Annotated in this window: 47 protein-coding genes (2 of these 47 only partly in view); 19 read left to right on the forward strand and 28 right to left on the reverse strand. The window is 41.0% G+C overall.

Annotated elements, in window-relative coordinates; all coding sequences use genetic code 11:
• Positions 1 to 1,074: the 5' portion of a DNA topoisomerase (ATP-hydrolyzing) subunit B gene (gyrB, locus tag D464_RS0106975; RefSeq protein ID WP_018910766.1), read on the reverse strand. The gene continues 900 nt to the left of window position 1, outside the view; 1,074 of the gene's 1,974 nt are visible here — the first part of the coding sequence; it begins with the start codon at positions 1,072 to 1,074; the stop codon falls past the left edge of the window.
• 181 nt (positions 1,075 to 1,255) lie between these two features.
• Entirely contained in the window at positions 1,256 to 1,510 is a 255-nt protein-coding gene (gene rpsT, locus D464_RS0106980) for a 30S ribosomal protein S20 (RefSeq protein ID WP_004382842.1), read from the reverse strand.
• A gap of 206 nt (positions 1,511 to 1,716) precedes the next feature.
• On the opposite strand from rpsT, the gene recO reads away from it, so the two are divergent.
• Positions 1,717 to 2,442 (forward strand): DNA repair protein RecO, encoded by a 726-nt coding sequence (recO, locus tag D464_RS0106985; RefSeq protein ID WP_018910767.1) that lies wholly within the window; start codon positions 1,717 to 1,719, stop codon positions 2,440 to 2,442.
• A 447-nt stretch (positions 2,443 to 2,889) separates the two neighbouring features.
• Here the strand turns inward: recO and ftsZ are convergent, their stop codons facing one another.
• The 13 genes from ftsZ to mraZ all read right to left on the reverse strand — a co-directional run bounded on the left by ftsZ (position 2,890) and on the right by mraZ (position 19,425).
• Positions 2,890 to 4,215 carry a cell division protein FtsZ gene (ftsZ, locus tag D464_RS0106990; protein WP_004382836.1) on the reverse strand — a complete coding sequence of 442 codons (1,326 nt, stop codon included), beginning with the start codon at positions 4,213 to 4,215 and terminating at the stop codon, positions 2,890 to 2,892.
• Between the two features lie 54 nt (positions 4,216 to 4,269).
• Positions 4,270 to 5,718 carry a cell division protein FtsA gene (ftsA, locus tag D464_RS0106995; protein ID WP_004382835.1) on the reverse strand — a complete coding sequence of 483 codons (1,449 nt, stop codon included), beginning with the start codon at positions 5,716 to 5,718 and terminating at the stop codon, positions 4,270 to 4,272.
• Positions 5,719 to 5,799: 81 nt separating this feature from the next.
• The gene (locus D464_RS0107000; RefSeq protein WP_004382834.1) at positions 5,800 to 6,738 is read right to left on the reverse strand and encodes a cell division protein FtsQ/DivIB; all 939 of its coding nucleotides are present in this window, start codon (positions 6,736 to 6,738) and stop codon (positions 5,800 to 5,802) included.
• 63 nt (positions 6,739 to 6,801) lie between these two features.
• A complete protein-coding gene (murC, locus tag D464_RS0107005; RefSeq protein ID WP_018910769.1) occupies positions 6,802 to 8,181 on the reverse strand; it encodes a UDP-N-acetylmuramate--L-alanine ligase in 1,380 nt (459 codons plus the stop codon).
• A gap of 88 nt (positions 8,182 to 8,269) precedes the next feature.
• Complete coding sequence (gene murG / locus D464_RS0107010) at positions 8,270 to 9,376, reverse strand: undecaprenyldiphospho-muramoylpentapeptide beta-N-acetylglucosaminyltransferase (protein ID WP_018910770.1); 1,107 nt, start codon at positions 9,374 to 9,376, stop codon at positions 8,270 to 8,272.
• 82 nt (positions 9,377 to 9,458) lie between these two features.
• Positions 9,459 to 10,748, reverse strand: a complete 1,290-nt coding sequence (locus D464_RS0107015) for an FtsW/RodA/SpoVE family cell cycle protein (protein WP_018910771.1) — start codon at positions 10,746 to 10,748, stop codon at positions 9,459 to 9,461.
• A gap of 32 nt (positions 10,749 to 10,780) precedes the next feature.
• On the reverse strand, positions 10,781 to 12,112 hold the full coding sequence (gene murD, locus D464_RS0107020) for a UDP-N-acetylmuramoyl-L-alanine--D-glutamate ligase (protein ID WP_018910772.1): 1,332 nt from the start codon (positions 12,110 to 12,112) through the stop codon (positions 10,781 to 10,783).
• A 190-nt stretch (positions 12,113 to 12,302) separates the two neighbouring features.
• The gene (locus D464_RS0107025; RefSeq protein ID WP_004382829.1) at positions 12,303 to 13,574 is read right to left on the reverse strand and encodes a phospho-N-acetylmuramoyl-pentapeptide-transferase; all 1,272 of its coding nucleotides are present in this window, start codon (positions 13,572 to 13,574) and stop codon (positions 12,303 to 12,305) included.
• Between the two features lie 20 nt (positions 13,575 to 13,594).
• Positions 13,595 to 15,052, reverse strand: a complete 1,458-nt coding sequence (locus tag D464_RS0107030; RefSeq protein ID WP_018910773.1) for a UDP-N-acetylmuramoyl-L-alanyl-D-glutamate--2,6-diaminopimelate ligase — start codon at positions 15,050 to 15,052, stop codon at positions 13,595 to 13,597.
• A 43-nt stretch (positions 15,053 to 15,095) separates the two neighbouring features.
• A complete protein-coding gene (locus D464_RS0107035; RefSeq protein ID WP_018910774.1) occupies positions 15,096 to 17,255 on the reverse strand; it encodes a penicillin-binding protein in 2,160 nt (719 codons plus the stop codon).
• Between the two features lie 5 nt (positions 17,256 to 17,260).
• Positions 17,261 to 17,983: an FtsL-like putative cell division protein gene (locus D464_RS0107040; protein ID WP_018910775.1), complete on the reverse strand. Its 723-nt coding sequence runs from the start codon at positions 17,981 to 17,983 to the stop codon at positions 17,261 to 17,263.
• Positions 17,976 to 18,920 (reverse strand): 16S rRNA (cytosine(1402)-N(4))-methyltransferase RsmH, encoded by a 945-nt coding sequence (gene rsmH / locus D464_RS0107045; protein ID WP_024985761.1) that lies wholly within the window; start codon positions 18,918 to 18,920, stop codon positions 17,976 to 17,978. Before rsmH ends, D464_RS0107040 begins: the two co-directional genes overlap by 8 nt.
• Positions 18,921 to 18,924: 4 nt before the next feature.
• Complete coding sequence (mraZ, locus tag D464_RS0107050; protein ID WP_018910777.1) at positions 18,925 to 19,425, reverse strand: division/cell wall cluster transcriptional repressor MraZ; 501 nt, start codon at positions 19,423 to 19,425, stop codon at positions 18,925 to 18,927.
• 255 nt (positions 19,426 to 19,680) lie between these two features.
• Here mraZ and D464_RS0107055 point away from each other — a divergent pair, with 255 nt between their 5' ends.
• Positions 19,681 to 20,508, forward strand: coding sequence for a glycerol acyltransferase (locus D464_RS0107055; protein WP_018910778.1), 828 nt, complete (start codon positions 19,681 to 19,683; stop codon positions 20,506 to 20,508).
• 81 nt (positions 20,509 to 20,589) lie between these two features.
• Positions 20,590 to 21,579: a GNAT family N-acetyltransferase gene (locus D464_RS0107060; RefSeq protein WP_004382822.1), complete on the forward strand. Its 990-nt coding sequence runs from the start codon at positions 20,590 to 20,592 to the stop codon at positions 21,577 to 21,579.
• Between the two features lie 473 nt (positions 21,580 to 22,052).
• Here D464_RS0107060 and D464_RS0107065 read toward each other — a convergent pair whose 3' ends face one another.
• The 8 genes from D464_RS0107065 to D464_RS0107100 form a co-directional block, all read right to left on the reverse strand.
• The gene (locus D464_RS0107065; protein ID WP_018910779.1) at positions 22,053 to 24,242 is read right to left on the reverse strand and encodes a glutamine synthetase III family protein; all 2,190 of its coding nucleotides are present in this window, start codon (positions 24,240 to 24,242) and stop codon (positions 22,053 to 22,055) included.
• Between the two features lie 630 nt (positions 24,243 to 24,872).
• Complete coding sequence (locus D464_RS0107070) at positions 24,873 to 27,029, reverse strand: helix-turn-helix domain-containing protein (protein WP_018910780.1); 2,157 nt, start codon at positions 27,027 to 27,029, stop codon at positions 24,873 to 24,875.
• A 429-nt stretch (positions 27,030 to 27,458) separates the two neighbouring features.
• The gene (locus D464_RS0107075; RefSeq protein ID WP_018910781.1) at positions 27,459 to 28,235 is read right to left on the reverse strand and encodes a TIGR02757 family protein; all 777 of its coding nucleotides are present in this window, start codon (positions 28,233 to 28,235) and stop codon (positions 27,459 to 27,461) included.
• A gap of 40 nt (positions 28,236 to 28,275) precedes the next feature.
• A complete protein-coding gene (gene bcp, locus D464_RS0107080; RefSeq protein WP_018910782.1) occupies positions 28,276 to 28,734 on the reverse strand; it encodes a thioredoxin-dependent thiol peroxidase in 459 nt (152 codons plus the stop codon).
• A 591-nt stretch (positions 28,735 to 29,325) separates the two neighbouring features.
• Complete coding sequence (locus tag D464_RS0107085; RefSeq protein WP_018910783.1) at positions 29,326 to 31,353, reverse strand: M13 family metallopeptidase; 2,028 nt, start codon at positions 31,351 to 31,353, stop codon at positions 29,326 to 29,328.
• Positions 31,354 to 31,538: 185 nt separating this feature from the next.
• Positions 31,539 to 32,579: an NAD-dependent epimerase/dehydratase family protein gene (locus D464_RS0107090; protein WP_018910784.1), complete on the reverse strand. Its 1,041-nt coding sequence runs from the start codon at positions 32,577 to 32,579 to the stop codon at positions 31,539 to 31,541.
• 14 nt (positions 32,580 to 32,593) lie between these two features.
• Positions 32,594 to 33,328: an IspD/TarI family cytidylyltransferase gene (locus D464_RS0107095; RefSeq protein ID WP_018910785.1), complete on the reverse strand. Its 735-nt coding sequence runs from the start codon at positions 33,326 to 33,328 to the stop codon at positions 32,594 to 32,596.
• A 36-nt stretch (positions 33,329 to 33,364) separates the two neighbouring features.
• Positions 33,365 to 34,195 (reverse strand): LicD family protein, encoded by an 831-nt coding sequence (locus D464_RS0107100; RefSeq protein ID WP_018910786.1) that lies wholly within the window; start codon positions 34,193 to 34,195, stop codon positions 33,365 to 33,367.
• Positions 34,196 to 34,664: 469 nt separating this feature from the next.
• Here D464_RS0107100 and D464_RS0107105 point away from each other — a divergent pair, with 469 nt between their 5' ends.
• The 10 genes from D464_RS0107105 (at position 34,665) to D464_RS0107150 (ending at position 47,255) form a co-directional block, all read left to right on the forward strand.
• On the forward strand, positions 34,665 to 38,105 hold the full coding sequence (locus D464_RS0107105) for a leucine-rich repeat domain-containing protein (protein WP_051076961.1): 3,441 nt from the start codon (positions 34,665 to 34,667) through the stop codon (positions 38,103 to 38,105).
• Between the two features lie 15 nt (positions 38,106 to 38,120).
• Positions 38,121 to 38,306 (forward strand): hypothetical protein, encoded by a 186-nt coding sequence (locus tag D464_RS0107110; RefSeq protein WP_024985762.1) that lies wholly within the window; start codon positions 38,121 to 38,123, stop codon positions 38,304 to 38,306.
• Positions 38,307 to 38,558: 252 nt separating this feature from the next.
• Positions 38,559 to 40,394, forward strand: coding sequence for a phosphoethanolamine transferase (locus D464_RS0107115; protein ID WP_018910789.1), 1,836 nt, complete (start codon positions 38,559 to 38,561; stop codon positions 40,392 to 40,394).
• A complete protein-coding gene (locus D464_RS0107120) occupies positions 40,391 to 41,503 on the forward strand; it encodes an acyltransferase family protein (protein ID WP_018910790.1) in 1,113 nt (370 codons plus the stop codon). Before D464_RS0107115 ends, D464_RS0107120 begins: the two co-directional genes overlap by 4 nt.
• Positions 41,504 to 41,539: 36 nt before the next feature.
• Positions 41,540 to 42,565 carry an acyltransferase family protein gene (locus D464_RS0107125; RefSeq protein WP_018910791.1) on the forward strand — a complete coding sequence of 342 codons (1,026 nt, stop codon included), beginning with the start codon at positions 41,540 to 41,542 and terminating at the stop codon, positions 42,563 to 42,565.
• Positions 42,565 to 43,443: a decaprenyl-phosphate phosphoribosyltransferase gene (locus D464_RS0107130; protein WP_018910792.1), complete on the forward strand. Its 879-nt coding sequence runs from the start codon at positions 42,565 to 42,567 to the stop codon at positions 43,441 to 43,443. The genes D464_RS0107125 and D464_RS0107130 overlap by 1 nt, the downstream gene beginning before the upstream one ends.
• 13 nt (positions 43,444 to 43,456) lie before the next feature.
• A complete protein-coding gene (locus D464_RS0107135) occupies positions 43,457 to 44,068 on the forward strand; it encodes an HAD-IB family hydrolase (RefSeq protein ID WP_024985763.1) in 612 nt (203 codons plus the stop codon).
• A 1-nt stretch (position 44,069) separates the two neighbouring features.
• Positions 44,070 to 44,456, forward strand: coding sequence for a GtrA family protein (locus D464_RS0107140; protein ID WP_018910794.1), 387 nt, complete (start codon positions 44,070 to 44,072; stop codon positions 44,454 to 44,456).
• 72 nt (positions 44,457 to 44,528) lie between these two features.
• Positions 44,529 to 45,881: a DUF6080 domain-containing protein gene (locus tag D464_RS0107145; RefSeq protein ID WP_018910795.1), complete on the forward strand. Its 1,353-nt coding sequence runs from the start codon at positions 44,529 to 44,531 to the stop codon at positions 45,879 to 45,881.
• 12 nt (positions 45,882 to 45,893) lie between these two features.
• Complete coding sequence (locus D464_RS0107150; RefSeq protein ID WP_018910796.1) at positions 45,894 to 47,255, forward strand: DUF6080 domain-containing protein; 1,362 nt, start codon at positions 45,894 to 45,896, stop codon at positions 47,253 to 47,255.
• Between the two features lie 85 nt (positions 47,256 to 47,340).
• Here D464_RS0107150 and D464_RS0107155 read toward each other — a convergent pair whose 3' ends face one another.
• A complete protein-coding gene (locus D464_RS0107155; protein ID WP_004382791.1) occupies positions 47,341 to 48,165 on the reverse strand; it encodes a glycosyltransferase family 2 protein in 825 nt (274 codons plus the stop codon).
• 29 nt (positions 48,166 to 48,194) lie between these two features.
• Positions 48,195 to 49,634 (reverse strand): lipopolysaccharide biosynthesis protein, encoded by a 1,440-nt coding sequence (locus tag D464_RS0107160; protein ID WP_018910797.1) that lies wholly within the window; start codon positions 49,632 to 49,634, stop codon positions 48,195 to 48,197.
• A 719-nt stretch (positions 49,635 to 50,353) separates the two neighbouring features.
• On the opposite strand from D464_RS0107160, the gene D464_RS0107165 reads away from it, so the two are divergent.
• Positions 50,354 to 51,328, forward strand: a complete 975-nt coding sequence (locus D464_RS0107165) for a helix-turn-helix domain-containing protein (protein ID WP_018910798.1) — start codon at positions 50,354 to 50,356, stop codon at positions 51,326 to 51,328.
• An 11-nt stretch (positions 51,329 to 51,339) separates the two neighbouring features.
• Here D464_RS0107165 and nadD read toward each other — a convergent pair whose 3' ends face one another.
• From nadD to D464_RS0107180, 3 genes are all read right to left on the reverse strand, one after another.
• Positions 51,340 to 51,996, reverse strand: a complete 657-nt coding sequence (nadD, locus tag D464_RS0107170; protein WP_018910799.1) for a nicotinate (nicotinamide) nucleotide adenylyltransferase — start codon at positions 51,994 to 51,996, stop codon at positions 51,340 to 51,342.
• Positions 51,997 to 52,614 carry a guanylate kinase gene (gmk, locus tag D464_RS0107175; protein ID WP_051076962.1) on the reverse strand — a complete coding sequence of 206 codons (618 nt, stop codon included), beginning with the start codon at positions 52,612 to 52,614 and terminating at the stop codon, positions 51,997 to 51,999.
• A gap of 69 nt (positions 52,615 to 52,683) precedes the next feature.
• Positions 52,684 to 53,562, reverse strand: coding sequence for a YicC/YloC family endoribonuclease (locus tag D464_RS0107180; RefSeq protein WP_018910801.1), 879 nt, complete (start codon positions 53,560 to 53,562; stop codon positions 52,684 to 52,686).
• Between the two features lie 87 nt (positions 53,563 to 53,649).
• Here D464_RS0107180 and tsaB point away from each other — a divergent pair, with 87 nt between their 5' ends.
• The 5 genes from tsaB to D464_RS0107205 all read left to right on the forward strand — a co-directional run.
• A complete protein-coding gene (tsaB, locus tag D464_RS0107185; RefSeq protein ID WP_004382782.1) occupies positions 53,650 to 54,342 on the forward strand; it encodes a tRNA (adenosine(37)-N6)-threonylcarbamoyltransferase complex dimerization subunit type 1 TsaB in 693 nt (230 codons plus the stop codon).
• Positions 54,343 to 54,415: 73 nt separating this feature from the next.
• Positions 54,416 to 55,015: a DUF4290 domain-containing protein gene (locus tag D464_RS0107190; RefSeq protein WP_024985765.1), complete on the forward strand. Its 600-nt coding sequence runs from the start codon at positions 54,416 to 54,418 to the stop codon at positions 55,013 to 55,015.
• A gap of 2 nt (positions 55,016 to 55,017) precedes the next feature.
• Positions 55,018 to 56,331 carry a UDP-N-acetylglucosamine 1-carboxyvinyltransferase gene (gene murA / locus D464_RS0107195; RefSeq protein WP_018910803.1) on the forward strand — a complete coding sequence of 438 codons (1,314 nt, stop codon included), beginning with the start codon at positions 55,018 to 55,020 and terminating at the stop codon, positions 56,329 to 56,331.
• Positions 56,332 to 56,536: 205 nt separating this feature from the next.
• Positions 56,537 to 57,058, forward strand: a complete 522-nt coding sequence (gene rimM / locus D464_RS0107200) for a ribosome maturation factor RimM (protein ID WP_024985766.1) — start codon at positions 56,537 to 56,539, stop codon at positions 57,056 to 57,058.
• Between the two features lie 23 nt (positions 57,059 to 57,081).
• Positions 57,082 to 57,671, forward strand: partial view of a 1-deoxy-D-xylulose-5-phosphate reductoisomerase gene (locus D464_RS0107205; protein WP_018910805.1) — the 5' portion only. The gene runs 568 nt beyond the window's last position; 590 of the gene's 1,158 nt are visible here — the first part of the coding sequence; its start codon is at positions 57,082 to 57,084; its stop codon lies beyond the right edge, outside the window.

The following is a 57,671-nucleotide window of genomic DNA, read 5'->3' on the forward strand; positions in this document are numbered from 1 at the left end:
CTCGGAGTTTCCTAATTTCGTTTTTGTCTGACCTTCAAATTGTGGTTCTGCCACCTTTATAGCGATAACGGCTGTCAATCCTTCACGGAAATCCTCACCTGCTATCTCTATCTTAGCCTTTTCAATTTGCTTAGATATTTGTGGGTCATTGTCAGCGTATGCCTTTAGTGTACGGGTCAAAGCAGCACGGAAACCCTGTAAGTGAGTACCGCCTTCTATGGTGTTGATATTGTTAACGTATGAATGGATGTTCTCCGTATAATCAGTGTTATACATCACAGCTACCTCAATAGGGATGTTTTGCTTCTCTGTCTTGAGATAGATAACATCATCGAAAAGGTGCTGACGATGACGATCAACATAACGGACAAACTCCTTTAAACCATCCTTAGCATGGAAAACCTCTGTGCGAGTCTTGCCCGTCTCTGGGTCTGGACGCAGGTCTGTGAGTGTAATCTTAATACCAGCATTTAGATAAGCTAACTCACGCATACGGCGTGCAACGATGTCCCACTGATAGACTGTTGTTGTGAAGATTGTTGGGTCTGGCCAAAATTGTTGACGTGTACCTGTCTTCTGGGTTTCGCCTACAACCTTTACAGGATAGAGTGGCTTTCCTTTCTCATACTCCTGCTGATAAATCTTTCCATTACGATACACCTGTGACATCATGTGTGTGGAAAGGGCGTTAACACAACTTACACCCACACCATGTAGACCACCGCTGACCTTATAAGAACCCTTGTCGAATTTACCACCAGCGTGTAGCACAGTCATAACAACCTCAAGGGCACTCTTGTGAAGTTTCTTATGTTCGTCAACAGGGATACCACGACCATCATCTTCAACCGTGATGGAGTTATCCTCGTTGATAGTTACTTCGATATTCTGACAGTAGCCAGCCATCGCTTCATCGATAGAGTTATCGACAGTCTCATTAATCAGGTGGTGAAGACCTTTCTCGCTGATGTCGCCAATATACATGGCTGGACGCTTACGTACAGCCTCTAATCCCTCTAACACTTGGATGTTACTGGCGGAGTAATTATTCTCGTTTTCTTGATTTTCTGCCATTTTTATTAGATTGTTCTTATAGTATGCAAAGATACTATTTTTCCTTTAGATAGGAACTTAAAACATGCTAAAAACATTTAAGAAGGCGTAGTAAAAACGCTAAATTGGTTAATAACGAAAAGGCCGTAATCCCTCTGGATTACGACCTTATTATTTGTTTCAACTATGACAGAATTTTTCTTTATCCTAAAGCAGCAACGTGCTTGCAGAGAGCAGACTTAAGATTAGCTGCCTTGTTCTTGTGAATAATGTTAGTCTTAGCCAACTTGTCCAACATCTTCTGCACAACAGGATAGAGCTTTACAGCCTCTTCCTTGTCCGTCATGTTACGCAACTTACGAACAGCATTACGCATTGTCTTTGCGTAATATCTATTGTGCAACGTCCTTACTTTGTCCTGACGTATTCTCTTCAATGATGATTTGTGATTTGCCATCTTTGTTCTTCTTTTATTTTACTTGTAGTCCCTAGCAGAGTCGAACTGCTCTTTAGAGAATGAAAATCTCTCGTCCTAACCGATAGACGAAGGGACCATGTCGAATTGCGGGTGCAAAGGTACTCCTTTTATTCGAACCTACCAAACTTTTCTTGAATAAATTTCCTTATAATGTTGTCTTTTTGTACTTTTGCACAAGAATTTATATGATTTTAAAGTCAAAAGCCATAGTTTTGCGTAGTTTGAAGTTTGGTGAAGCATCGCTCATTATAGATATGTTCACTGAACAAGAAGGGCGTATTTCGTTCATTACACGTATTCCTAAGACTGCCAAAGGAAAGATAAAGAAACAGTATTTTCAGCCTTTAACTTTGTTAGAGTTGGAGTTTGATTATCGACCGCGCACTTCCTTACAGCATATAAAAGAGGTTCGTCTTCTTTATCCATACGCTTCTATTCCTTTTGATCCCATCAAATCGGCTATTCTACTGTTCCTTTCAGAGTTCTTATATCATGTTACACGCAGTGAACAGCAGAATCTCCAGCTTTACAATTATGTGTGTGCTAGCTTGCAATGGTTAGATAGTGCGGAGCATAGTTACGCCAATTTCCATCTTGTATTTATGATGCGTCTAAGTCGGTTTATAGGTTTCTTTCCTAATTTAGAGGCTTATCACGAAGGCGTATGCTTTGACTTACGCACTGCGTCGTTTACTCATAGTATTCCTCTACATACCGATTACCTTCTCCCAGCAGAAGCCACTGCCATTCATCAACTGATTAGAATGGATTATGAGAATATGCATCTTTTCCGCCTTTCACGTGTAGATAGGAATCGAATTGCCAATCTGATCTTGCGTTACTATCGTATTCATGTGCCGAATATGCCCGACTTAAATAGTCTTCAAGTGTTGAGTGACCTTTTTGATTGATATGCCTCATGCTCTCCGCACCTCTGCGTGCACCTTAATGTAATTTGTAATCTGTAATTTGTAATTTTTGATGTTGGAGTGGGAGGATGTTGGTAATCTTAGATTGATAGTGTGCGATCTCTTTAACATGTTGATTGTTAAGTTGTTGCGGATGGGTTATAATTTTTTAACACTGCTTTTTCTTGCTTTCCTCTTTTGAGTTTTGTATCCTTGCAACAGGAAAGGGAATAATGATCCTCACCCCAGCCTCTCTCTGCATGAATAAGGGAATAAATAGCGAGATAGTCGACTTCAAGGGATAGCTTTCTTTGCTGAAAGGTTAGCGTTCTTATGCTGAAAGATATGCTCTCTTAGGCAGAAAGCGATATGAAAAAAAGGTACACCTCATAGCTTGCTTGCTATTTCGATATACCTTATTCTCTCGCCTTTAATATTTTATCAACGTGATTAAACGAAGCTAATTACGCCTTCAACCGTATCTTTGGAATCAGTCTCTTCTGGTTCTGTCTCGGGTGAACTGATGTGTTTGATGTCTTTTATCATTTGCTTCGTACGCTTGTAAGTAGGTGTATTCTCTACGGCAAGAATTACATCCTCGTTGTCAAGCTCATCAGCTGTAAAGCGATAGATGTGAGGGCGATGTTTGTATTGAGTGTTGTTGTTGTCCCTATAGAAACGTTCACGGCGGTCACGACGTTCAGCATCTTTCTCCTCATTATCAGCTCTTCTGGCGGCCTCTTCCGCGGATAGTTTCTGTATGTGTCGTCCCATACCATCAACATCCTCTATGCCGAAACCAGTTGCAAGGATGGTTACTTTTACTTTCTGATCAAGTTCTGGGTCAATAGCCAATCCCCATTTCAATTCGAAGTCTTCGCTGAAATGATTCATAAAATCGGTTACATCACCCATTTCTTCCATTGTCAAGCCGGAGTTGTCCTTGTCATTGCTATTGAAGTTGATGGACAGAAGAATCTTCTTAGACTTGTAGACATCATTGTCGTTGAGTAGTGGTGAGTTAAGCGCATCCTCTATTGCTTGCTTTACACGACCTTCTCCTTCACCATAACCTGTAGACATGATTGCCACGCCACCATCCTTTAGAACCGTCTTCACGTCATTGAAGTCGAGGTTCACAATACCATGTACAGTGATGATTTCAGCAATACTCTTAGCTGCAACACTCAGTGTGTCATCAGCTTTACGGAATGCGTTTAAGAGGCTAAGTTCTGGATAGATCTCACGTAATCTTTCGTTATTAATAACGAGAAGAGCGTCAACGTGTTTAGCCATCTCTTCTACTCCGTCCAGGGCCTGATCAATCTTCTTCGCACCTTCGAAGCGGAAAGGAATGGTGACAATACCGACGGTGAGGATACCAAGTTCTTTACTGACTTGTGCGATGACAGGTGCTGCGCCAGTACCTGTGCCGCCACCCATACCAGCCGTGATAAATGTCATCTTCGTACCATCGTTGAGCATATTCTTGATGTCATCGATCGTCTCTTCGGCAGCTTGTCTTGCGCGTTCTGGGCGGTTTCCTGCTCCTAACCCTTCCTTTCCTAATTGTAGATGAACAGGGACAGGTGAGTCGTTGAGGGCTTGTGCGTCTGTATTGCAGAGGACGAAAGTTACGTCATGTATACCTTCTTTGTACATGTGGTTGACGGCATTACCACCGCCACCACCAACACCAATGACTTTGATTATGCTGTTAGTAACGTCGCCATCACCGAAGTCTAATACATCTATTTTATTATTATTGTCTGCCATAACAGTATGTGTCTATATGATGAATATACTTATATTTGTGTTCCCATGAAAGCGTTACTCTTCGTCTTCCAGCATCTTACCTCCAAATTCTTTTGCTTTACGAACGAACTTGTTCCAGAAGCTATTACGACGTTTTTCTTCTTCTCTTTCACGTTCTCTTGCCTCTTCCTCTTCGCGTAGCTTGCGTTCTTCTTCTTCTCTCTTACGTCGTTCCTCTTCAGCTTTACGTTTCTCTTCGGGAGTAGGGACAAAACCTTGTCCTTGTGGACGTGTATTAGAGTTTGTAGTTGTTGTTTCTATTGGATGGGCTACAGCTACATCTTTTCCTTCAAATAGGTTGTTAGCAGCAGGGTTATATGCTGCACCAGCACAATTCATGTCTCCTTTTGCAAGTAAGCCTAATATGGTATTCGTTTCGCCGTTCTGTGCTGTTATTTCTGCATGACTTGAGGTGATCGTCTGTGTGACGAATTTAGCCTTGCGAATCTTCTCAATGCGTGTAACATTACGTACCAAACGCTCGATGTTCTTGAGGTTCATGCCACCACCAGTAAGTATGATACCCCCGAGGAGTTTGTCTGTGTATTCAGATGGAACCTGATACCACACATTCTCTATAATCTCTCCTGCACGTGCTTCTACTATTTCAATGAATTTACGACTATCAACAGTTCGCTCGGCATCTATAGAGTATTTGAGGTTGTTGTCGATATCATTATTGTCGGTGAATGCAGAACCATACTTCAGTTTCATTGCCTCTGCTTCCTTATCTTCCATCTGCAAGGAAGCTATATCCTTGTTGATGTTATTGCCTCCTAATGGGATTACAGCGAGGTGGCGAAGAATATTCTTATAATAAACAGAGACTGTAGTGGTATCAGCACCAAGGTCGACAAGCACACAACCACCGCGCTTTTCGGCTTCGCTGAGCACACCATCAGCCAAGGCTAATGGTGCTAGGTACATCTCTGCTATTGCTATTCCTGCTTTCTCAAAACAGCTGTTTAAGTTATTATAGAATGACTTGCGCCATAGGATATTTAAGAAGTTTCCCTCCAAGCGAGTGGCTTTTATGCCAACAGGATCTAGAGAGTATTGGCTGTCAACCTTATACTCCTGTGTGGCAGCATCTAAGATTTCTTGATCGGGGTAAGCCATGTTTCTGTTAGCATCCATCAGCTCATTAATCATGTCGGATGTAATGATGGTATCAGCTGGAAGATCTTTTACTATAACGTTACGAACGCTCCGTATGGACTGACCTCCTACACCTACATAAACTTGAGATATATCAAATTTCAGTTGTTTCTTGAGCTTATTAATAATGTTGGTAAGGCACTGACCAGTCTTATCAATGTTATAGACTACACCTTTGCGAATGCATTGTGATGCATCTTCCTTAGCAACGGCTAGCACGGAGATACTACCGTCAAGATTCTTCTTGCCGGCTATTCCCATAATCTTTGATGAGCCTAATTCAATGGCTACTATGAACTCTGCCATATTCGTTAAGTATTATATTTCTTAGTTTTAATGTTCTTTCTTTTCTTATTTACGTACATTGTCTTGTGATTGAAGAACTTGTTATTCGGTTGGACCATCTGCTGCATGTTCTTGTTGGTCAACTTCTTTACGTGCCTTTTCACGTTCCTCTTCTTCTGTACGTTGCCTGTCTTTTGTCTTCTCTTCTTTAGCTTCTTTTGCGATAGCTTCCGCCTCTTTTTGTTCGGCTTCAGGGTCTCTTCGCTTGCAGACAATTTGATTATCGAATTCGATATCTATGTAAGAATACTTATTCCATCCCGCTTGCGACAAGCCGTATCGATAGAACTTCTCTAATCGTGATAATTTGTTGTTAACGAAAGAGTTTATCTCCCTGTTACGTGTCCATCTGTTGCGATTAAGAGGTAAATACCCCATGAAGATAATATGGTCACCCACACGTGGAACAAGTTCAATGCCATAATCTGGAAGGACGTTTATTTGCTCTATTTGGTTGATCCAAAGCGGTGAAGAGCTGATTGCTTTAGCAAGTGGTGCGATATAGAGTTTCGCAAAGCTGTTGTTAATATTGCCAGTGGCAATAATCAAGTCGCTCGTGTATTTGGAATTAGGAAGTATTCCTCCATTGTCATCAAGATAGTAGTCTCCACCCTGTTGGCTCTTTATACGGATGATAGGCATACGTTGAGTAATCTGTATGTTGATATGTCCGTTCTCCGTCTTATAACACTGAGCAGTCTTTACAAAAGGTCCTTCTTTGAGCGTTTCCTCTATGTCTCTAGGATTGATATTCTCCATCTTTTTATTAAGAGGATAGAGATTGTGCTTTTGTAAGATGTGCTTTATCTCCTCTGCTGTAAGGAATCCGGCATTCTTTGAATCAGAGATTTCTATGTTCACTTTCGTGCATACACGACCTTGCTCATCAGGGTTGTTCCAAGCGGTAACAGCCATGATGAGATAGAAAGCTAGTATGATGTCCAGCGTAGTGATGATAATCTTTTTCCACTGAATATACATATATTATCTCTTCCTTTTGATGCTTTTATTCCTTATTATATAGTTACGCTTTTGCGTTGTCGTTTATTCTTTTGCTTTTATAATCTTGGTTATCTCTGGTACATAATTGTCAAGATTGCCAGCACCAAGCACTACAAGTACATCGAAGTCACGTGACCTAACGAAATTAAGAACATCATCTTTTTTAATCATCTGCTTTGCTATGTTTGGACGGAGATTATCATAGATGAGTTTGCTTGTAACCCCTTCTATTGGTTGTTCACGTGCTGGATAAATCTCAGTAAGGATAACCTCATCAAAGTGACTTAATGCATCTGCAAAATCTTTATAGAAGTCCCGAGTACGCGTATAGAGGTGTGGTTGGAAGATAACGGTAATCTTTCTGTCAGCATAAAGTTCCTTTAGACTCTTTGCACTCTGTAGTATTTCCTTTGGATGGTGCCCATAATCAGATAGGAAGACATGGCGATCATTCTTTATCTTAAAGTCGAATCGGCGATCAACACCACCATAGGTTCTCATCCCTTCACGTAGCTCTTCAGCGGTGCAACCATTGAGTTGCGCCATAGCCATTGCTGCTATACCATTTTCAATGTTGATTGGAATAGGTTGACCGAGTTCTACATCCTTTACAGTCTCAATAGGAGAAACGAAGTCGAAAGTAATCGTTCCCTTCTCTATTCGGATATTCTCTGCATGGAAATCACCCTCTTCACGACTATAGTCATAAACCTTGACACCTTCTTGTACGTGTTGCTTCATCTCAAGATTCTTATGAATAATGAGCGCACCGCCTAGTTGTATGAGTTCAGTGTAATGGCGGAAACTTTCAAGGTAAGCCTCTTTCGTACCATAAATATCCAAGTGATCCGGGTCGGTAGATGTAATAACACTCATCCAAGGACGTAACCAGTGGAAAGAACGATCGAACTCATCTGCCTCGATCACAACATAATCGCTGTGGTCAGAGAGGATGTAGTTTGTGCCATAATTCTTCGATATTCCACCTAAAAAAGCATTGCAGTCTAAATGGCTTTTATGCATGATATGGGCACACATGGTTGATGTTGTGGTTTTACCATGAGTACCGGCAAAGCATAAACCTTTGTGTGTTCGGGTAAGAGTCCCCAATACTTGTGCGCGCTTCTCTATTGTGAAGTTGTTATCATGGAAGTATATCAGTTCTGTATGAGTTGATGGGATTGCAGGGGTGTAGACAACCAATGTTGTGGTTGGTTGACGGCACTCTTCTGGAATGAGATTCACATTTTCCTCATAGTGAATCAACATACCTTCTTTCTCTAATTGGTGGGTAAGCTCAGAAGGAGTTTTATCATATCCTGCAACAACCAGCCCCTTATGAAGGAAGTAACGAGCAATGGCACTCATACCAATACCACCTGCACCAACGAAGTAAACTGACTTTATATCTTTAAGTTCCATGTATCTATATCTTTTCTATCTTTATTCTCTTTTAGACCTTTCAGTCTTTCACTTATTCCTAAAGGATTCCCCATCTCAATAAGTAATATTATTTTTTAATGAGTTTCAAAACCTCGTCCGCAATAACATCTGCCGAGTTTTGTAACCCCATCTTCTTCACATTCTCACTAAGGCTGGCAAGTTTTTGATCATCAGAGATGGTCTCTAATGCTAGTTTCAATAATGTCTCTGGAGCCTCAGAATCCTTTACGTAAATTGCAGCATGTTTATCTACTAATGCCATTGCATTCTTTGTTTGATGATCTTCCGCTACGTTAGGACTAGGAACGAGGATTACTGGTTTACCAATGAGTTGGAACTCACTAATAGAGCTTGCACCCGCACGGCTGATAACCAAATCAGCTGCTTTATAAGCTGCTCCCATATCGCTAATAAAGTCCATTACCTTTAAGTTGGGTAGCCCCTTACCCTTCATAAAGTCCATTATCTGCTGATGGTAGTACTTACCAGTTTGCCATATAAACTGCACATCAGTGTTCTTTACGAGGTCAAGATGCTCCATAATAGAGCGGTTGATGGTGCGAGCTCCAAGGCTACCGCCTACTAACAAGATAGTCTTCTTATCACTCTTCAACCCTAGACTCTCTCGTGCTTCTTCGACAGAGAGAGGTGTATTTAAGACGTTTTGTCGTACAGGGTTTCCTGTCATAATAATCTTATCGGCAGGGAAGAATCGTTGCATACCTTCATACGCAACACATATTTTTTCTACGCGTTTTGCCAATAGTTTATTGGTTACACCGGCGTATGAGTTCTGTTCTTGAATTAGACAAGGAATACCCATCTTTGCGCATGAGTAAAGTGTAGCACCACTAGCGTAACCACCAACACCAACTGCTACTTGGGGCTTAAAGTCCTTGATGATTTGGCGTGCCATGCGCAAACTCTTCCATAACTTATATAACACTTCAAAGTTCTTTAGCTTATGTGCACGATCGAAACCTTTGATTGGTAAGCCCTTTATCTCATATCCAGCAGCAGGCACACGTTGCATCTCCATACGTCCTAAAGCACCTACAAAGAGAATCTTTGCATCTGGGTGTTTAGCCTTGATAGCGTTTGCAATAGATACAGCTGGGAATATATGACCTCCCGTGCCACCACCGCTAATGATTATTCTTAATTCCTTGTCCATTTCAATCTCGTTTACTAACCTACAAAGGTAATCAATTTTTTCGTCTTCTTCTAACTTTAACTCTTTTTTAAGAATCTGCTGTCTATGCAATGACTCCATGTGTCTCTGCTATCGAAGGATTATAGGCTTTCTTCTTCTTAGCCGATCGGCTGATACTCAAGATGACGCCAATATAGACGCAATTAATGATAGTTGAAGTTCCTCCCTTACTAATGAGTGGCAATGGTTGACCAGTTACTGGGGCTAGTCCAACGGCCACCAACATATTGAACAGAGCCTGTGTAACGAGCAAGAATGCAATTCCCATGGCTAAGAAAGCAGGGAAGGAGTTCTCACATCGATTGGCAATGATACCCGTTCGGAAGAGTAAGATGATATAGAGGAATGCTACGATAGCTGCTCCTTCAAGCCCCATCTCCTCAATAATAATTGCATAGATAAAGTCAGAGAAAGCCTGTGATAAGAAGTCTCGTTCGGTCGAGTTACCTGGTCCTTTACCCACAACATTAGATGTAGCGATGGCTATGTTGGCATGTGCCACTTGTGCATCTTTATCCAAATCATAATCTTTTGGTGCTACATAGTCGTTGTCCATGAACTTCTTGATACGTGCTTTCCATGTGTCAGCACGGTGCAAGAGCTTCCCAAAAACACCTGGTGATTCTTTTTGTTGCAGCTCTTGAACAGTTTGCTCAGTGAGGTTCTGTTTGGTTGGTAGGTCATCTTCTACCTTTTTGTCATCACCTACTATCATCACCAGAGATAGGGTGAGGATAATACCCAGTACTACCACTCCAACCAATCTGCCGATCTGATTCAGTGGAACACGCCCCACAATCATCATTAAAACGATGGTTAAGGAGATGAGCATAGCCGTAGACAGGTTCTCAAAAAAGATCAAGAAAATGAATACACCAGATAGTATCAAGATGTATCGAAAGGCTTTTCTGTCCGCCCCATGATCGGTTTGCATGGCACTAAGTATTTGTGCAACTGCTAGCACAAGTGCGCCCTTTGCGATCTCAGAAGGTTGAAATTGTATGCCCGCAAAGCTTATCCATCTGTTAGCTCCGTTAGTAGTTTGTCCAGCGACAAGAACCCACAGTAACGTTATAAAAGCTATACCAAGAAGGATGGGGGTAATCAGTTTGAAGTACCTGCATTTGATATTTAACACCACCACCATTAAGCCTATTCCAACAGCAAGAATACTACAGTGGTAGATGATAGGACTCCAATAGTTTCCTCCCCTGTATGATAGTGAACTTGAAGCCGAATAGACCTCAATTATACTAATAATACATAGGAAGAAGAAGACCATCCAGATGACCTTATCTCCTTTAAAGAGGTTACTGAGAGATTTATTGTTCATTTTCTTTCTTTCCTTTATCGGGCATCTATGCTTTATAAAGCTCTAACGAGTGCTTTAAACTGGTCTCCTCTATCCTCCATATTCTTAAAGAGGTCAAAGCTAGCACAGCATGGACTCAACAAGACGGTGTCACCAGGTTTAGCCATTTCTGCACATGCCGTAACACAATCTTTCATAGAGTGTGTGTCGCGAACAGGGATTCCTAGGCTATCAAAGTTATCGTGGAGTTTCTTGTTATTTGCCCCGAGGTAGACAAGTCCAGCACACTTTTCTTTCACCAAGTCTTTGATGGCACTGTAATCATTACCTTTGTCCTTACCACCCAAAATGAGGATAGTTGGGGTTCTCATACTCTCTAGTGCATACCAACAGGCATCTACATTTGTAGCCTTCGAGTCGTTGATATATTGTACACCCGCAACCTTACAAACCTTTTCCAAACGATGTTCAACGCCGGGGAAGTCGCTTAAGCTCTTGCGGATACTCTCCTTTTTAATACCGCTGATGTTCGATGCGATACCTGCTGCAAGAGAGTTATATATGTTGTGGCGACCCGTCAATGACAAGTCTTCCTGTTCCATATTGAATGGCTCTGGTTGCTCTATCTTGTATTGTCCCTCTTCGATGTAACCAATGCTACCATGCTCCTTTAGCTCTGAAAAAGGATAACATACAGCATGTACATCATACTTCTTTAGCTCCTTCTTGATTACTGGATCATCATTCCAATAGATAAAACTATCATCCTTAGTTTGGTTCTGAATGATACGCATCTTGGCGTCTGCATAATTCTCAAACTTAAAGTCGTAGCGATCTAAATGGTCTGGAGTAATGTTCAATAGAATGGCAATATTAGCGCGGAAGTTGTACATGTTATCAAGTTGGAAGCTACTCAACTCAATGATGTAATATGCATGTGGATCTTCTGCAACCTGCAGTGCAAGGCTATTGCCTATGTTTCCTGCCAATCCAACATCGTATCCTGCATCCTTAAAGATGTGATAGATGAGGCTTGTTGTGGTCGTTTTACCATTGCTACCAGTGATACATATCATCTTAGAGTTGGTATATCTACCAGCAAACTCAATTTCGCTGATGATGTGAGTACCCTTTGCCATGAGTTTCTGAATCATTGGAGCCTCCTTAGGAATACCTGGACTCTTGATGATTTCATCAGCATTAAGGATCTTATCCTCCGTGTGGTGTCCCTCTTCCCACTCTATGTGATGCTCGTCAAGTAGCTTCTTATACTTGTCTTTGATAGCTGACATATCTGAAACGAAGACGTCAAATCCTTCTTTCTTAGCTAGTACAGCTGCACCTGCACCGCTCTCTCCTGCACCAAGTATTACGATTCTTTTCATATTAAATTCCCTTTCTTTTCTTTCCTATTATCCGATCGGATGATGCCTCTGAATATCATCGTTCTAATGAGATAAGCCTCTCTTCAATTCTAAGTAACGCCCTTCTTCGTTGGAGAAGACGCCTATTTTAATGCTTACTAAGCCTTTCTTTCTTTTGTACAGAGCATGTCTTACTGTTGAATAAACATATCTATCTGATTTTCAGAGTGATAATTGTCAATGCAGCAAGTATGATTGTCACGATGATAAAACGTAAGGTAATCTTGCTCTCATGCACTGCTCCATGGGGAACTTTTACTAAGTACTTGCACTCGGGGTCTAACTGTGAATCCTGAGTACGGAAGTTGTCATGGATAGGAGTACGTTTGAAGATACGTTGCTTAATGCCTTTACGCTTCCCTAATTTATAATACCATACTTGTACGATGACGCTTAGACTCTCGACGAAGAATATTCCGCAGAGGATAGGAAGCATCAATTCCTTGTGTATGATGATAGCTCCAACGGCAATGATACCGCCGATTGTCAAACTACCAGTATCTCCCATGAATACTTGGGCAGGGTAGGCATTGTACCAAAGGAAGCCGATCAGTGCTCCGATAAACGCCATAAAGAATACTACCAGTTCCTCTGTGCCAGGGATATACATGATATTCAGGTAGGCTGCAAACTGTATGTGGCTACTGACATAAGCTAAGATACCGAGTACAACACCTATTACAGCCGAGTTACCAGCACACATTCCGTCCATTCCATCGTTGAGGTTTGCACCATTAGAAACGGCTGTCACGACAAAAATAGTCATGATTACGAATAGAATCCAACCGCCAGCTGTCTTATAATCACCTAAGAATCCAACGATTTCAGAGTAGTCCAAATTGTGTGACTTCACGAATGGTATGGTCGTTTTCAGCGTTTTCTCCGCCTTAGCCTCATGTTTTATAACTACTTCCTTACCGTTTTGATTGGCTACTTCAAGATTCAAGTTCGCCTTAACATCAGGTGATGCCCAAAGAACAAGACCTACTATGAGTCCGATTGTGACCTGACCTATAATCTTATACTTGCCCTTTAACCCCTCTTTATTATGTCTGAAGATCTTGATAAAGTCGTCCATTCCACCGAGAAAACCCAACCAGATGGTTGTAATGATCATCAGGATTAGATAGATGTTACGCAATCGACCGAGCAAGATGACGGGTACTAACAATGCAACGATAATGATAATACCGCCCATTGAGGGTACCCCTATCTTTTTTACACCGAATGGATCAATGCTTGCATCACGTTGTGTCTCCGTGATCTGCTTGCTTTTAAGATACTTGATAAATCTCTCTCCGAACCATGCCGATATAAGCAAAGCCAGTATCATAGCCAATATGCCACGGAAACTTATGTACCCCCAAAGGTGGGAACCACTGATACCGAACTGGTCTAACCAGCGGAAGATATAATACAGCATATTACTTCTCTTTATTGTTCTTACTTAATTCCAAAGATCTCACGGATAACCTCGTGGTCATCGAAATGGTGCTTTACACCATTAATCTCTTGGTAAGTTTCATGTCCTTTACCTGCCACAAGGATTACATCTCCCCTCTTCGCCATCATCGCAGCAGTGCGTATAGCTTCTTTACGATCAACTATGTTGAGGACTTTCTTACGTTGTGTAGCATCAAGACCAGCCATCATGTCATTAATAATAGCCTGTGGATCTTCATCTCGTGGGTTATCACTTGTGAGGATAACTGTGTCACTCTGCTTTACAGCTTCCTGTGCCATTAAAGGACGTTTACCCTTATCACGATGACCACCGGCGCCACAAACGGTGATAATATGTCCGCCTTTGTTATCCAATACATCGTGAATTGCAGTCAAGACGTTCTCTAGGGCATCAGGAGTATGTGCATAGTCAACAATGGCAGTGAAGCCTTCTGGGGATTGAATAGGCTCAAGGCGTCCATTCACACTCTTCAATGTACTAAGTGCGAGGAGTATCTCATCTGTACTCTTACCGAGCATCTTTGCAGCACCATATACAGCTAGTAAGTTGCTGACATTGAACTTGCCAATAAACTGGACGCCTACCTCTTTTCCATCAATCTCTAGATACATTCCTTCGAAGTGACACTCAAGAATCTTCGCACGGAAGTCTGCCATGCGCTTGGTTGAGTAGGTCTTGATGGTTGCCTTAGTGTTCTGAACCATAATCATACCGTTCTTGTCATCTGCATTTGTGATGGCAAAGGCATGCTTTGAAAGCCCATCAAAGAACATCTTCTTCGCATTACGATAGTTTTCGAAGGTCTTGTGATAATCGAGATGATCACGTGTGAGGTTCGTAAATATAGCCCCTGTGAAGTCTAATCCACCGATACGGTGTTGATGTATAGCATGACTAGAACACTCCATGAATGCGTATTCACAGCCTGCTGCAACCATGTCTGCAAGTAGTTGATTCAGCTCTATTGGATCTGGTGTTGTATGGTCGGCTGGTATTGCTTTATCATCGATATAGTTGCAGACAGTCGATAATAAGCCCACCTTATAACCAAATTCTCGGAACATATTATATAATAAGGTGGCAATCGTCGTCTTACCGTTTGTACCCGTAACGCCAACTAGCTTTAGTTTATGTGAGGGATCTCCATAGAACAAGGTAGCAACCTTTCCTGCTGTATTCTCTGTTGATTCAACTTGTACATAGGTGATATTATCATTCAAAGTATTGGGCATGTCTTCTAATAATACAGCCACAGCACCTTGCTCAATAGCCTTTCCAATGAATTGATGCCCATCTACCTGTGTTCCTTTCATTGCAATAAATAGATGACCGTTAGCAATCTTACGACTATCAATGTTTACACCAGTAATTTCAACCTCAGCATTGCCATGAATAGCAATAGGGGTGATGTTCTTGAGTAATTCGCTTAATTTCATATCTTTGTTCTATTCTTATTTCGTTGTTAAATGCCTACAGATCTTAGCCTAATCGTAGTGAACATTCCATCCCTTTCTTAACTTTATCGCCTGGAGCAAGGCTTTGCTCAATGACACGACCTCTACCATTAATACGCACCTTAATGCCTTTCTTCTCCATTAGATAGACTGCATCGCGTGCTCCCATACCGCGCACATTGGGTACAATGTGCGCCTTGTTGATAGCCTCCTTATGGAAGGTCAGCGATTTACCATTCTCTGTTGTTGTACCCCAGATAGGGCTCCCGAAAGGGTAAGCACCATTCCATCCGTTTGTCACGTTGAAGCCAAGTGTATTCAAAACATAGTCTGTTGCCAATAGATTCCCTATCTTTGCTGATGGGATGAGAATCGATGATTTATCTCGTGCATCACTGACATTTAACTTTAGACTCTGCGCCATTATTCCTTCTGCAATATGGTGGAACACGACTCCACTCATACCACCACCAGAGGCTGGCAGACCGCTCTTTTGAATACAAACAATACAACTGTAACGTGGTTTGTCAGCAGGGAAGAAACCTGCAAAACTTAGTAGATAGTTCACTGCGCCAGCCTTGTATCCAGCTGCACCTTTGGACATCTGCGCTGTTCCTGTCTTACCTGCAACAAGGAACTTGTCGGACCCAGCCCTCTTACCAAGACCTTCTGATACTACTTCTGTTAGGATTCGTGTAATATCTTTGATGGTACTCTCCTTCGCAATATGTTCCTTTACGACTTGTGGAGGATTGTCATAAAGGACTTGACCATTCTTTACTATTTGTTTTACGAAGCGTGGTCTCATCATCTTTCCGCCATTGGCAATGGCATTGTAGAACGCTAGTGTAGAGATAGGGGGTATCTGTGTCTCATATCCAATACTCATCCATGGCAGTGCTGTTGCACTCCAGTTATCATATTGCCCATGGTGATTCTTATGTGGCATACGTATCTTAGCAGGTGATGACCCCACAATTGGTATGTGAAAATTAGTAGCGAGTCCGAGGTCGTAAATACCCTGAACAAACTTCTCAGGGTTCTTGTGGTAATGTAGATCGATGATACGACTTACACCGATGTTAGAGCTATATTTCAAAGTCCAAGGCAGTGTTAACGTCCCATAGCCACCACGAGTCCAGTTGTGATCCTTCATCTCCCTGCCATACATAGGCCATACTCCTGGACCAGTCTGCACCGTATAAGTCGTATCAACGAGACCATCATCAAGAATAGTCATAATAGATGCTGTCTTAAAGACGGAACCTGGTTCTAGCAGGTCGCTAACCGCATGATTCTTTACTTCTCGATACTCCCCATCGCTACACTTATCCATGTTGACGATGGCTTTTACGTCTCCTGTCGCAACTTCCATAACGATAGCTACACCTACATTGCCATTCACGTTTGGATCTTTCAGTTCGTCAATCAAAGCTCTCTCGGCTAAGTCTTGCATACCAACATCAATGGTTGTGATTATGTCAGCACCATCGATTGGAGGTGTATCGGTGATATTTAAGAACTTGTTTCGAACCTTACGACGGTGGATGATACCATCAGTTCCGCGCAAAATCGAGTCGTATGACAGTTCAAGACCACAACGGGCGGTATCTTTTGCACCGAACATGTCTCCTACAGTGCGCTGTGCCAAGGAACCGAACGGACGCCTACGAGCATTGAACTCTTCCCAGTGGAAGCCGCTCTTAAACTTAGATAGATGTAAGATAGGTAAGGTCTGGATTTCTTTGAATGTATTGTAGTCTATGCGCTCATCCCATATCGCCCAGTGTTTACTCATCTTATGGTAACCTTCCAAGAGGTGCTCCTTGAAGGCAGCAGCTGACCGCTCAGGAAAGATGTTATTGAGACCTTTGCTGATGTAATTAATACTATCAATAAAGGCGGTATCATTGCCTGCTTCTTTAAGAGCATTGAAGTCTAAATACACCTTGAACTCCGGTAGTGAGCTAGCCATGAGTTGCCCATCACAACTAAGAATGTTACCTCGTGTTGGTTTAACCTTTACGCTATCTTTCTTTTGCGTAGCAGCAACTTCCATCCAATAAGACCTATTGGCTGTCATTGTATAGATGGTTTTTCCAAGTACAGCAAGCGCAATCAGCGACATCACAATGGCGATGATGCTGTAACGGGGGATGATCTTATTATTATTGAACTTGCTCATATTTCTTACTTCTCGGGTACATTTATTATATAAGGTGGGCGGTCTGACATTTTCAGAACGCTGTCCTTTCTATTCTTTAGTAGTTCCAGAATGTGGCTCTCTCGAGACTTCTCTGTAAGCTGACTACTACTTGATAAAGCTCTGTACTTTGCATCTTCTAATTCAGTGTTGAGCTTATCAATCTCTATCAGATACTTTTGTACGCTGTACCTATTAGATATATAAACGATGATGAAAGCAACAATCACAAGGATTAACCAGATGTTATTGCGTAACAGACGGGCAGAGAGAATGTCGCCACCAAGTATCTTGCGCAGTGTAAAGTTAGATGATTGAGGCTGCTCGTCTTCACGTGCTTGTTCTGCGATAGCTGCCTTGAGTATCTTAACCTCAGCTTCTTCTTCTTTTTCTCGTTCCTCTTCTTGGTGTTTCTTCTCTTCTTCCTTTATTTGTCGTTTTGCTTCTTTCTTTCGTTCCTCTTCATCTTGAACAGGGGTGTCTTTAACCCTTTTCTCTGTTAACATATCACCTTTAAGGTGGGAAATGTTTATATCTTTATTACCATCTGTAACCTCTAAAGCTATTGGAGAGGACTCTTCTCCCTCATAGATATCACCTTTGGCGAGTGGATTAATGACTGATTTAGATTTGTCATCATCCGTATTGTCTCTACCACGAAAGCTTTCAGCGGTTACATCTATATTCTTTATGTCGTTCTTGTCAATCATCTGCTTTCTTTTCTGCTATTCTTAGTTTGGCACTTCGGCTACGTGGATTCAGTTCTTGTTCGGCGTTACTTGCAGTGATAACCTTATTGTTTATTAGTCGGAAGGGAGTTTCCCGTCTTCCGTAGAAATCTTGCTTTACTTTTCCTTCTACATTCCCCGATTTCATGATGTTCTTAACCATTCGATCTTCCAAGGAGTGATAAGTAATTACAGAGAGGCGTCCCCTAGGGGCAAGTAACTCGGTTGCGGCCAGCAACATCTCACGTAAGGCATCCATCTCATGATTGACTTCAATGCGTAGAGCTTGGAACATTTTTGCCATGTCTTTCTTCTCTCTTGCGTGTAAAAAGAATGGTTCAACGATGGATAGCAGATCCTTTGTCGTTTTGAATGTCCGCTTTTCTCTTGCCTTAACGATAGCTGCTGCGATACGACGGGATTGCTTAATCTCGCCATAGAGATATAATATATCAGCTATTTGCTCCTCATCATATTCATTGAGAATATCGGCTGCTGTACGACCAGCTCGCTTATTCATTCGCATATCGAGAGGTGCTTCGAACCGAAAAGAAAAGCCACGTGTTTCATCATCGAAATGATGACTGCTAACTCCCAAGTCGGCTAGTAAGCCGTCAATATGATCTATGCTATAATAGCGCATCCAGTTCTTTAAGTACCTAAAGTTCGAACGAATGAAAGTAAAACGGTCGATTTGCTCCTCGCTTAGTCCCATCTTGCTAACGTTCTGTTCAGCGTCTGCATCTTGATCGAAACTATATAGATGACAGCCCTTCTTGAGGCGAGATAGGATCTCACGACTATGTCCACCACCACCAAAAGTCACATCCACATAAATTCCATTTGGGTGGATGTTCAGACCCTCAATACTATCGTTGAGAAGTACTGGAACATGATATGTTTCTGCGGTTTTAACCATCTTGTCAATCTTTTGTGGTTGCGGATTCTTCTTCATTCAAGAAATTGTTTGAGAAGAAATCATCAGTTCCCATGGTTTCCTCCATGGCTTTGCTAAACTCTTCAGCCGACATGAAAGGCTGTTCGGAGTCACCAGTTGCCCATATCTCAATACAGTCATCCATCCCTGTAAAGCGTATTTGCTGGTCTATGTTGACCATTTTTAGATAACGCTTAGGGATGAGGAAGCGTCCACTATTGTCTAGTGTGATAATCTCTACATCGGTTACAAACTGTCGATAAATCATCTGGTCATGTTTGTTCCAACGACTTAGTCGTTTGCGCAAAGCATCCATTCGTTGATTCCAAACCGATCGAGGATAAAGTACAAGGCATGGTTCAAAGATATCTTTACGCAATATTAACGACTCTTCGCCAGATGCATTTAGCACCTTGCGGAATGTTGCAGGCAGAAAAGCACGACCTTTTGTGTCTGTTTTTGCGTCTATATTTCCTAAGAACCTCACGTGTACTTCTTATAAAACTCGTATTTGGCTTCAAAGTTACACATTTTTCCCCACATATCTCCACTATACTCCACTATATTTCATAAAGGCTCTTTTTTTTGTGAAAATTAACGCTTTTCTGGTTGTTGAAAACAGTGTTTTAAAATCAGGTAGTAGTATTCTTTTTGTTCTAAAGAGCATATTTTTCGATAAAAAAGAGGGTTAATTCAAATGGTTTAGTTATTTTTGCATGTTATTACGAGGAATTTCTTGAACATGAGTAGTTCGATAGAGAAGACAATAGACATTGACAAGATACTTGTAGATAAGATGGGAGCAAAAGCGAAGTTTGTTCCTTCTTTTGTTGTAAAGTGGCTGAAGCACATCATTCATGAGGATGCAGTGAATCAGTTCCTGTGGGAGAATAGAGGCTTGACAGGTACTGAATGGCTCAAAGAGTGTGTACATTATCTGGATATGACGTTGCAGATTGAAGGTCTTGAGAATCTACCGGATAAAGATGACGGAAAGCTTTACACGTTTGTTTCTAACCATCCTCTTGGTGGGCAAGATGGTGTTGCTTTAGGTGCAATTATTGGGCAACATTATGATGGAAAGTTCCGTTATTTGGTGAATGATTTGCTTTTAAATCTTCCAGGTTTGAAGCCTGTTTGTATTGGAATCAATAAGACGGGCAAGCAAAGTAGAGACTTTCCTCGTATGGTTGAGGCTGGCTTCCAAAGTGATAATCACATGTTGATGTTCCCTGCAGGACTGAATAGTAGGAAGATAAATGGGCGTATTCATGACCTTGAATGGAAGAAGACTTTCATTACAAAAAGCGTCGAATATCATCGTGATGTAGTACCTATCTTTTTTGGAGGGAGAAATTCTGATCGATTCTATCGTATAGCTCATTTTAGCGATAAATACGTCAAAAAAGTGAATATAGCAATGCTGTTTCTTGTCGATGAAATGTATAAAAATGTTGGGAAAACATTTCGTGTTGTTATCGGCAAACCTATTCCTTGGCAGACATTTGATAAGTCTAAAACACCGATGGAATGGGCAAAATTCGTTGAAGATAAGGTGTATGAATTGTAGTCCTATTCTATGAGGCTATTGATAGTTAAGGGATAGGAGCGAATGAGAGAATAAAAGAGAAAGCAAAAGAAAAGTATATATATGGAAGAAGAAATCATCCAACCCATCAGCAAGGAAGTGCTCAGAAGCGAACTGACAGCAGATAAGTTACTTCGTATGACCAATAAGAGTCATAACGAAATCTACGTCATTACGGCTAAGAGTTCACCTAATGTGATGAAGGAAATCGGGCGTCTTCGTGAGATCGCGTTTCGTAATGCTGGTGGTGGTACGGGTAAGTCAATGGACATTGACGAGTTCGATACGATGGATAATTGTTGCCGACAACTTATAGTTTGGAACCCCGATGCGGAGGAGATTATAGGAGGCTATCGTTATATCTTCGGAAGCGATTGGAAGGTTGCTAAAGATGGACAACCAGTATTAGCAACAAGCCACATGTTTCATTTCTCCGACAAGTTTATGAAAGAGTACGCACCCTATACTGTTGAGTTAGGACGCTCTTTTGTATCCTTAGAGTATCAAAATGTTCGACGCAACTCAAAGAGTATCTTTGCTCTTGATAACCTTTGGGATGGGCTCGGAGCATTGACAGTCTTGAACCCAGACTGTAAGTATTTCTTTGGTAAGATGACGATGTATCCTTCTTATATACGCCGTGGAAGGGATATGATCCTATACTTTCTAAAGAAGTATTTTGATGATAAAGACAACCTTATAATACCGATTAAACCGCTTAAAATAGATACCCCTATAGCCGAATTGGATGCTCTTTTTAATGGTGAAAACTTTAAGGAAGATTACAAGATACTGAATAGTGAAATTCGAAAGTTGGGTTATAACATTCCTCCTCTCGTCAACGCTTATATGAATCTGTCTCCGACTATGAAGTTATTTGGTACCGCGATCAACTATGGCTTTGGCGATGTAGAGGAAACGGGAATCTTAATAGCTGTTGATGAGATCTTCGAGGAGAAGCGCATTCGGCATATTGAGAGCTTTGCGGATGAGCATCCAGAGGCATTAGAGTTCACTAGTGGGGCTAATCACGTTATTTATAAGGCGAAATAGGGTAGGGTATTCTCCCTTGTGGAGGGCAACTTTTACTTATATTGTTATTGATAAATAATCCTGCTATCAATGGCTTTCTACCTTTTTTTGATATATTTAGTAAACCATTCTTGGAACCCCAGCTTATAAGATAAGAATGTGCTTTCTTTATTCTTATGGGGCTTCTTCTTTTGTGTATTTGGGTTCTGTATATACAAAAGAAGAGTATCTTTAGAGGTGAAAAATAGATTAAAAATGCTGGCATAATAGACTATTAAATACTAAAAAATAATCTATTTTTTAAGGTTGATAAATATCTTTTCCTACTTACAGAAGTTGTTTCTCTAATAAAGAGAATGGTCTTTATGGTTTTAGAAGATAATTAAAAGAGAGCATCAGCGAGCCTATTTCTGTGGTTCGTTTGATGCACTCATGTTATAGAAGTATATTCTTAGGGTTCTCATCGATACTTATTACCGATGAAATCGTTGTTTTTATCGGATGAAGAGAAGTTCGCGATACTTTGGAAGTGTCCATAACTCATCACTGACAACCAACTCTAGTTTATCGATTTGATACCTAATCTTCTCCATTTTAGGAGCTATTGTATCATGATAAGCAATGGCTCTTTCTCGTTGATTCTCAATCTTGTTAGCTACCTTTCGTGCGTTAACAAGCTCCTCAATACCGCTTTCTATGAGTGTAGTACGCTCTGCTATCTCACGGATAATCTTGATATTCCGTTCACTAAGTTGTTTACCTTCTACATCCCCAAAGACGTCCATCATGTTCTGAACATTCTTAGCCAATTGACTCTGATAGTGCGTTGCGACAGGGATAATATGGTTCATTGCAAGGTCGCCCATGACGCGTGCTTCAATCTGAATCTTCTTAGTGTATGTCTCCCATTTAACCTCATTTCGAGCCTCTAACTCATTATGGCTTAAAACATGAGTAGCCTCAAACATTTTGATAGAGGCTGTATCAAGATAGCGATCAAAGCATATAGGACAACTTGCCTCACAATCAAGTCCGCGTTGAGCAGCTTCTTTCTTCCAATCACCAGAATATCCGTTTCCATCGAAACGGATCGGTTTGCAAGTCTTGATGTCTTCGCGTATAACATCAATGATAGCAGAGTTCTTTTCTTCTCCTTTAGCCATTAATGCATCCACCCGATCGGCAAAGTTGTTTAGAGCTTCAGCCACAGCAGCATTAAGAACAATCATTGCTGAAGCACAGTTAGCCTCTGAACCAACCGCACGGAACTCAAATCGATTACCCGTAAATGCGAATGGTGAGGTGCGGTTTCGATCGGTGTTATCGATGAAAAGTACTGGTATCTCTGGTATCTCTAGACGCATACCAGTCTTACCACTTAGCGCAAATAAATCATCTTTATCAGCTTTCTCAATATGGTCAAGAAGATCGCTAATCTGCTTACCAAGGAATGATGAGATGATAGCAGGTGGTGCTTCGTTAGCACCAAGACGATGATCATTGGTGGCACTCATTACTGATGCCTTCAATAAACCGTTGTGTTTATATACTGCCATCAATGTTTCTACGATGAAGACAACGAAACGGAGATTATCAATAGGGGTCTTTCCTGTGGCATGTAAGAGTACACCAGTGTCCGTACTCAAACTCCAGTTGTTATGTTTTCCAGAACCATTAATACCCCCGAAAGGCTTCTCGTGCAATAGAACTCGGAAGCTATGCTTGTGTGCAACCTTCTTCATTAAAGACATCAAAAGCATGTTGTGGTCAACAGCTAAGTTACATTCTTCAAAGATAGGAGCCAACTCGAACTGACCGGGAGCAACTTCGTTATGGCGAGTCTTGCATGGAATACCCAGCTCAAGAGCTTGTATCTCTAGGTCTTTCATGAATGCTTGAACACGCTCAGGGATAGTTCCAAAGTAGTGATCGTCCATCTGCTGGTTCTTTGCGGAGTCGTGTCCCATAAGCGTTCTACCCGTTAGCATCAAGTCAGGACGTGCGAAGTAAAGATCCTCATCAACAAGGAAATATTCTTGCTCCCAGCCTAGGTTGCTTGTAACTTGCTTTACTTCGGGATAAAAGTATTGGCAAACTTTAGTTGCTGCAACGTTTACAGCACGTAAAGCCTTTAGTAGTGGAGCTTTGTAGTCGAGTGCTTCTCCAGTATAAGATATGAATATTGTTGGAATACAAAGTGTGTCGTCGATAATAAATACAGGACTTGTCGGATCCCAGGCAGAGTATCCTCGGGCTTCAAAGGTATTTCTTATGCCTCCATTTGGGAATGAACTCGCATCCGGTTCTTGCTGAACAAGGAGCTTACCAGAGAACTCTTCAATCATTCCGCCTTTACCATCGTGCTCAATGAAAGCATCATGTTTTTCAGCAGTACCTTCTGTTAATGGTTGAAACCAGTGTGTATAATGAGTTACACCATTCTCTTTAGCCCATTGTTTCATGCCTTGTGCTACTGCATCTGCAATCGATCTATCTAGTCGACTGCCGTTATCCATGACATCAACGAGCTTTTTGTAAATGTCGGCAGGTAGATACTTGTACATCTTAGAGCGGTTAAACACGAGCTTTCCATAGAACTCTGAAGGGCGTTCCGTTGGTGTATTGACTTCTACTGGTCGTTTCTTGAACGCTTCTTCAACAGCTTCAAATCTTAAATTTGCCATATCTTTTACCTTAAAATGAAACTTCGTATTGCAAAAATAAGCATTTTCCTTATATCTAGCAAAGTATTTAAGAATATATAAAGGTGCAAAGTTTAAGATACAAGGGGTTAATACTTTACAATAAAGAAGAGTGTTACCTGGATTGCTAAAGGTCTACTCACATTGTTTGAAATAAGCCTCTTTTTCAAGGTAAAAGTTTTCTTCCTCAATTACAAAAAGAGTGTATATCTGCTCACGCAGACATACACTCAGCCACTTAACTAAATAACTCAAAAATTATTTGACTCAAAATATTCTTTAGGTAGTCTTCGTCACGAGGACATAACCTAAGTACTTACATTTGACTATTAACTTACTAATAACTATTTAAACGTAATTTGATTGCTACTCAATAATAGCTTTGAATTAACGGTTGCAAAGATAATACTTTTCTTTGAAAGGCGTGCCGATATAAACACTTTTTGTTTGTTGTAAGCGTAATTTATTGTAGTTAGTAGTAATTACAACCTACTAGAAGTATCTATTTCCACCCTTTTCATCGACTATATTAGATGATGTTTTTATTTTTACAATTCATATATTGCAGGTGATAAAGATAAGAATTTAAACTGATACTACCCTTTTTTATCTTTATTGAAGCATGGTTGTCTTCATTACCAATAGAATGTCTGAATAAGAGATATTGGCTGGGCATAATATTTTAAGTGCTTTCAAACTAGCATCCTTACCTGCAAGTTTTATCTTTTGTTGTATAGTTCTTGCCTTTGACTCATCAATCACCTCATTCAGTTGTATGTATCCCTTTTGGATGTAAGGGATGAGATGTCCCTGTATTGTTGCTGGTGTTAAGCCACGCTCCTTAGCAATAGCTTCAATACTCTTACCCGCTTTGAAGAGGTTATAAGAGATTTCCCCAGTACTGATTTTAGGTGCTTTTGGCGCAGAGTCTTCTGTCTTTTTCTTTTGCTTTCTGCCCGTTCCATCGTCCAAGCTATTAAGTATTGCTTCTTGTTTAGACGCTAGGTAGCCTGTAATGGAGAATCCTTCATTCATAATAGCCTCTAATACTTCATGTTTAGTTGAATATGCTTGGCGTAGATCGGAGAAGCTATTATCAAATCGTTTGTTGGCTGTTTTGTTGTTAGATTGTACCCCCTTCGTTATATCAATAAGGTGACTAAAGATCTCTGTAAGCTGACTATGGAAGTAAAGAGCACTCTTTTTCACCCGTTCTAAGAACTTCTCTTCGTGCAACTGTTCGGTAGTCATGCGCCAGATAACGCTTCCCCATTTCATAGAAACACCTATGATACGCTCATCAAGATCAATTATTGCCATCTTGTGAAGCGTTGTTACCTTCGGAAACTTGAAGAAGTATTCTGATAAAACACGATAGATAGCATCTTCGCAAGCCTTAATTTCATAGAAGCTAAACAATTCTAAGAGTAGTTGTCGATAATACTCCTCTTTCAAGACTGGTAATGCTTTAATACTTTTTGCGGCTTCTTCCGTTTGATGAGATATGTAATTTGTTACCTGACTATCGTTAATTATGGCGGAACTACTTATCGGTGAAGCCAAAACGAGCCCTTCCAATGTCTTACAACGGCTCAAGGCGACATACACCTGACCAGCCGCAAAGGACGACTGAGCGTCAATGATAGCATGTCCGAACGTCAGTCCCTGACTCTTGTGTATAGTGATTGCCCACGCCAAACGCAAGGGATATTGCTTAAAAGTGCCTTGTACCTCCGCTTCTATTTGTTTTGTCTTTTCGTTTAAGGTGTATTTTGTATTCTCCCAAGTCTCTTGTTGTACTTCAATTTCCAGTTCATTACCAGGACAAAGAACCTGTATTTTCTCATTATCAAGGTATGTTATATGCCCAATTCTCCCATTGTAGTAACGTCCATTATTATCATTTCGGATGAACATAACCTGCGCCCCACGTTTAAGCTTAAGTCTGAAGTCTGCCGGATAGTTGTATTCTGGGAAATTACCATCGACCTCTGCGGTGAATGTGCATGCTTTTGAAGGAAGATTACGCAGCTGATCATCATTGTAACTTTCAGCCATTCTGTTGTGAGTTGTCAGTCGGATATAGTCGCTTCCCACCTCTGGCTCAAACTTAGGATCGTATCTTTCGTTCAGTTTCAGCAAGTCGGTCTCACTCACTCGTCCCTCCCTTATATTATTAAGTAAGGTGATAAACCTGTTATCTTGCTGTCTATAGACATGCATCAGTTCGATGGTTACATAGTTAATACTACGTAATGCCTTTGAACCAAAGAAGTATGGTGTGTCATAATAACGCTGAAGTAATCTCTCCTCTTCGGGTGTTACAACCGGAGTAAGTTGTTGTAAGTCACCAATCATAAGCAGTTGTACACCTCCAAAGGGCTTATCATGCTCTCTAAATCGGCGTAGGACGGAGTCGATAGCATCGAGAACATCAGAGCGCACCATGCTTATCTCGTCAATGATAAGCAAGTCTAGCGTCCTCATTATCTTACGTTTCTCCTTGCTGTAATCAAATCTATTCTTGATACTTGCCTCTGGTACAAATGGAGAAAGGGGTAGTTGAAAGAAAGAATGAATGGTCATTCCACCTGCATTAATTGCTGCCACACCTGTTGGAGCAACGATGACACTACGTTTAGAACTCTTTTCTTTGAGCGTTCGGAGAAATGTTGTTTTCCCAGTTCCAGCCTTTCCTGTAAGGAAGATGCTGATACCAGTATGTTCAACAAAGTCCCATGCATGCCTTAATTCGGGGTTCTTTTCCATTGTCCTATCGTCTATTAATAATGGAGAACAAAGGTAATTGAAATTCTTGGAAGTAGCAAATAAACCTTTACTTGATAAATGTCAACCAACTTGATACATAGCAATAAAACCAAGAAAAAGAGCCTTTAGCCGTAATAATGCTTGTTCCTAAGTTGGAAACTAACTACCTTTGCACTCGTAAAAGATTAAGGATAACATATTAAAGAACCAGAGACAAAGGGTCTCTATTAAACGTAAATGATTATGGTTTCATTAGTATTATCAGCTGTAGTAATTGCAGCAACAGTAGCAAAGGCAGTAAGTGTTAACAACCACATGGCTGCCTAATTATTAGACAAAGTTTAGAAATTTGAGAGTAAAAACAATATTCCAGGTTCACCAAGAGTGCGCTTGGAATTTTTGTTTTATAGGTGTTTTATGACGTAAATATCATAGATTTACACCATAACCAAACAACGCAAAGTCTGCTTTTAATGGGTCTTCGGGGAAGAAAGTGGCAAGTTCTTCTGTTAACCGACGTGCTGCAACCATTGTTGCTGACTTGCTTTTAAGTAGCCCTAACTGCATAGCTTGCTGAATGACATGTGTGTCGAGTGGCATAATCAAGGTGCGTTGATTGATCAGTTCAGACCAAATTCCTATGTCAACAGGCGATCCTTTGCGTACCATCCAGCGTAAAAACATACAAACGCGTTTACAACAAGAGTTTGTATTCTTCGGTACGATACCTGTAATCTCGTGTTTTTGGAAGTATTGACAGATAGCATCTATGGCTGTAAGGGCATCGATATTCTCCACTTCATCGTACTTTTTAGCATACGAACGGATGTAACTCTCCATGTCCCCATACTCCTCATACATTGATTGTAAGGCTTGGAAAAGACCGTACATCATGTGATTTGTATATAAACGATAGAAACAATTGTCATCATCGGGAATGTCTAATGCAAACCGTCCTGTCCTTACCCATTGATAAGGTTCACCTCTTGAGCAATCAAGGATATACTGAATACGAGGCATAAAGACTTGTCTTGAACCATAACTCAAACATGAAGCTATAAAAGCAATAGCCTCTTGGTTACGCTTACCAACGACTTGATGCATAAACCATGAGGGGTCATCTTTTATGAAATCTTGTGTTTCATATTGAGTAGCGAGGGCATGAAGTCTATGCTCCAAGCCCTCGGAAGTCTTTGTTTTTACCATATAACACTCTTACAGCAGTGTACTTCGTACCTGATTACTATTACTTGCTTGGAGCAAGAATCTGTGCTGCATGATCTTTCGTCTTAATCTCTTTCGGACCAATGATGCGTTCAATGATACCCTCCTCATTAATAATAAAGGTGGTACGGAATGTCCCCATGTAAGTACGACCATACATCTTCTTTTCTCCATAAACCCCAAAGGTCTCAACGAGCTTTAGGTCTGTATCAGCAATGAGGGGGAATGGTAGCTCATTCTTCTCTATGAACTTCTTATGCGATTTTTCATCTTGTATACTTGCTCCAACGATTGCATAGCCTTGAGCTTTTAGTTCCGTATAGTTGTCGCGGAGGTTACAAGCCTCTGCGGTACAGCCTAATGTCGAATCTTTAGGATAGAAGTAAAGGACGAGCTTCTGCCCTTTATAATCGCTCAACTTAATCTCCTTGCCGTCTTGATCAGTACCTAGAATCTCTGGTGCCTTATCTCCTACATTCATAATCTATTGTTTTTAATGTTTCACTTAATTGATTTACAAAGATACAGAAAGATGTAGAATAATTACAAGTTAATGCTCTTAAACATTTAAAAAATATGGGACCTCATCTCACGATGAAGTCCCACTGGTAACTAAAAATATCCTATAAAAGTAGGATTTAGTAGTTTTCTCTTCAGTATAGCACCTATTTCTATACTTTATTTCTTATGTCTGCACTATGTATTTTAGTAAACTTTACTCTCTTAGACATGCGTGTAAATGTTTTTACCTAAGCGGTAATTTGTATACCATTCTATCGGCTGCAAATATACTACTTTTTGTGGAATTAATAGATAAATATCGCTATTTATTGTTTGTAAAGGGTAAAAAATTGATAAGTATCATTTGGTTTTATCTATGTTAATTTATTACATGTATGCCTTGATAAAGGGCTTAGATTGTAAAATCAAGTGACATCATTTGCAACCCATCTAATGCTGTTTTATATGAATGACAATCAATGCTATAATATAAGAAGAGCCTCTTCTGTAATGGAGAAGAGGCTCTTTTGAGCTTGAAGAAGGCGTTATCTCACGTCAAAGAAAGCATCTCTTACCAGATGTGAGCACGTTTCTCCTGTGGGACAAAGAGTTTATCACCCTCTTTAATATCGAATGCCTTGTACCAAGCATCTATCATTGGAAGAGCTGCATTAACACGACTTACGTTAGGAGAATGTACGTCTGAGTTAACGATGTAAGCAACAAATTGAGGTGCAACATTGCTTGCCCATACACGACCCCATGCGAGGAAGAAACGTTGAGAAGGGGTGAAACCATCCTTGTCAGTAAGTGGATTCTGCTTCATACTATTCTCTAATGCACGATAAGCAACGTTCAAACCACCATTATCACCAATGTTTTCTCCAAGCGTCTTCTCGCCATTTACCTTTAGTCCTGGTATAACTTCTTGCTGGTTGAACCAGTCTACTAATACCTTTGTTCGTGCATCGTAGTTCTTCTTGTCTTCGTCTGTCCACCAGTTCTTCATGTTTCCTTCCTTATCAAACTGGCAACCTTGATCATCGAAGCCGTGGCTCATCTCGTGACCAATCACTGCACCAATAGCACCATAGTTAGCGGCATCATCGACCTCAGGATCAAAGAATGGAGGCTGTAGAATAGCGGCTGGGAAGTTGATACTATTCGTTGATGGATCATAATAAGCATTGACCGTCTGTGGTGTCATGTGCCATAGTTTCTTATCAACTGGTTTGCCCCAACGCTTAGAGATAATATATTTTGAGGCAGCCTCTTGTACGTTCTTTACATTATCAAGGAGCGACTTTGCCTCGTCAATAACAAATACACTATCCATGTTTTGCCACTTATCTGGATAGCCAATCTTTATGTCGAATGCCTGTAACTTCTCGAGTGCTTTTGCCTTTGTAGCAGCTGTCATCCATGTATTCTCTTCGATACGCTGTGCAAAAGCTGATTGCAAGTTCTTAACAAGTTGAATCATTCTTTCCTTGCTACTCTCTGGGAAGTACTTCTGAACATAGAGCTTACCAACGGCCTCGCCCATGATACCTTGTACGAAAGATAAAGCACGTTTCCAACGTGGCTGTTGCTGTTGAACGCCGTAAGCAACCTTTGTGTACTCGAATTTACGCTTTGAGAAAGCATCAGAAAGCATACCTGCAGAACTTGAAATAACAGCTAATTCCATGTAAGCCTTCAACTGATCGAGTGGCGCAGTAGCTAATATTTTCTCTACCTCATGTACTGGCTCTGGCTGACCAACATCCACTTTACCACCATTATTAGGATAGCCAGCAATCTTCAGGATATAGTTCCAATCAATACCTGGGTAATCCTTTAAGAGCTGTTCCCATGTCATTGGATGGTAATTAGCCTGTGGATCACGTGATTTCACTTGATCATAACTAACTTTAGCAATACGATTCTCGAGTGCAAAAGCCTCTTCCATCTTCTTCTTTGCAACTGCTGGAGCATTGCCAACCATCTTTAGGTAGTCATTCTTCAAGCTCTTGTAAGCAGCCACAACAGCCTTTTGTTGTTCATTAGGTTGTGTGTAATACTCTGGATCCAAGCCCAATCCTGATTGTGAAACACCGATGATGTATCGGCTAGAATTTATTGCGTCGGTGGTCATACCGAAGCCTACAGGGAAGGTGTTATAGCCCTTCTCGTCAAGATCATACATCAGTTTGATGAGCTCCTTACGTGTCTTAGCAGCGCGAACTTTAGCTAATACAGGTTTGATAGGGGTATATCCCTCACGATTACGGCGTGTACTATCCATGTAGAGATTGTAGATAGAAGCAATCTTCTGTGCTACTGTGCCCTGCCTCTGTGGTTTCTTAGCATAGTCCTCAACCATTTCTCGGATGCGTTTGTTGTTTAACTCCTCTAGATCAACAAATGCGCCGTTCATCGGATGTTCCTTGTCTAGAGGGTGAGTCTTCATCCAGTTACCTGCAGAATACTCATAGAAGTTCTCTCCCGGTTTAACATTTAGATCCATGTTGTTGCGGTCTATGCCCGATTTCAAGCCTTGTGCAAATGCAGAGGTGGCAACGAGTGAAGCCGCTAGAAATAGCATTCTTGCTTTCATGTGCTTAATATTTTAAAGTGTTGAATATTATCTTTTCTTTCGCTAACAAGCTACGAATGTTTTACAAAGATAGCTAAAAAAGAGTAATCCTTTTACTTTCTATGCTCTTTTTTGATAGTTAGTAGGTTTGTAAAGTGTTCTTTTAATTATTTTAACTGGCTGTTGGAGGTAGAATACTTCATGTTCTACTCTTCTTTCATGGAGGCTATTAAGCGATGGAACATTTCCTTTATATTATAATAAGGTGTCCATCCCAATGTCTGTATTCGTTGTGTATCTAAGCGTAATTTGGTGGTAGGTGAATAGCCTAAACCCTCTTGCATCTCAATTACAACATGCACATGATCAGGGTTGAACGTCTCGGCAACGAGCTCAGCCATTTGTCGAATGGAGATGTAAGTTGCTTCATTTGCCACATTATATGCTGTTCCGTCTTCACCTTTCAATAGAATATAAAGCATGGCACTGATCGCATCTGTCGTATAGCAATAACACCTACTTAATTCGCCAGTTGTATGTAAGATGATGTCTTCGTTATGGATAACGCTACGTGCAAACTGCGCAAAGACGCGGTTGTCCTGTTTGCTAACTCCTGCGCCAAAGGTTTGTGCCAATCGTGCAACCTTTACTTTTACTTGCTTCTCCACAGCATAGTTATGACATAACCCTTCTGCTGCACGCTTTGCCAAAGGGTAACTACTACGGGTTGCCATAGGGTTCAGATAACCTTGTTTGTCCTCTGTGAGTGGGGTAGAGTCATCTGTTATTGTACCATAGACTTCCAATGTTGAGGCTAAAACAAGTGATTCCAACTTTGCTTGCTCTGCATAGTTGAGGATATTCTGCATACCCATATAAACCGTATTCATCGTTTCTACGGGTTTTTCAACGAAGTCTTTTGATGCGGTGGGGGCTGCAAAGTGGAAAAGATAATCCACCTTTCTCTTCGGTTGGAAAGGTTCCGTTGAACTGAAGTCATATTGATAATAGCTGAGCTCCTCACGCTCTTCTCCAAAGAGGCGAACAGCTTTCTCCATATTTCGTACTACTGCCACAACATGTAAATTGATGCCTCTTTGTGCCTTCAAAGCCAATAGACAACGCACCATACAAGCTCCTAACAGTCCCGTTGAACCTGTTACAGCAATTGTCTTACCCTCTAACTCTGTGGCTAAAGCAAACCGAGACGCAAAGAGCTGTATGTCTTCTTTCAGTATGTTATTCATCTTCTTCCTCGTTCTTACAATCCAAATATCTGTTGATCTTCATGTACCTGAACCATAGCACGCAGTACGAAATAGTCTGTTGGAGTCGTAATCTTGATATTCTCCATGGGTCCGATAACTGTTGCCACCTTATGTCCATAATGGCTCATCATCGTACAAGAGTCTATAAAGTCATGTCTTCCTTCCTGCAAAGCACGTCGATGTGCTGCCATGATATCCGATAGACGGAAACTCTGCGGAGCACGAGCAATGAGTGATCTAGCACGTGAAGGAATCTCTAAATTGCCATCATCTTGTTTCACAATAAAGGTTTCGGTGGCAGGAATACAGGTGATACAGCTTCCTTCCTCTTCTACCTTCTTGATATTATCGGTGATGGTTTCTTCCGTTATCAATGGTCGTACACCATCATGGATTAGTACGGTTGTCTGCTTCGCATCAGCCTTATGTTCTTGTGCATACTCTTCGGCAGCACATAAGCCATGGTAGATAGATTCCTGCCCAGTACTCCCTCCAGGCACAATCTTCACCACTTTGTTGATTTCAAACTTGCGTATCTGCTTTTCTAAGAAGGGTATCCAACTCTCGATACAGGCTACAACAATGGCATCAATAGCCTCATGGTTATCGAATAACTCTAGTGTGTAAATGATAATCGGCTTACCATTGAGGTCAAGAAACTGCTTCGGTCTTGACTTTGTGTGCATGCGGAGACCAGAGCCTCCAGCGAAGATTACGGCGATATTCATACGTTGCTTTTAGAAGATTAATTATCCCTTTGCCTCTTACTTGAATTCAACATCAATCTTATGTCTGTCACGCTTATCCCTTGGAGGCAAGTCCATGTAATTGCCATAAGCAATCCTACAAAGCCCCTCAGGGTCAGCTGGCCCTTCAAAAGTATATCCTTCGAAGACGATGTCTTTGTGAGGAATCATGTATTGACGTGGGTTCTGCTCATAAAACCATGCTCCGTATGAGTGCATGTATAGGTCAGGATTGCCAAAGAGCCTACCGAGGATGCGGAAACATGGAAACACAATGTGGTGTAAGAAATCGTAACCAAGCTGTGCTAACATGGGGTATCTGCCAGCAAATTGTAAGTTGAGATTCACTGATAGTTTAGCTGCAAGGCGTTGTAAAGAGGGTATCATATATCCTTCGTAAGGGAAGATATCAATATGCAAGCCCCTAAACTTCTGTGCTTCATGCACTCTTCTGTTCTCACTGTCACTTGCTTCATGACTGCGATTCTCACTCTTTAGGTCGCGCAGGCAAGCCCATGCTTTATAGAAACCAGGGTCAGTATCATTGTCTTGCAGCACATATTGAGGGTGAGGGTGGGCTTTGAGGTAATCACAAAGACGCTTGAAATCATAATAGCTCACCACCATATCAATGTCATCATCCCATGGAATAAAGCCACCATGACGCAGAGCACCGAGCACATTACCACCATCCAACCTACAAGGAACGCCTATCTTTCGTGCAGTCTCTTGTAGATAGATAGCCATATCCAATAATCTTAATTGTGCTTTACGTAGCACCGAACCGTCTGGATTATATTCCTGTCTCAAACTCTCCTGAGTCTCCCCCGTGTTGAATGTTTCTGTCATCTCTTCTCGTTATGTTTCGTGCAAAGATAATAAAAGATTGTCCTTTTAATCACATATAAACCCGAGTTTATTTTTAATTCACGTTGCTGTCACTTTTAATATTTCGTGTAACATGTTTATTTTTAACTATTTACCCATTGCAGAATAGTGATACTTATGACAGTAAATTTGATTTTCTTTTTCACCTTCCTTCCAGATTCTTTTCCTTTTTAAATATAAATAACCTTAAAGAGAAACAAAATAGCACTATGAGAAAAATTTTTAAACGTAAAGAGCAATTTTAAATACGTTTTAAGAAATTAATAAATCTCTTATAAGTGCTAACTTGTACACCTACAAATCTGTGTATTTGAGTGATGTGTTCAAACGACAGGTATAAAAGAATTAGCTTTAAATGGTTCGACTAAAAAAATGATAATTATTCTTATAGATTTGAGAATAGAATATTTAACCAAATTAATAATTAAGTATGAGAGTAAAGTTAAAGTATTTTAGACTATTTGCAATCGCTTTTTTAATGCTGTTGCTTCCTAAGCAAATGGCTGCGTATACAGATGGAGACATTGTCAAACATGACGGTATCATCTATCAGGTAGTAAAAGCAAGTGAAAGTACCTTGTCGTTTGTCGGAACAGAGCAGACTAAGACGGGCGCCGTCACTATCCCCGACAAATGGAGTGATAACAAAGGTGTTACCTTTCGTGTTACGAAAGTGGGTGGAAATGAGACCTATACATGTACTGGTGTGACTGATATCACCCTACCGGAAGGAATTAAAACTATTGACTATGCGTCTTTTAGTGGTGCAGAACTAAACACCCTAAAAATTCCTGCCTCAGTCACAAGTATATCTCACAATACTTTTTATAGAGTAAGGAAGATGCCAAAGATAAAGGTTGATACAGGTAATACATTATTCACAGATGATGGGCATGGAGCTCTATATTCTAAGGATATGACAGAACTTTATGCGGTTCCAACTGATGCGGACAATGCACAAGGCGGAACTTACACTGTAGATCCCAGAGTAAAAAAGATATATCATACGGCTTTCCTCAATTATTCGCAGACTAATGGTATAAAGAAAATTATTCTTCCACCTCATTTGCAAGAGATTGAAACAGATTTCCCTAGTTTCTCACAGATAAATACTTTAGAGGCGTACGTAATGCCAAGTAATGCTGATGCTGGTCCATACAAAGTAGATAACGGGGTATTGTTCAAGAATAATACATTAGTTCAATATCCTCGTAACAAGCAGGACAAAGATTATACGGTTCCGAGTTGGGCAACTGATATAGCAAAGCGTGCTATTGATGCTGCAAAGAAAATAGAGAGCATCAACTTGAATAATGTAACCCAAGTTAACGAGAATTCGATTTTTGGCTGTGAACAGTTGAAAACAGTGACTCTACCAAAAGATCTAAAAAAAGAAGGAGCTATCGGTGCTATTGCCAACTGTCCGAAGATTAGCGAATACAGAACAGCTTCTGGTTGCGTAAACTTTATAGAAGAAGATGGCGTAATCTACAGTAATCCCGACAAGTCGACACTTTATTTCTTTCCACCAGCAAAACCAGTTCCAAATGGAAAATTTACCATTCCCTCTTCTGTCAAGACAATTGAGGCATACGCATTTATGGGAAATAAGAACATCAGAGAGGTAATGATTCCCAAAACTGTTACAGCTATTAAAAAACAGGCTTTTAGTACATTTACACAGTTAGAAAAGGTTACGTTTGAAAGTCCGTCATCCTGCTCAACAATTGATGCTGGTGCGTTTGGATGGAATGGAAAATTGAAAGAGATTACTCTTCCTGCAGCTTTAACCGAACTGGATAAAGTTTTCATTGACGATGAGGGGTTGGAGACTATCAATGTTCCTGATAACTCTAAACTGAAGACAATAAAGAGTGGTGCACTCCAACTTACAAAGAACTTGAAGCATTTCAACTTCCTAGGTAGCTGTGATCTAGAGGTTATTGAAGATGGGGCTTTTCAGAATTTGAACAATCTGGAGGGGATTAACTTCCCCAAGAATGTAACCACTATTGGAAGTAATGCTTTTAACGGCTGTAGGAATATGACAACGGCCAAGTTTGACGACAATGCCAAGGTTGAAATAATAAAGACAGGTGCTTTTGCCGATTGTGGATTGACCTCTATTAGTATTCCTAACAGTGTAAAGAAGTTGGAGAGTGAGGCATTCCGCAAATGTGCTGCCCTGACAACTGTCAATCTATCAAAGAATGTTGAGGAAATTAGCTCACAGGCCTTCAAGTATTGTGAGAAACTTACAGCTATCAACGTTAACAAGGAAAACACAAGGTACTCAAGCGTAGATGGTTACCTTCTGTCTCATGACAAGACAGAACTGATACTCTTCCCTCATGGGAAGGCAAGCGAACACTTTAACCTCTTGCCACCTTCTATCACCAAGATTGGTGACTATGCTTTTTATGAGTGTACTGCCTTGAAAAATGTCGTTATTCCAAACAAAGTAACGGAGATAGGCGAACGTGCATTCAGCCTGTGTAAGAATTTGAACACCATTGCCTTCCTTTGTGATGCAATGATAAATCCAACAAAGATCAATCAGGCTGAAAACAAACGTAGTTTTGATAATGGAACCGCAGGGACAACAAATATGCCCCAAAATATTGATATCTATGTACGTCAAAATCTACTTAATGCCTATAAGAGTAACTCTTTTTACAGTGGCTTCAAGAGTATCAATCCCTCTTTCATAAAGGATGATTTGGAGTATCTTCCTGTATCTGACAATGCCGTAGATCTCCTTGAAGTAAAAAACACCGATTATACTTTCGTTGTACCTGAAAAAGTTGAGTATAAGGGCAAGAGCTACAATGTTAATATGATTGGTGATTATGCTTTCCAAAAAACAGCTAGTGATGTACATGAGGTGATTGTGAAGAAGAATGTAGAGTACATCGGTGCCAAGGCTTTCAAAACTAATATTGATGCTAACACATCAACGATTGAAAATGTATTTTTCCTTGCTTCTGAACCGACAAATAAAATGCTTAGTACAACTCGCTTTGAATTGGATGAAACCGAAACTAATTATAATGAATTTGCTCCTTCAACAAATATCTATGTAAAGAAATCACAGTTGGAGAAATACAAGACAGCATGGGATAAGAAAGTTTACGATAAAACGACACATGGCTATGTAGAAAGCCATATGAACTTTATTAGTCAGATAGACTATAAGATTCCTGATGTAAAGATCCTGCATAAGTATGGTACATTCGCCCGTGAGTTTGATACTGACTTTAGTCAATATTATAAGGAGAAAGGAGCCTGCGATATGGGTGCATTTGTCGCACCAATTTCTAACATCACACAGGGTAGTGGAGATTATGGTGCAGGCAAATATATGATCCGTATGACAAGTACTGATGAAAATGGTGGAGTTACTGGTAATCATGGATATGTACCAGCTGGGGTTGGCGTTCTGTTAAAAGTTCTGGATGGTGAGAAGACTTCTGATGACTTCTTCTATACTATTGGAGAAGAGGACAATAAGACATACACTATCGTTGGTAATATGATGACAGGCATCACTGTTAATCCAAAGAAGATTACAAAGGGTTCTGAGCCTATCTATGTTGTTTCAGCTTCAAAGGGCATCTTCATGAAAGCTCCAGTGACACTTGATATGCCTATACATAAAGCATACGCCAGAATTCCAGATGTGCCAGCAGGTGCTAAGGTGATGTTCATTTTCTCAGATGACAATTCCTCTGCAACAAGGATTGATACTATTGGTGCAACTTCAACAACTAATGATATCAATGGGAGATACTACAACCTTCAAGGGCAGCGTGTAGAGCATCCAAAGTATGGCATATATATCCATAATGGAAAGAAAGTTATTATAAAGTAAGGAGAGGGAACAATTATGAAGAAAAAAAGATATATCATACCGTCAATTGAGAACTTTTACTTTTCTATCGAAAGCTTGATGATTACTGCCAGCCCCGGCATAACAAATGATGAGTTTGATCCAGAAAATGATGAGGTCGGGGCAAAGGAGGGACCTTCTTTCGATACAGAATATCCTAATTATTCTCCTTGGAAAGATTAATTATTGGATAGAGACAATATAAATATCATTAAGAGGGTGTACTATTGGTACACCCTCTTGACTGTTATACAGGGGTATGATGGCTAGCCACATATATACCCCTAATCATTTAGGAAACTACTTAAGAGGAAAGGCAAGCCTCGAAGTAGAAATAATCCTGAACAATAAGATTTTTCGTAGTGTTAATTCTGTTGTTAAAAGTTGGCATATCATAAATTTAAATTAACTTTGCACGGAAATGAACGTGTATATATGAAATTCTTGAGACGTGTAGCTTGCTTACTAAATAAGGTGTATCAGCCTATTAAGGAGAATGCCCGATTCTTTTTCTTCATGTATTTCCTTGGCGTGTTAGTCACGTTTGAAGAGTTGCCAAAGAATAATCCGAATGCATGTGTCTATGGTAATCTTTGGTTAGAACTCTTCCTTGATTTGTACGTTGTATGTCTATTGCTTACATTCGTCCCGATGCGTGTACGCCGATGGATTCGTGCTTTCTTATATATTATTGCCTATGCAACGACAATAGCAGATGTGTTCTGTTGGGAGAAGTTTCAATCGACATTAAACCCTTCTATGTTGCTGCTTGTAGGGGAAACCGATGGGAGAGAAGCAAGTGAGTTCTTTAGTAGTTATTTCAGCGCAGACTTGCTCTTTTCTGGTGTCGGGCTGGTTCTGTTGGTCATGCTCATCCATATTCTTTGTGCCTTCTGGGGCAAGATTAGAATACAAATGTCCGAACGATTGAGGAAGAGATATGCAGTTATTATTAATGGAATCAATCGTTTTCAATATGTGTTAGGAGCGTTATGTTTGGGCTTATTGGTGTGGTCTGCTTGTACTTCTGCACATAATAAGAAAGAAATGGTACAGATGTTTTCGATGGATACGATAGGTTCCGTCGAACATGAACTGACCACAAGTGATTGCGCACAGTTCTATCTTCCCATGTATAGACTTGCCTTTAGTATCTTTGCAAATGAGTTAGCTTCACAGCAGATAGACCGATTGATTGAGGCAAAGGACAAGGTGAAAGTGGATAGTTGTACGTTTAAATCGCCTAATATTGTCCTTATCATCGGTGAAAGTTATGGCAAACATCATTCGCAACAGTATGGTTACTTCATGCCAACAACACCTCGACAGATAAAGTTACAGAAGTCTGGTTTACTCGTTCCATTCAGTGATGTTGTATCGCCATGGAACCTTACTAGCTTTGTCTTTAAGAATGTCTTTTCTCTACATGTGGTGGGAGAGAAGGGTGAGTGGTGCGATTATCCTCTCTTTCCAGAGCTTTTTCGTAAGGCTGGTTACCATGTGACATTCATTACCAACCAGTTCTTACCAAAGGCAAAGGAGGCTGTTTATGATTTTAGTGGCGGTTTCTTCTTAAATCATCCAGAGCTTTCTCAAGCTATGTTTGATACTCGTAATGATCAATTATATCAATATGATAGTGGTTTACTTGATGACTTCGATAAAAAAGAGAAGCAGCAGAGTACCGATCATAACCTTATTATCTTTCATCTAATTGGGCAGCATGTGGCTTACAAACAACGCTATCCAAGCGATAGAAGGCACTTTCATGCAGATGATTATGCCAACAAACGGAGTGATCTGAATGTGAGTGAACGTAGCGTCTTGGCGCATTATGACAATGCAATACTATACAATGACTCAATAGTAAACCAAATCGTCAAACGTTTCAAGAATCAAGATGCCATCGTCATTTATATGCCTGACCATGGAGAAGAGTGTTACGAAGGGAATAGAGGCTTTATTTGTAGGAAGCATTCAGCCGCTATTGACTATGATTTGGCTAGGTATGAATTCGAGATACCATTCTGGGTTTATTGTTCAAAGAAGTATGTTGCAAATCATCCCGAGGTGTTCCGTGAGATCAAAGCAGCGAGGAATCGTCGTTTTATGACAGATGCCTTGCCTCACATGTTATTGTATTTAGCGGGCATCCATACGAAGGATTATCATGCAGAATACAATATTTTGAGTTCGAAGTATGATGAGAAACGACCTCGATTATTAAAGAATACGACCGATTACGATAAACTTGTTGAAGCAAAGAAATGAAAAGAGAACTCTTGACAAGAGCAGAGTGTAATGCCTTGAGAGGCCTTGCCATCATAGGAATATTCCTCCATAACTATTGCCATTGGTTAGCTCCTGTGGTGAAGGAGAACGAGTATCAGTATTTTCAAGAGAATGTTAACTGGTTCTATCATGTGGTACATAGTCCGTTGGATAAGCTCTTCTTCTTTCATATTCTGTCTTTTTTCGGTCATTATGGCGTACCTGTTTTCCTCTTCCTTTCGGCTTATGGATTGACAATGAAGTATGAGCAACAGAGGGAAGTACCACAGGGAGATCGCCAACCCATGCAGGAAAAGTTACCAGTTTGGTGCTTTATTAAGTATCATTGGCTAAAGCTATTCCGCATGATGATCGTTGGCTTTGTTGCATTTACCATGTTGGACGCTATCACCCCTGGGGCACATCACTATGCAGTGATGGATATTATCGGTCAAATGGGACTTTTTAACAACCTCTTACCACACCCTGATGACATTATATGGCCCGGTCCTTACTGGTTCTTCGGACTGATGATTCAGTTCTATATCGTCTATCGGCTTTGCCTTTATCGGCGTCATTGGCTATGGAATGTGTTGTTAATCGTTATCTGTGCAGCCATCCAGTTGGCTTGTGAACCAGAAGGGGAAGCCTTGAATAGATGGCGTTATAACTTTATTGGAGGTATGCTTCCTTTTGGTTTTGGTGTGCTTTATGCTCGTTATATGCGCCCTTTGAATACAGCAACTCACCTTGTTTTGTTCGTATTATCATTGTTTGCTATTATCATGTTAAGCTTTAATTACATCACATGGTACTTCGTTCCGTTGGCTGTTTGTATAGCTTCTGTTAGTTTTGTAAAGCTAACCAGTAGATTGCAAATTGTCCAAAAGGAGTATAAAGCGGGCTTTATGGCAATGCTTACGTGGGTTGGTAGCATTTCTGCAGCACTATTTGTTTGTCATCCCATAACGCGTAAGATCTTCATACCACTGTCTCGTGAAGGGGATTACTGGACGGGACTTCTACTCTATATTATCAGCTCTATCTGCCTATCTTGGCTCTTTAAAGAATTAATGAAGCGTATTCCCAGCCCTCGACTAAAGAATTGATAAGTAACAAATTAACGGATTCATCGAAGAAAAGATATGAAGATAAAGGACATTGAATTAGCTAATATCAGCCGCTATCGAGGTGAGTTAATGGGTGCAGCCATGCTCTTTGTAATCCTATTCCATGTAGGGTTACCTCGTGAAGACATGTTCTTCGGATTGAGAAGAATGGGCAATATCGGTGTTGATATCTTCCTTTTTCTTAGCGGTATGGGACTTTGGTTCTCATGGACCAAACGCCCATCTTTGTCCCATTTCTTCACTCGTAGGTTCTTACGCATTTATCCTACTTGGTTGCTTTTAGCCTCTTTGTATTATATTCCCGACTACCTCGAATTATCCTTTGTACAACATAGTGGACATAGCGTAAGCATTATTGACTTGATAGGAGATATCTCGATTAATTGGGACTTTTGGTTACATGATGAGTTAACGTTCTGGTATATCCCTGCAATCATGCTCCTTTACCTGTTGAGTCCATTCTACATGAAGCTCATCCTCACGCACCCCATTTACCGATGGTTGCCTGTTGTGATGTTGATGTGGTGCATATTAGTACAATACGTTACACCGATTAATAATGCTGTCGGGCATTTGGAAATCTTTTGGAGTAGAGTTCCTATCTTCTTTATAGGCATTAATATGGCTGCAGCAGTGCAACGGAAAGATACGATGGATGGTACTTCAATATGGATGATATGGTTAATATTCATCATGGCATTGGCTTCCAGCATCTTTTTAGAGCAAGAGAAACATGGTCAATTCCCCTTATTTCTTGAGCGAATGTTATATATTCCCCTTACAATCACAACCATCTTATTATTGAATCGAGTGTTCCGTCGTACACCAACAACTATCAATAAGGTCTTCAAGTTCGTTGGAGCGTTGAGTCTGGAGGCTTATCTTATCCATGATCATTTTGTGTTAGCGTATGTGGAAAAGCTCCATTGGACTTATTGGCCTACCTTCTTATTGACCACCAGTATAACCTTATGCGCTGCATGGATTGTCCATCAGTTGTTAGAAAGAATTATAACACCCTTAGAGAATAAGCTGAAATAATGAAGAATCTCATCCGTTTAATACGCCCACATCAATGGGTTAAGAACCTTGTAGTACTCCTTCCTGTCTTTTTCGGAGGTGCGTTATTGCATATAGAGTCCGTTTATGCTGGACTCGTCACTGCCCTTTGTTTCAGTTTTGCAGCCTCTTCTATCTATTGCCTGAACGATATTGTGGATGTAGATGACGATAGGCGACATCCAGTGAAGTGCCATCGCCCTTTTGCGTCGGGCGCAATCAGTATCACACAAGGGTATATACTTATATTCTTGATGTTCATTCTTTCGATGCTTTCGACCTTTTTGTTGCGTCACAACCAACTGGAGACAGCATCCGTAATCTTGTTTTATTGGATCCTAAATATAGCCTATTGTTTGAAGTTAAAACAATATGCAATCATTGATGTATGCGTTGTTTCCTTTGGATTTGTACTCCGCATCCTTGCGGGTGGATATGCTACAAGCATTCATCTAAGTAAGTGGATCGTCCTAATGACCTTTCTTCTCATGCTCTTCTTGTCCTTTGCTAAGCGACGAGATGATGTTGTTCGAATGAATGAAACAGGGCATGCACCACGCCAAAATACCATTCGTTACAACCTAACTTTCATCAATCAAGCCATCACGATAACAGCCAGTGTGACCCTCGTGTGCTATATTATGTACACAGTTAGCCCTGAGACCATCCAGAACTTCCACACGGATTACCTCTATCTGACCAGTATTTTTGTCCTTGTTGGTCTATTACGTTATATCCAAATCGCTGTTGTTGATAAGAGAAGTGGCGATCCAACGAAGGTGATGTTGCATGATCGTTTCATGCAATTTGTCGTTTTGGCTTTTGGATTAGCTTTCCTTTTCATTATTTATGTACTATAAGAAAGGGGGACAGATGATGGTAAAGAAGGTTTATGCTTTCGACTTCGATGGTACATTAACGACGAAGGATACACTCTTAGAGTTCATTCGCTTTGCTCGAGGAAATACTGCCTTCTTGTTTGGATTCTTATTGTTTTCCCCCTTACTGGTGCTCATGAAGTTAAAAATCTACCCCAATTGGAAGGCAAAACAACGGGTGTTCTCATGGTTCTTTAAAGGTATGCTGATAGATGATTTCAACCACCTTTGTACAGAGTTTGCCCTTCATAATAAGCAACTCCTGCGTCCGAAAGGAATGAAGGCAATAAAGAAAGCAATAGAGGAAGGTTCTCAAGTCGTGATTATCAGTGCGAGTATAGATAACTGGGTGCGTCCTTTCTTCGATGAAATGGGTAATAATATTATCGTTGTGGGTACTAAAATCGAAGTAAGCAATAACTATTTAACGGGCAAATTCATCACTAATAATTGTTATGGAGTAGAGAAAGTGCGACGCTTGCAAGCACTTTTCCCACAGCGAGAGACCTACACCTTAATTGCTTTCGGCGATAGTCGGGGTGATAAAGAACTACTGGCTTATGCCAATCAAGGCTTTTATAAGCCTTTTAGAGAGAGTCAGGAATAGGATGAAAACGTGTGTCTTAGATAAGAAGAAGCTCGGTGAAATCGTTAGATTCATCATCGTTGGCGGTTTAGCAACAGCCATCCAGTATGGCGTCTACCTACTTATGTTATTCTGGCTACAGCCCCTTTTGGCCAATACCATTGGTTACCTTGTGAGCTTCACCTTTAATTATATCGCCTCAACCCGCTACACCTTCCGTGTTAAGTCGACTACCAAACGAGGCTTAGGCTTCGTTTTCTCACATATAGTAAACTATCTCCTGCAAACCCTTACATTGCATGCTTTTCTGTTGTTAGGGCTCGATAAAAAGATAGCTATGATCCCAATGTTTGCTATTTGTGTCCCAATTAACTTCGTATTGGTGCGCTTCTTCTTGCATCGAAAGTAACTTACACATTACTACATTTGGTTGGCTCTGCTTTAATTAGTACCTTTGCAGCGGTTAATTAACAGTTATTTAATGCGTATATTCAATATATTTAAGGTAAGAAAAGAGGAACGTTGGCTTGCTCTTTCCATGCTTCTTGTGTTCATTCTGTTTAATGGCTTATTGATAGCAAGCCATTATCACACCTATACAATGGGTGCACATGGAGGCTTCTGGAGCATTTTTACCAAGCATTTCCGTATGTCTGGCTATGATAACTGGTCGTGGATAACCATCTCGGGGATGCGTATTCACTTCGTAACTAACCGTCATCCGCTTTACTTAACGTTCCTTTATCCCCTCTATCTATTGAATCATTGGCTCATAGAGACTGTTGGCTATAACTTTGCCGTGTATTTCATGGCAGCGATCATCATCTTTTCTGCTTTTTATGCGGTACTCTTTACGTATCGTGTCTTCCGTGAAGTCATGGAGATGAAACAGAAAGATGCAACGCTGCTAACACTCTTGCTCTTCTCTTTTGGGCATGTTCTCATCCCTTCCATGGTGCCTGACCACTTCATCGTATCGCTGATGTTTCTTTCAATGACGCTTTACATCGCTGGAATGAAGATGAAGAAAGGTCGATTACTAACGGCTTGGCAGTCCCTTATACTTACTTTCTTTACTGCAGGAATGGCCACTTCTAATGGTGCGAAGATCCTTTTAGCAGGGTTGTTTACCAATGGTAAGAAGATATTCACAGCTAAGTTTATTACCATCGGTATTGTTCTTCCTTTCTTACTGTTGCTTGGTATACAACAATCACAGTACTATCTCTTGGAAGTACCACAGCAGGCAGTTATCCATCATATCGAAAAGGAGAGTCTCAAGAAAGACCCACAAAAGGTGATAGAGCATAAGAAACAACGTAATGAATGGCAACGAGCGCACCTTGGGCAACCTGTTGGGAATGGTGCTATCACTAAGTGGTTGGATGTTAAAACACCCCGTGTTCCCACCCTCATAGAGAACTTCTTTGGAGAATCGATTCAACTCCATCAGCGTTACCTACTGAAAGATGTATCGTGGGAGAGGCCCATCTTTGTGACTTATAACTGGGGCTTGAATTATATGGTGGAGGCTTTTGTCGTCTTATTGTTCGTTATTGGTATAGTGGTAAGCTGTCGACAACGATTCTTCCAAATGCTTTTAGCATGGTTCGCATGCGACATCACCTTACATCTCATCCTTGGTTTCGGTATTACGGAAGTGTATATTATGACAGCTGGGTGGGCTTTCATTATCCCAATAGCATACGGATTCTTACTAAAGAAACTATCGATGAAATGGCAAAAAAGCCTGCGCGTGGCATTGATCCTACTAACTGCTTACCTGTGGATATACAATGGTGGACAGACAGTTTACTATTTACTGAATCAATAAAGATAAGGAACAATGCTAAATATCTTTGTTATCAAGCGCAGTGAAAGGGCTCTTTGTTTAGTGGCTATCCTATTTTTTGTAGTCCTGAATGCACTTATGATCGCCTATAACTACCATCTATTCACTAAAGGAGGTAACCTTGGTTTCTGGGGATTGTTCTTTGATCACTACACAGTCTCAGGCTTTGACAACCTTTCCTACATGACTTTATCAAGATGGAAAGTCTATTTCCGACTGTATCGCCATCCGTTACTTCCATCCTTCTACTATCCTTTCTATCTGCTTAATCATTGGTTGATGGGACTCACGGGGACTAATTTTGCTATCTTCATCGAGGCTTTCTTCAATGTAGTAGCAGACACTTATAGCTGTATTTTCATCTATCGTATTCTCAAAGAAGTAGTGAATTTATCGAGAAAAGATACCCTTCTCCTTACGGCGTTCTTCTTCTCTTTTGCCTCAATCTTGCTCACTTCCTTTGTACCAGACCACTTCGCATTCTCTCTCTTCTTCCTTTCTATGACGCTGTACATTGCAGGTAGAGTCATGAAACAGCCTCATGGACGCATGAAAGCATGGCAAAGTATGTTACTGGTGTTCTTTGCTTCGGGCGTATCACTTACTAATTTCGTGAAGATAGGGTTAGCCGATTGGTTCGTAAACGGCATGCGAACCTTCCGAATAAAGCATATCCTCGTTGGTTGCATACTCCCTTTAGCAGCACTCTTCGCCATTTATGAGTATCAGCAGACAACCTTTGTAGAGCCAGATGCACGTCTACAGGAACAGATAAAGGCGAAGAAATTAAGGAAAGATCATAAGTTTGCAGTGAGATATGAGAAGCAGCAAGAGTTTATGAAGAGCCGTGTTGGAACACAGGTAGCCAATAATCAGTTCTTTGAATGGACCGATCTCTCCAGCTCAAGGACTGATGCTGTTATTGAAAACCTCTTTGGAGAGAGCATACAACTGCATCAAGAACATACGTTGGAAGATGTGAATAAGTCGCGCCCCATCATCGTTAGATATAGTAGTGCAATGAATTACATTATTGAAGGAGTGATAGCTCTCCTCTTTTTAGGCGGTATCATCGTTGGAAGAAAGGATAAGTTCTTATTGATGTGTGTAACTTGGTTCGCCACAGACATCATCTTACACATCGTTTTAGGCTTCGGTATCATTGAGGTTTACATAATGGGAGCACACTGGCTCTTCGTCATTCCGATTGCAGTAGCTTATCTTCTTAAACACATTCAACCGATGAGGTTGAAGTTAGGGATGCGTTTACTCATAGCCAGCTTAGCTCTGGGTGTGTTCTTTTATAATATGAGTTTGATCGTTCCCTTTATGTTGCAAGGCTTCGTAGCACGCTAACAAAGCCTATAAAAAACATATATTCTGATTGCAAAAAAGTACTTTCTCTGCAATCAGGATATAGTGTTTAAAGTCTTTCTAACGCTTATAAATTCTCTTTGTAAGCAGTAAATGGCTTGCCGCAATACTGCCATTTACGAATAGCATTACGCAGTTTACAGCCATTCAATAGCTTATAAAGTTTAAAGAAAGGCTGATATAACTTGTTATTCTCAGGTAAGTATTGACCGTGATACTTATCCTTCAGTGCATCAGCATCACGTTTCCATATTGCTCCCCCTTGTGCTGTCTTGGTCTCTGGATAGATTCGGATAGCACCAAGGTTGCGGTTGATACGCCTTACCTTCAGCCCTGCTTCATACACACGAATGAGCCATTCCACATCCATTTTAGCGTGAAATGACTCATCAAGATAGCCTATCTTATCGAATATAGCACGTTTCCAGAACATTCCCGGTTGTGAGATATTATAGCAACCATGGCGGAAGAAGAAGTGACTCATTATAATATGAGTGAAGTTGATAATGGTTCCCTCCTTATCAATCTCAACCGTGTAGCCATTTGCGAAGTCTGTATCTGGATGATTGGAATAGAACTTTGCCACTGCAAGTAACGCCCCCGGGAGTAAGACATCATCGCTGTTTATCCAACAAACAATGTCTCCTGTCGCGCGGCGCATGCCCTTGTTGATAGCATTGCTTTGTCCCTTATCTTTCTCACTGCACCACCATGCAATCTTATCATCGTACTTCTTCAAAATATCTACGGTTCCATCGGTTGATCCACCATCACAGATAATGTACTCCAAGTTAGGATATTCCTGTCCTAAAACCGATTGAATGGTGGCTTCAATGAACTGTCCTTGATTAAACGAAGGCGTTACAACTGTTATTTTAGGATATTTCTTCATCTTTACTTAACCTTTCTTTGTTGTTGTCTTTATTTCTTTTTACGGATATAACCAATACAATCTTCCAATATTTGTGAGCCTGCCCACTTCATAATAAAGAAGTATAACAAGCCTGCTAAGACGATTCTCACGATCAAAAGAAGTAGGAGATTGTTCACAAAGGAAGTAATATAATAGGTGAAGATCATCACTCCCACTGATGCTAAGAGGTACGGACTGATATCTTTCAGAGCATCAATAAGTCGCAAACCGATTTCCCTTTTGGCAAAAAACTGCCATACAAAGAACCACAAGATAGTCACAACTGTATAAGCACTCACCATGAAGATGACCCCTTGACGATAATAGACAATGACAAAAGCTATCTGTGCCAAGATGAGAGCTACCGTACACCACATGTAGACAGCGGACTTTCCACGACTGATGATAAGGTTTTGATACATCGTATAAAAGGGTAGGAAAGCACCACTGATACACAGGATTCGCAGCAAGGGAATGCTATCTATCCATTTATCTGATATCAAGAGAATGATGAACTCGTGCGCTACCATTGATAGACCGAACATAGCGGGAAAGACTAAAAAAGCAGTGAATCGGAGCATTTTACGGAACACTTTCACCTGTCGACTGGGGTCGTTATTTACCTCAACAAGCACTGGCTGCGCCACTTGTGATATAGTACCAAAGACGAAAGTACTTGCCATTGTGTCCCATTTGAAGGCTTGCGAGAAGTTGCCAACAGCCTTTGCACTGTACAAACGACCGAATATAAAGGTAAGAATGTTTTGGCTTATTGTGTTCACAACAGTGGTTATTAAGATCTTATAACTAAATGAGAACATGTGCTTGATAGGGGTAAAGTCTATGTGAAAAGAGGGTCGCCAAGGAATGATAAAGAATCGCCAAAGACTGGTGAGAGCGATGTAAAGCATTTGTTGCCACGCCAAACTCCAATAAGCATAACCTTTCAGTGCGAGCACGATACCCACTGCGCCCGATACAGCTAAGCAGGTAATGCGCAGAATAGTAGTCTCCCTTACCATCATGTTTTTGAATAGGTAAGCCGCAGGAGTTGTCCCCAATGAGGAGAATAACAGCGAGGCAAAGATGAAGCGAGACAAGTTGATGAGTTCAGGATGATGGAAGAACGAGGCGATTAAAGGTGCTGAAAAGAATAAGACAGTGTAAGAGATCCATCCAACAAAGGCACTGAACCAAAAGACAGCATTATAGTCATTGTCCGATGGATGCTCCATGTTGGTAAGAGCCGAGGTGAATCCGCTCTCTTGTAAAGCACCGGCAATAGCCGTAAACACCGCTAACATACCCACTAAACCATAGTCGGAAAGTGAGAGCAAGCGTGCTAAGAAGATTCCAATAACTATATTCAGAAGCTGCATGGTACCATTGTTCAATGCCCCCCAAAACAGTCCCTTTGCAGTCTTCTCTCTAAGTGTCTCTTGTCCCATGATTGTCCTTTTAGCTACCTGAAAACCTCTTGTTCTCCCGTTCGATAGCCTTTTTTATAACTGAAAATAATTGAGTTGCAAATATAAGGCATTATCGTGAATAATCCAAAGGGATTGCCCTTTAATCGTAGAGAAAGCCTCACCTCCGCCCCCTCTCCGAATGGAGAGGGGGAGTAGATAGCATTATTTGCATACGAAGAAGACGTTATAAGTAGGGACAGACGCCCTCGTCTGTCCGCTAAACAGATAATTTCTTGTTAACTAATCGGCGTAAATGTGCGGACAGACGAGGGCGTCTGTCCCTACTTTGTGGCGTTATCTTCAATCGAAAATACTGATCGAGACTGGCTCCCGTTAGGCACTCCTCCCCTTTGGGGAGGCTGGGTGGGGTTTCCAGACGAGGGCGTCTGTCCCTACTTCGTGGCAATATCATTGATTAAAGGAACGCCCTTCTCCATTTGACGAGGGCGTTTCCTTGCAATGAAAAGGGCGTCTCTTCACATCGAAGAAACGCCCTCCTTGTTTGCAAACAACACTATCTACTCCCCTCTCCATTCGGAGAGGGGGCGGGGGAGAGGCTGTAGTGGGGTTGGGGTGAGGCTTCTTCTGAGGCGGGGATAGGCTTCTTCTCGTTTCAAAGAGATAAGCGTTATAATATTGAGATGTTTATTGCATGTTTGATAAAAAATGCTTATTTTTGTCGCAAGATATATTAGTGCATGATTGAAAAAGAAAAAGATTCCAGTGTTTCGAACTCTAGTTTTAAAGAGATTATAACACGTTTTGTAAACGAGAAACCACTTGTAAGAGGTGATGTATATGTAGGTTCTTCATTCGGAATTGCCTTTGGTTTGCCTCCATTCTTTAAGCCTATCTTTGAGAAGAGCAATCTGGTAAGATTGAATGTTATGCGTGTGCTAATCGTTAAGAGTGGGTGGTGTGAACCCGTCATCAACTTTAAGAGGTATCGTTGTGAGGCTGGTGACATGCTGTTTCTCAATTGGGGTGTAGTCATCAGTGACGATAGTTTCGGTCCAGGAACAACTTTCGATGGTTTTATAATGACGGAGGAATACATGAAGATGATATTTCATGGCAGGTTACCTAACGTGTTCCTCTCACCCAGCTTTTGCTTTTCTATACCTTTACAAAAGTCTGATCAGGATATTTGGGAGAAGTACATCCGTATGCTCTATGAGTTAGCACAAATGAAGTCAGACGGTATTAAGGATTCTTTGAATGCTCTTTTCGCATCGAGTTTGAGCTTTGCAGCATCGTTGTATCAGACGACAATGTCAATTGATAAGGCTCGTTGGACACGTAATAAAGAACTTGTAGAGCACTTTATACGCCTTGTGGATGAGCATGCAAAGACCGAACACGAACTTAACTTTTATGCTTCGAAGCTATGTGTTAGTACGCATTACTTAGGCATTGTGGTAAAGCAAGAGACGGGAAAGACTGCCAAGAATATTATAGATAAGTCTTTGCTGGTCTTGATACAACTTGAACTTAGATATTCAAACAAGCCTTTGAAGGTAATAGCAGATGAGTTGAATTTTGTCTCGATAAGTGCTTTGTGTAAGTTCTTTAAGCGGTGTACAGGGTTGACGACTGCGGCATATAGGGAGATGCCGGATACTCAACTCAGTGGGGAGCTGTCCTCGGATATTTTGGAAAGGAACTTAGATTAGCGTGTAAGAGCTTATTTGTAATATTGTAATATAAGGTCTTCTATCCTTGGGGGAACTAACTCTGTAATAGATTCCCCTTGCTTCACTCGTTGTCGGATGACCGTACTACTAATATCTATGAGTGGTATTTGGAGTATGCTAACATGGTTAGGAAGCTGGGAGGGAGTAGTTAGGTGGTTGTGTCGAGGATATACCACGATATTGTAGTGATTGATGATGTCCTCGGCATGATACCAATGATTGAAGGCTTGCCAATTATCCCCACCAACAAGAAGAGTGAATGTGTTGCGTGGGAAATCATGCTTGAGATGTTGTAAAGTGTTCCATGTGTAAGAAGGTTTCGATAGATGGAACTCATAGTCTGAAGCCTTGAAATGCGGTTCATCAAGTATCGCTTGCCTTACCATCTCCAATCGGAGATGGTCGTCTAAGAGCCTTTGATTCACTTTAAAAGGGTTCTGTGGAGACACCATGAACCATACTTCGTCCAGTTCTTTTTCGGTTAGAAAAGCCTTAGCAAGTGCTATGTGTCCCTTGTGGATAGGGTCGAAAGAACCGCCGAAGATGCCCACTGACAACCCTCCCTCTTCGTTGGAAGGAATAGAGATAAGGGGTGATACCTTTAGAGAAGAGGGTGAGTTGGGTGTTTGTTGGGTTTTCTGAACCATTTATAGAAAGGCTTTTATGGTCTCGTAAACCTCTTGCTTTGCTTTATCGAGGTCGTCATTGACAATCACTTTATCGAACTTATCAGCAAAAGTAAGTTCGTAGGAGGCTTTTGCAAGACGGCTCTCTATGGCTTCGGCACTATCTGTTTGTCTGCCAACCAAGCGTCGACGGAGTTCGTCAAGAGAGGGTGGTTGGATGAAGAAGCTCAATGCGCGTTCGCCATAGAAGCGTTTGATATTGCATCCCCCCTTAACATCTACATCAAAGACAACGTTCTGTCCAGCAGCAGATTGATGCTCTACTTGTTCCTTCAAGGTGCCGTAAAAGTGGTCTTTATACACTTCCTCATACTCTAAGAAATCGTCATTTTTGATTCTTTCTTTGAATTGCTCGGGTGAAAGGAAGATGTATTCAACACCATTCTGTTCGGTACCTCGTGGCGCACGAGTGGTACAACTAATGGAGAAAGCAAGCCTTAGTTCGGGGTGTTCCAGCATTAACCATTGAACGATGGTGCTCTTTCCTGCACCTGACGGAGCCGAAAAGATCAATAGTTTACCAGTGCTTTTTGCATCCTTAGAGCCTTCTGTCTGGGGTGTGGAATGCTGTTTTGACATATTGTTGAGTTGGGTGTTTGTCTTGTTCTTTATTGATTCCATATTACACTCTTAGAGTTTGTTTACGAATTAAAGAGCGTTTAATACCTGTTCTTTAATCTGTTCCAACTCGTCTTTCATCTTAACAACAATGTTCTGCATCTCGGCTTGGTTACTCTTAGAACCAGTCGTATTGATCTCGCGTCCCATCTCTTGTGCGATGAAGCCGAGCTTCTTTCCCACGCCATGACCACACTCCGCCATAGTTTCACGGAAGTACTTCAGGTGGTTAGTTAAGCGTTGTTTCTCCTCGCTAATATCAAGTTTTTCGATGTAGTAGATGAGCTCTTGCTCTAAACGATTCTTATCGTAATCAACCTCAGGGATCTGTTTTAAGCCATCAATAATCTTATCTTTAATCTTTGGAACACGGCTCTTCTCGAAGGGTTCTATGCTCTTTAAGAGTGCAGAGATATTATCGATTTTCTCTGTAAACTTCTTTTGTAACGCTGCTCCCTCTTGTGTTCTAAATTCGATGAGTTTGTCAATAGCCTTGTTAATTGCCTGCTTTGCAGCCTCCCATTCATCTTTATCGAGTTCTTCAGCATCGGTCTTTGCGGTCACATCAGGCATTCGGAGGAGTGTAGAGAACCAGTCGTTTGGCTCTGGAATACCCGTTTTCTCAGCAATAGTCTTTATCTGTTTGTAATAGTTTTCGACGAGAGCTGCATTGATAGGAGTAGCATCTACGATTGCTTCCTTCTCAACCCAGAGAGAGAAATCAACCTTACCTCGCTCTAACTTCTGCGCAAGTAAGCGACGAATCTCCATCTCTTTCTCTCGGTAGAGTGGTGCGATACGAGCAGAGAGATCAAGTGACTTGCTATTAAGCGACTTAACTTCTACGTTGATTTTCTTTTCCTTGTAGGTTACTACTGACTTACCGTAACCTGTCATAGATAGTATCATTACTTTTCAAGTTAAATTTTTGCAAATGTACAAATAATGCGGGAAAAAAGAGTATATTTGCATGTTTTTAGAACATAATTAGCTTTTATGTCTTGTATATTAAGCATTGATACGAGCACAAATGTGTGCTCTGTTGCAGTAAGTCAGGATGGGATTTGTATCTTTGATAAGGTAGATAATAGTGGTCCTAACCATGCTGAGAAGTTAGGAACATTCGTTGATGAGGCCTTGGCATTCGTTGATAGCCACGAGTTAACGCTCGATGCGGTGGCTGTTAGCTGTGGTCCAGGTTCATATACGGGTTTACGTATAGGTGTGTCTATGGCAAAGGGCATCTGTTATGGACGTAATATAAAGTTGTTGGCTGTGCCTACTTTGGAATTACTAGCCGTTCCTGTTCTATTACATCATGAGTCAATAGAAGAGGAAGCATTGCTTGTTCCGATGATTGATGCACGACGAATGGAAGTTTATTCTGCCGTGTATGACCGTAGCTTAAAGGCTGTTCGTGCGATTCAAGCAGACGTAGTTGATGGCGATACATACAAAGAGTTCCTTGATAAAGGACCTGTTTATTTCTTCGGCGATGGTGCCGAGAAGTGCATGGAAGTTATCCATCACCCTAATGCCCATTTGATTAAGAATATCGAACCAGTGGCTAAGAACATGTTCCCGTTAGCAGAGAAAAGAATGGCAGAAGGTAAGTTTGAAGATGTAGCTTACTTCGTTCCGTTCTACTTGAAAGACTTTGTTGCTAAACAGGCAAAGCCCCTGTTGTAATTAATAGATTATGATTGTTGATGAGGAGGGCTTTATGTTCCATCCTCAGAGTTCAAAAGTTCAAACCTCAAAGATGAATATTGAAGGATTAGATTATAATACCCAACGAGAGAAACTCGTGCTTCCGCAATACGGACGAGAGATTCAAGACATGGTTGATTATGCGGTTAGTTTGCCTACAAAGGAGGAACGACAGCATTGTGCGGAGACCATAATTTCTATCATGGATAGGATGAATCCACAGAGTCGGGGGAATGTTGATCACATGGATAAACTATGGGATCACTTGGCATTGATGTCTAACTTTAAGTTAGATATTGATTATCCTTGTGACGTATCACAGGCATTGAAGATAGCAACGAAGCCTGAACCGATGTCTTACTCAACCTCAAAGATTCCTGTTCGGCATTATGGAAAGTTGCTTTTCGAGGCTTTTGACAAGTTGAAGACAATGGAGCCTGGTGCGGAGCGAGATGCTTTCGTTCGTTCAATTGCCAATCAGATGAAACGGAGTCTGGTACAGTGGGGACATGGATCAAGCGATGATGAGAAGGTTGCATCAGACCTTGCTCGCTTTACAGATGGCAGGATTCAGCTTGATCTTGATACCTTTAAGTTTGATAAGATAAATGAGAGAGAGCTTGTTCAGCCTCGTAATAAAAAGAAGAGATAAGCATGGAGTCCTTTATTATAGAAGGTGGACATCGATTGAGTGGAACGATTACGCCACAGGGAGCAAAGAATGAAGCACTGGAGGTAATATGTGCGACTTTGTTGACCACAGAGCCTGTTATCATCCATAATGTGCCTGACATCCTTGATGTCAACAATCTAATTCTACTCTTACAGGACATCGGTGTGAAGGTAAAGAAGCGTGCTCCCAATGAGTACTCATTCCAGGCTGATGAAGTAAACTTGGACTATTTGGAGAGTGTAGACTTCGTTAAGAAGTGTTCGTCATTGCGTGGTAGTGTGTTAATGATTGGTCCTTTGTTGGGTCGCTTTGGTAAAGCAACGATTGCAAAACCAGGTGGTGACAAGATTGGAAGACGCCGTTTAGATACTCACTTCCTTGGCTTTAAGAATTTAGGGGCACGTTTTGTTCGATTGGAAGATCGTGATGTATATGAGATACAGGCCGATAAGTTAGTTGGACAATATATGCTTTTGGATGAGGCTTCCATAACTGGTACAGCTAATATCATTATGGCGGCTGTCATGGCGGAAGGCACTACAACGATTTACAATGCTGCTTGTGAGCCTTACATCCAACAGCTTTGTAAGATGTTGAATGCTATGGGTGCGAAGATTACGGGCATAGGAAGTAACTTGCTAACAATCGAAGGTGTGCAGAAGTTGTCAGCAACTGAACACCATATACTACCCGATATGATTGAGGTTGGCTCATTTATCGGTATGGCTGCAATGATCGGTGATGGCGTTCGTATAAAAGATGTTTCTATCCAGAACCTCGGTTTGATTCTCGATACATTCCATCGATTGGGTGTACAAATCATAGTGGATGGTGACGATCTTATCATCCCACGTCAAGACCACTATGTGATAGATTCTTTCATTGACGGAACGATTATGACTATCAGTGATGCACCATGGCCAGGCTTAACACCAGACCTTATCTCAGTGTTACTCGTTGTAGCAACGCAGGCACAAGGCAGTGTTCTCTTTCATCAGAAGATGTTTGAAAGTAGATTATTCTTTGTGGATAAGCTCATTGATATGGGTGCGCAGATTATTCTTTGCGACCCTCATCGTGCTGTGGTAGTCGGTCATGACCATGCTAAGATATTACGTGCTGGGCGCATGTCAAGTCCTGATATTCGTGCAGGTATCGCTTTGTTGATAGCTGCTCTATCAGCACAAGGAACAAGCCGAATCGATAATATTGCTCAAATCGATCGTGGTTATGAGAATATAGAAGAGCGACTAAATGCGCTGGGAGCAAAGATTCGCAGAGCAGAAATTTGTTAGCTTCGTCGTATCTGAAGCTACCCTTTGAGGAAAATAGGTGTTAGCTTTAAACAAAAAGGGTCTACCCTTTTTCTCAAAAAGGTCTACCTTTTCGGGCAAAAAGGTCTACCCTTTTTCATAAAAAGGTCAACCCTTTTATAGAACACACCATTTGATATTGAAGTAAGCTATAGTTTTATCAGCGTTGCTGGTATATGATAAAGAGATGATAAAGAAGGAAGAAGTCTATAAGATAGGGCGCATAGGGAAACCTCATGGCGTACACGGAGAGTTGCAGTTGCAGTTCTCCGATGACGTTTTTGATGCTGTTGATGCCGATTACTTAGTATTGGAGATTGATGGAATACTTGTTCCTTTCTTTATGGAAGAGTATCGTTTCCGTTCGGATGAGATAGCACTTATGAAATTCTGTGATATTGATACGGAGGCACAAGCACGTGAGCTTACAGGTTGCGAAGTATTCTTTCCACGCAAGTTGGCGGCAGAGCGAACCGAAGATGTGTCTTGGGCGCAGATTGTGGGCTACTCATTAATAGACGAGCAAACAAAGAGAACCATCGGAAAGATTACTGCCGTTGATGAGACAACAGTAAATACTCTCTTTGAAGTAGTGACTTCTAAGGGAGATGATATTCTGATTCCTGCCAGCAACGAATTGATAGTTGAGGCTGATACAGTAGGTCAGACGATAACCATGCGCATTCCTGCTGGACTGCTCGACCTATAACTCATCGTATAAAGAAAATACAAATGAAACAACAAATCTGTATATTAGGTTCCACTGGTAGCATAGGTACACAGGCGCTTGATGTCATTAGTCAGCACCCCGATCTCTATGAGGCTTATGCGCTAACAGCTAATAAGCGTTGGAAAGAACTGGCTGACCAAGCCCGCAGGTTCCATCCATCTGCTGTGGTTATTGCCGATGAGAACTATTACGAATCGCTGTCTTCTGCGCTATCCGATATGCCAGATATAAAGGTATATGCTGGTGCGAAAGCATTGGAAGAAATCGTCGAGTCACCATCTATTGATATGGTACTTACAGCGATGGTAGGCTACTCGGGACTAGCTCCAACTATACATGCTATCAAGGCAAAGAAGAAGATTTGCCTGGCTAATAAGGAGACATTAGTTGTGGCGGGAGAGCTTATTTTGCAGCTCGCACAGCAATATCACACACCGATCTTACCAGTGGACAGCGAACATAGTGCTATCTTTCAAAGTCTGGTAGGGGAAGATGATAACGAGATAGAGAAGATACTTCTCACCTGTTCAGGAGGTTCTTTCCGCACCTTCACGCACGAACAGTTGAAGTCTGTCACAGCTGCTGACGCTCT

Origin of the sequence: Prevotella veroralis DSM 19559 = JCM 6290, from assembly GCF_000377625.1 — a bacterium.
GTDB classification, from domain to species: domain Bacteria; phylum Bacteroidota; class Bacteroidia; order Bacteroidales; family Bacteroidaceae; genus Prevotella; species Prevotella veroralis.

Coding starts and splice junctions, on each gene's coding strand:
- rpsT (WP_004382842.1), bottom strand. CDS start 1,510: ATGGCAAATCACAAATCATCATTGAAGAGAATACGTCAGGACAAAGTA.
- recO (WP_018910767.1), top strand. CDS start 1,717: ATGATTTTAAAGTCAAAAGCCATAGTTTTGCGTAGTTTGAAGTTTGGT.
- ftsZ (WP_004382836.1), bottom strand. CDS start 4,215: ATGGCAGACAATAATAATAAAATAGATGTATTAGACTTCGGTGATGGC.
- ftsA (WP_004382835.1), bottom strand. CDS start 5,718: ATGGCAGAGTTCATAGTAGCCATTGAATTAGGCTCATCAAAGATTATG.
- D464_RS0107000 (WP_004382834.1), bottom strand. CDS start 6,738: ATGTATATTCAGTGGAAAAAGATTATCATCACTACGCTGGACATCATA.
- murC (WP_018910769.1), bottom strand. CDS start 8,181: ATGGAACTTAAAGATATAAAGTCAGTTTACTTCGTTGGTGCAGGTGGT.
- murG (WP_018910770.1), bottom strand. CDS start 9,376: ATGGACAAGGAATTAAGAATAATCATTAGCGGTGGTGGCACGGGAGGT.
- D464_RS0107015 (WP_018910771.1), bottom strand. CDS start 10,748: ATGAACAATAAATCTCTCAGTAACCTCTTTAAAGGAGATAAGGTCATC.
- murD (WP_018910772.1), bottom strand. CDS start 12,112: ATGAAAAGAATCGTAATACTTGGTGCAGGAGAGAGCGGTGCAGGTGCA.
- D464_RS0107025 (WP_004382829.1), bottom strand. CDS start 13,574: ATGCTGTATTATATCTTCCGCTGGTTAGACCAGTTCGGTATCAGTGGT.
- D464_RS0107030 (WP_018910773.1), bottom strand. CDS start 15,052: ATGAAATTAAGCGAATTACTCAAGAACATCACCCCTATTGCTATTCAT.
- D464_RS0107035 (WP_018910774.1), bottom strand. CDS start 17,255: ATGAGCAAGTTCAATAATAATAAGATCATCCCCCGTTACAGCATCATC.
- D464_RS0107040 (WP_018910775.1), bottom strand. CDS start 17,983: ATGATTGACAAGAACGACATAAAGAATATAGATGTAACCGCTGAAAGC.
- rsmH (WP_024985761.1), bottom strand. CDS start 18,920: ATGGTTAAAACCGCAGAAACATATCATGTTCCAGTACTTCTCAACGAT.
- D464_RS0107055 (WP_018910778.1), top strand. CDS start 19,681: ATGAGTAGTTCGATAGAGAAGACAATAGACATTGACAAGATACTTGTA.
- D464_RS0107060 (WP_004382822.1), top strand. CDS start 20,590: ATGGAAGAAGAAATCATCCAACCCATCAGCAAGGAAGTGCTCAGAAGC.
- D464_RS0107065 (WP_018910779.1), bottom strand. CDS start 24,242: ATGGCAAATTTAAGATTTGAAGCTGTTGAAGAAGCGTTCAAGAAACGA.
- D464_RS0107070 (WP_018910780.1), bottom strand. CDS start 27,029: ATGGAAAAGAACCCCGAATTAAGGCATGCATGGGACTTTGTTGAACAT.
- D464_RS0107075 (WP_018910781.1), bottom strand. CDS start 28,235: ATGGTAAAAACAAAGACTTCCGAGGGCTTGGAGCATAGACTTCATGCC.
- bcp (WP_018910782.1), bottom strand. CDS start 28,734: ATGAATGTAGGAGATAAGGCACCAGAGATTCTAGGTACTGATCAAGAC.
- D464_RS0107085 (WP_018910783.1), bottom strand. CDS start 31,353: ATGAAAGCAAGAATGCTATTTCTAGCGGCTTCACTCGTTGCCACCTCT.
- D464_RS0107090 (WP_018910784.1), bottom strand. CDS start 32,579: ATGAATAACATACTGAAAGAAGACATACAGCTCTTTGCGTCTCGGTTT.
- D464_RS0107095 (WP_018910785.1), bottom strand. CDS start 33,328: ATGAATATCGCCGTAATCTTCGCTGGAGGCTCTGGTCTCCGCATGCAC.
- D464_RS0107100 (WP_018910786.1), bottom strand. CDS start 34,195: ATGACAGAAACATTCAACACGGGGGAGACTCAGGAGAGTTTGAGACAG.
- D464_RS0107105 (WP_051076961.1), top strand. CDS start 34,665: ATGAGAGTAAAGTTAAAGTATTTTAGACTATTTGCAATCGCTTTTTTA.
- D464_RS0107110 (WP_024985762.1), top strand. CDS start 38,121: ATGAAGAAAAAAAGATATATCATACCGTCAATTGAGAACTTTTACTTT.
- D464_RS0107115 (WP_018910789.1), top strand. CDS start 38,559: ATGAAATTCTTGAGACGTGTAGCTTGCTTACTAAATAAGGTGTATCAG.
- D464_RS0107120 (WP_018910790.1), top strand. CDS start 40,391: ATGAAAAGAGAACTCTTGACAAGAGCAGAGTGTAATGCCTTGAGAGGC.
- D464_RS0107125 (WP_018910791.1), top strand. CDS start 41,540: ATGAAGATAAAGGACATTGAATTAGCTAATATCAGCCGCTATCGAGGT.
- D464_RS0107130 (WP_018910792.1), top strand. CDS start 42,565: ATGAAGAATCTCATCCGTTTAATACGCCCACATCAATGGGTTAAGAAC.
- D464_RS0107135 (WP_024985763.1), top strand. CDS start 43,457: ATGATGGTAAAGAAGGTTTATGCTTTCGACTTCGATGGTACATTAACG.
- D464_RS0107140 (WP_018910794.1), top strand. CDS start 44,070: ATGAAAACGTGTGTCTTAGATAAGAAGAAGCTCGGTGAAATCGTTAGA.
- D464_RS0107145 (WP_018910795.1), top strand. CDS start 44,529: ATGCGTATATTCAATATATTTAAGGTAAGAAAAGAGGAACGTTGGCTT.
- D464_RS0107150 (WP_018910796.1), top strand. CDS start 45,894: ATGCTAAATATCTTTGTTATCAAGCGCAGTGAAAGGGCTCTTTGTTTA.
- D464_RS0107155 (WP_004382791.1), bottom strand. CDS start 48,165: ATGAAGAAATATCCTAAAATAACAGTTGTAACGCCTTCGTTTAATCAA.
- D464_RS0107160 (WP_018910797.1), bottom strand. CDS start 49,634: ATGGGACAAGAGACACTTAGAGAGAAGACTGCAAAGGGACTGTTTTGG.
- D464_RS0107165 (WP_018910798.1), top strand. CDS start 50,354: ATGATTGAAAAAGAAAAAGATTCCAGTGTTTCGAACTCTAGTTTTAAA.
- nadD (WP_018910799.1), bottom strand. CDS start 51,996: ATGGTTCAGAAAACCCAACAAACACCCAACTCACCCTCTTCTCTAAAG.
- gmk (WP_051076962.1), bottom strand. CDS start 52,614: ATGTCAAAACAGCATTCCACACCCCAGACAGAAGGCTCTAAGGATGCA.
- D464_RS0107180 (WP_018910801.1), bottom strand. CDS start 53,562: ATGATACTATCTATGACAGGTTACGGTAAGTCAGTAGTAACCTACAAG.
- tsaB (WP_004382782.1), top strand. CDS start 53,650: ATGTCTTGTATATTAAGCATTGATACGAGCACAAATGTGTGCTCTGTT.
- D464_RS0107190 (WP_024985765.1), top strand. CDS start 54,416: ATGAATATTGAAGGATTAGATTATAATACCCAACGAGAGAAACTCGTG.
- murA (WP_018910803.1), top strand. CDS start 55,018: ATGGAGTCCTTTATTATAGAAGGTGGACATCGATTGAGTGGAACGATT.
- rimM (WP_024985766.1), top strand. CDS start 56,537: ATGATAAAGAAGGAAGAAGTCTATAAGATAGGGCGCATAGGGAAACCT.